This window comes from Saccharopolyspora cebuensis, from assembly GCF_039542665.1.
Lineage (GTDB): Bacteria > Actinomycetota > Actinomycetes > Mycobacteriales > Pseudonocardiaceae > Saccharopolyspora > Saccharopolyspora cebuensis.
Genome location: NZ_BAABII010000005.1, coordinates 168,892 through 225,300, shown reverse-complemented (window position 1 = coordinate 225,300; position 56,409 = coordinate 168,892). Strand labels below are relative to the sequence as shown.

Genomic DNA, 56,409 nt, shown 5'->3' with positions numbered 1-56,409 from the left:
GGCGCCCTGCTCGGCGGGACGCGTCTCGCCCGGCGCGTAGTCCGGGTTGTCGATCGTCACCCAGGCGGTCCGGTACTCGGTGCCGGTGCCGTCGGTGTAGGTGTTGTACGAGGAGCCGTCCGGGGTCCGCACGACCAGCATCTGCAGCTCGCCGCCGGCGCGGAGATCGCCGGGCGTTGCGGGCAGGTACCGGTAGAACCCGGCCGGGGTGTCGTCCTCGGTCAGGTAGACGATGCCGGAGCGGGGGTCGATGCACAGCGCCTCGTGGGAGAACCGGCCCATCGCCTTCAGCGGACGCGGATCGCCCTTCCGGTCGTGCGGCACCTCGAACACGTAGCCGTGCCGGGTCCCGTCGGCGCCGACGTCGGTGGTCTCCTCGCAGGTGAGCCAGCTCCCCCACGGGGTCGGCCCGCCGGCGCAGTTGCGGATCGTGCCGCTCAGGCTCGCCCAGGACTCCAGGAACTCGCCCTTGTCCGGGTCGAACACCAGGTTCGTGGTGCCGCCGATGGCGTTCGCGTCGTAGGAGGGGTCGGTGAACGCCCCGGAGTAGCCGTCCTGCTCGTGGTTGCGGACCAAGGCGATCGTGCCGTCGGGGCGGTGGAAGGCCGCCATCCCGTCGTGCATCCCCGGTGTGTCGACGCCGTCGGACATCCGGTCGCCGGTCCAGCCGTAGCTGGTGTACTCGAAGCCGCGCGGCAGCGCCAGCAGCGGCAATCCGGTGGCCCGGTCCTTGACCGGGCGCAGCGGCCCGTAGTCCGGGCTCTCGTCGGCCTTGACCAGCGGCGCGGCCCCCGCGGTCCGGGCGCCCAGCGCGTTGAGCGGGCCCAGCGCCGTCAACGCGGCGATACCGGCTCCGCCGCCGGTGAGGAAACCTCGCCGACCCAGCCCTGCGGAACGTTCCTCGGACATGGCGTCCTCCTCCTCGTGGTGGGACAAGCGAGGGAACGCTAGCCGCGGGAGCTGTCCGGCGATCCGGACGATCACGACACCGGGATGAACGCCGGATGTCCGGACGGCGAGCATGCCGCGTTCGCAGCAGCGGACTCCGGACCGCGGATCACGCGCCCCAGGCTCGGTACGACACGCGCGAGCGACCCGTCCCGGGACACCTCACCGGGAGGTGCTCACCCGGGTGGGCGGCACTCGCGGCGCGGCAGCGGGGGTCAGCGCCGGAGGGCGTCCTCGACCGCGGCGACGAGGTCGCCGTAGGACTCCGGCCGCAGCTGTTCGCCGTTGAGGAAGAACGTCGGCGTGCCCGTCACGCCTGCGGCGAGCCCGTCGTCGCGGTCCCGCTGCACCCGTTCCGCGGTGGCGGGGCTGTGCAGGTCGGTGCGGAACCGCGCCGTGTCCAGGCCGATCCGCTCCGCGTACCCGACGAACGTGGCCTCCTGGGACTCCTGCGCGCCCGCCCACGCGTCCTGGTTCTCGAACAGCATCCGGTACATCGCCTCGAACTCGCCTTGGGCCGCGGCGGCTTCGGCGGCTTGGGCGGCGAGGTCGGCGTTGCGGTGGCTGGGAATCGGGAAGTACCGCACGACGTAGTCGAGGCGCCCGGCGTAGTCGCGGCGGAGCTGCTCGACGGCCGGGTAGGCGGCGCCGCAGGAACCGCACTCGAAGTCGAGGAACTCGACCAGGGTGACCTCGCTCCGCGGTGCGGTGGACAACCGGTGGCTGTCCGGGCGGACCAGCAGCTCTTCGGGAACCGCGCCCGAGCGCGCCGACCGGCTCGTCGGTGCGCCCGGCGGTCCGCTGACCACGAGCACGGTGAAGATCACGACCGCCGCCGTCCCGATCACGACGAGGGTCCACAGGAGGTTCTTGCTCATCACGGCCTTCCCGGGGGCGCGCAAGCGGCTCCCGCATCGCCGCCTGTCTACTAGCGAGGCTAGTAGATGGCGCGGCGGCTACCGCGAGCGCCCCGAGCGCAGCGCGAAGACGGCGGCGACCCCGAGGGCCGAGGTCGCCAGCGCGCCGGCGGTGACGATCTGCTCGAACAGGCCCGCTCCCGCCTCGTTGCGGTGCCGCTCGGACTCCGGCGGTGCGGTGTCGGCCGGCGGTGCGCCGGGACGGCTTCCGGCCGGATTCCGCTCGGCGACCGCGACGATCCGGGACTCGGCCGTGGGGTCGGCGGGCAGGGCGGCGACCTCCGGTGCGAGGACGCCGATCAGGACGGCCGAGCACGCGCAGCCCAGGGCGGCCGCGCGCCGGCTCCGGGTGCGGTGGTGAGCGGACACCGGAAACCTCCTGCGGGCGGTGCGGCCGGGGCCGCGGACGCCCCGTTCTACTAGAAAGCTTAGTAGACCGGCGAGGCGTTCGGTGCGGTGCTCCCGTTCCGCTTCAGCCGACCAGCGCGGGGCAGACCGCCAGCAGGAAACCCGCGAGCGCTCCGGTGCCCGCGACGGCGGGCAGGGCGGTGGTGACCAGGCCCGCCGCGCTCGCGGTGAGGCCGCGGCGCACCCGGCCGGCGGGGAACCGGGCGGTGTCGAGGTGGTGCAGCCGGGTGTCCACCGCGTCCTCGGCCATGGCCAGCGCGTGCCGCGGCGCTCGCCGGTCGGCGTGCCCGGACAGCGCCAGCAGCGCATCGCGCACGGCGGCGGTGCCGTGCGCCCGGGCGGCGACCCGGTCGGCGGCGAGTTCGACCAGGGTGCGCACCAGTTCCGGCGAGCGGCGCAGCAGCGGGATCCAGGGCGCGGCCCGCGCCACCGCGTCGGCGAGCCCGATCAGCGCGTGGTGCGCACCGCGCAGGTGCGCGCGCTCGTGTTCGAGGACGGCCGCGACCTCGTTCCGCCGCAAGGTGCGCTCCAGTCCGTCGGTGACCACGACGAAGCCGGGGGAGCCCGCGACGCTGTAGGCCATCGGCGCGGCGTGGGGGAGCCGGAGGGTGGCCACTCCGGCGTCGTCGGGCGCAGCGGTGATCCGCAGCAGGGCGAGGTGCCTGCGGTGGGTCCGCGCCCGCCGCCGCGAGAACCGCAGCAGTTCCGACCCCACCCGGGTCAGCGGCACCGCGAGCCCGGCGAGCAGCACCAGCGTGGTCACCACGTGCAGCTTCGGCGTGGCGCCGTGGCGGACCACGGCCCAGCAGTGGTGCAGCGCCTCGACGAGCAGGGGGGTCGGTCCGTGCCCGGGCAGCACGATCACCACGAGCGCCGCCGCCGCGGTGAGCGCGGTCGTGGACACCGCGGCCAGCCAGCAGGCCAGCGCGGTCTGCGGCTCGACGCGATGGCGGATCATGCCGGCCAGCACCGCGGGGGCGCCGCAGGCGACGAGCGCCACGCCCAGCAGCAGCGCCCCGGCGAGCATCACGGCCTGCTCCGGCGCCGCCGCAGACCGCGACGCAGCGCCGCGGTCTCGTCGTCGGAGGCGGACTGGGCGAAGTGCAGCAGGACGCCTTCGGGATCCCCGCTGGAGTCGAGCAGTGCGCGCAGCGCCCGGGCGGCGGCCGCGTCGCGGGTCTCGGTCGGGACGTAGTGGTAGGCGCGCCGCTGGAGTTCGCGGTGGACCCAGCCCTTGCGGTGGAGGTTGTCGAACACCGTCTGCACCGTGGTGTAGGCCAGCGCCCGCGTCCGGTTCAGCTCGGCGAGCACCTCGCGCACGGTCCGCGGCCGATCCGAGTTCCAGAGCGCGTCCATGACCGCGCTCTCCAGCTCTCCCAAGCCCTGCATGCCCACCTCCGGCCTTCCCACCCCGAGGGTAGTGCGGGCCCGCGGTGGACCCGGTGCCACCGCCCCATCAACTAAGTTGCATAGTAGACGCGGGGTCGGTCCGCGGCGGTGGAGCGGCCCGCGCATCCGTCGAACGGGAGGCAGTCGATGACCGAATTCGTCATGTCCGGTCCGCTGGTGCTGGCCGCGCTCCTGTCGCTGGCCGCCGGAGTGGTCTCGTTCGCCTCGCCGTGCTCGCTGCCCCTGGTGCCCGGATACCTGGCCTACCTGGCGGGCCTGGCGGGTGCCGAGGCGCCCGACGGGAGCGCGCGCCGCCGCGGTCGCGGACGGCTGCTGCTGGCCACGGCGTTGTTCATCGCCGGGTTCACCGCGGTGTTCACCGCCGCCGCGGTGGTCGTGCTCGGCGCCTCCGACGCGCTGCTGCGCAACGAGCTGCTGCTCCAGCGGATCGGCGGTGTCGTCACCATCCTCATGGGACTGGCCTTCCTCGGGCTGTTCCCGGCGTTGCAGCGCCAGTACCGGATCCACACCCTGCCCCGGGCGGGCCTGCTCGGAGCCCCGGCGCTCGGCGCGGTCTTCGGCCTCGGCTGGACGCCCTGCCTCGGGCCCACGCTGACCGGGGTGATCGCCCTGGCCGCGGGCACCGAGACCACCGGACGCGGCGTGCTGCTCGTGATCGCCTACGCGGCCGGGCTGGGGCTGCCCTTCCTCGGCCTCGCCGCGGGGCTCGGTTGGGCGGTGTCGATGACCGACTGGCTGCGGCGGCACGTGCGCGCCGTGCAGGTCGGCGGCGGTGTCCTGCTGCTGGTCATCGGCGTGCTGCTGGTCACCGGCCTGTGGGGCGCGATGCTGTCGTGGCTGCGGGCCCCGATGGCCGCGGTGAACCTGCCGATCTGACCCGCACCCGCGGTGACCGCGTGGGCAGCGGGGATAGCCGGACCCTATGAACGGCATCGGCAACGCGTGTTGGACCGGCGCGATCCGCCGGGATTGACTCGGACCAGCACGGAAGTTCCGACCGCACCGAGGAGCCCAGCGATGTCCGCACCGCACGCGCCGCGCACGTTCCGGATCGCCGCCATCCCCGCCGACGGCGTGGGTCCCGAGGTGGTCGCCGCCGGGCGGACCGTGCTGGACGCGCTGGCCGCGAGGTCCGGCGGCGCCTTCGCCTTCGACTGGACCGAGTTCCCGTGGGGCTGCGGCTACTACGAGAAGACCGGTCTGATGATGCCCGAGGACGGCCTGGACGAGCTGGCCGACTACGACGCCCTGTACTTCGGCGCCGTCGGCTGGCCCTCGGTGCCGGATCACGTGAGCCTGTGGGGGTTGCGGCTGCGGATCTGCCAGAACTTCGACCAGTGGGCCAACGTCCGACCGGTCCGCTTCCACCCGGGGGTCGTCTCGCCGCTGCGCGCCGCCGACAGCACCGAGCTGGACTGGGTCGTGGTGCGGGAGAACAGCGAAGGGGAGTACGCCGGGCTCGGCGGGCGCAACCTCGCCGGGCGCGGACCCGGCAACGAGGTGGCGTTGCAGACGGCGTTGTTCACCGAGCGGGGCTGCGAACGGATCCTGCGCTTCGCCTTCGACCTGGCCCGGACCCGGTCGGAGCAGAAGGTCTCCTCGGTGACCAAGAGCAACGCCCAGCAGTACGGCATGGTGCTGTGGGACGAGCTCTTCGCCCGGGTCGCGCCGGACTACCCGGACGTGGCGACCGAGAGCGTGCTGGTCGACGCGATGTCGGCGAAGTTCGTGCTGCACCCCGAGGACCTGTCGGTGGTGGTGGCCTCGAACCTCAACGCCGACATCCTGTCCGACCTCGGCTCGGCGCTGGCGGGCAGCCTCGGGCTCGCGGCCAGCGCGAACCTCAACCCGGAACGGCGCTTCCCCTCGATGTTCGAGCCGGTGCACGGTTCGGCGCCCGACATCGCGGGACGGGGCGTGGCCAACCCGATCGGTGCGCTGGGCAGCGCCGCCCTGATGCTCGACCACTTCGACCTGCCCGCCGAGGCGGCGCGGCTGCGCGCCGCCCTCGACGCCACCACCGCGGCGGGCGTGCTCACCCCCGACGTCGGCGGCAGCGCGGGCACCGACGACGTCGTCGGTGCCGTCCTGGACCACCTCGCCGGCTGACCGCCGGCGCCGGGATCACCCCGCCGCCGCGGCGATCTCCTCCGCGCCGCGGCGGACCAGCGCGCCCAGTTCCGGGAACCGGGACTCCGCCACCCGCTCGCGCGGGCCCCAGATGCTGACGATGGCGAACGGGCGTCGCCTGGGGTCCAGCACCGGGGCCGCGATGCCGTAGACCTCGTCCTCCAGCTCCCCGATGCTGACGCTGTAGCCCCGCTGCCGGATGTCGGCCAGCTCCGCCAGCAGGGTGGCGCGGTCGGTGCGGGTCGTCTCGGTGAACTCCGCCAGCGGGGAGGCGAGCATCGACTCGACCTCGTCGTCGGGCAGCCAGGCGAGGAACGCCTTGCCCGCCGAGGTGGCGTGGATGGGGATCTGCCGCCCGAGCCACCGCGCGCTGAGCACCACCGGCGGCACCACTTCGTCCACGTAGGTCAGACCGAGCCGCTGCACCACCGCGAGGTTCGCGGTCTCACCGGACTCCCGGCTCATCCGCTCCAGGACGTCGTGCGCGCGGCGGACCAGGCCGTCCACCCCGGCGGTGGCGGCCATCCGGCTGACCGCGAAGCCGATGGAGTAGCGGTTGGTGACCGGGTCGCGCTCGACCAGCGCGTGATGTTCGAGGGTGGCCAGCAACCGCCAGGCGGTCGCGCGGTTGATCCCGCACTCGACGGCCAGCTCGGCGGCGGAGCGGCCCTCCGGGGCGCTGCCGGACACCGCGTTGAGCAGGGCGACGGCGCGATCCACGGACTGCACGCGTCCGCCGCGCGCCTGCTCCTCGGCCGCGTGCGCTGCTGCTCCGGCGCTCATGGCCCCACCCTAGTCCAGCCCTCCCGCCGCGGTGCGGCGCGGCCGGGTGGCCTTGACGGTGCGCACCGCACTCCTCTAGCGTCGCACATTACGAACAGCCAACGCGTAATGTGAGATGCCATGGAACGAGTCGTCACGCCCTACGAAGGCAGCGGGCACCGCCCGTGGGATGACGCGGCGGAGATCCCGGCGCCGCTGCGGCTGCACCGCACGACGGTCAGCCCGCGGTGGGTCGACTACAACGGGCACATGAGCGAGTCCTGCTACTTGCTCGTGTTCGGCGACAACTCCGACGCCTTCTTCCGCTACCTCGGGATCGACGAGCAGTACCGGGAGGGCGGGCGCTCCCTGTACACGGTGGAAACCCGCCTCCACCACCGGCGGGAGGCCGCCGAGGGCGAACCGCTCGCGCTGAGCCTGCGGGTGCTCGACCGCGATGCCAAGCGGGTGCACGTCTTCCACGAGATGCGCCACGGCGACACCGACGTGCTGCTGGCCGCCGCCGAGCAGCTGCTGGTGCACGTCGACACCTCGGCGGGGCGGTCCTGCGAGCTGCCCGCCCACCTCCAGCACCGGCTGGACGCCCTGCACCGCGCCCACGCGGTCCTGCCGGTCCCGGACCTGGTCGGCCGCCCGCTGGGCATCCGGCGCTGATCCGCGAGCGGCCGCGCCGCCGCGCGCAAGACGACCCCCGAGCGACCTCCAGGAGCAGCAGTGGACTTCGAGCTCACCGACGAACAGCGGATGATCGTCGACACGGTGCGCCGGTTCGTCACCACCGAACTGGCGCCGCACGAGGACGAGGTGGAACGCCTCGACGAGGTGCCGCCCGAACTCGCCGAGGAGATCCGCCGCAAGGCGATCGCCGCCGGTCTCTACGCGGCCAACATGCCCGAGGAGCTCGGTGGTGGCGGCCTGGACGCGACCAGCATGACCCTCGTCGAACGCGAACTGGGGCGGGCGGGCTACGCGCTGCAGATGCTGGTCGCCCGGCCCAGCAACATCCTGCAGGCCTGCGAAGGACAGCAGCGCGAACGCTACCTGCTGCCCGCCGTCCGCGGCGAACGGCACGACTGCCTGGCCATGACCGAACCGGGCGCGGGTTCCGACGTGCGCTCCATGACCACCCGCGCGGTCCGCGACGGCGACGACTACGTCATCAGCGGGACCAAGCACTTCATCAGCCACGCCGACGTCGCCGACTTCGTGATCCTGTTCGCCGCCACCGGCACCGAGCGGACCCCGCGCGGTCCGCGCAACCTCATCTCGGCGTTCCTGGTGGACCTGGACACCCCGGGCCTGGAGGTCCGCCGCGGTTCGCCCTGCGTGTCGCACCGCGGCTACCACCAGTGCGAACTGGTCTTCACCGACTGCCGGATCCCGGTCGGGCAGCGGCTCGGCGCGGAAGGCGCGGGGTTCGAGCTGATGGGCGAATGGCTCGGCGCGAGCCGGCTCAGCGTCGCCGCCACCAGCGTCGGCCGCGCGCGGCGGGTGCTGGAGATGACCGCGGAGTGGGCCGCCGAGCGCGAGCAGTTCGGCCGGACCATCGGCCGGTTCCAGGGCGTGAGCTTCCCGCTGGCGGACATGGCCACCGAGCTGGAGGCCGCGGAGCTGCTGACGTTGCGCGCCGCGGCCAAGCTCGACCGCGGGCTCATGACCGACCGGGACGCGGCGATGGCGAAGCTCTACGCCTCCGAGGCGCTGGGCCGGATCACCGACCAGGCGGTGCAGGTCTTCGGCGGGATGGGCCTGATGGCCGAGCTGCCCGTCGAGCGGTTCTGGCGCGATGCGCGGGTCGAGCGGATCTGGGACGGCACCAGCGAGATCCAGCGCCACATCATCTCCCGGTCCCTGCTGCGCCCGCTGGGTTCGTGACCGCCGTGGACACCCCCGGAGGAGGTGCGATGGGCCTCGACGGCGCTCCCGATCCCCCGCCGCGCGCGCGGAACCTGCGCCGGTTGCTGTCCCCGCGGCACCTCGCGGTGATCGGCGGCGACGCCGCGGCCGAGGTCGTCCGGCAGTGCCGCCGGCTCGGCTTCACCGGAGCGATCCGGCCGGTGCACCCGAGCCGGTCCGAGATCGAGGGCCTGCCGTGCCACCGCAGCGTCGCCGAGCTGCCCGAGGTCCCGGACGCGGCCTTCGTCGCGGTGCCCCGCGAGGCCACCGTCGAGGTCGTGCGGCAGTTGGCGGAGCTCGGCGCCGGGGGAGCGGTGTGCCACGCCTCCGGTTTCGCCGAGCACGGCCCGGGCGGCGCCGAGCTGCAGCGGTGCCTGGTGGCCGCCGCCGGGGACATGGCGCTGATCGGCCCCAACTGCATCGGCAGCCTGGACTACCTCGACGGCGCGGCGCTGTGGCCCGACCAGCACGGCGGCACCCGCGTCGACCGGGGCGTCGGGGTGATCACGCAGAGCGGCAACATCGGCCAGAACATCACCATGCAGCGCCGTTCGCTGCCGGTGGCCCGGCTGATCACGCTCGGCAACGCGGCCCTGACCGGTGTCGCCGAGCTGGTGGAGGCCATGCTCGCCGATCCGCGGATCACCGCGATCGGCCTGCACCTGGAGGGCATCGACGACGTCGCGGCGCTGTCGAGGGCGGCGCTGCGGGCGCTGCGCCGGGGAGTGCCCGTCGTGGTGCTCAAGTCCGGCACCTCGGAGCTCGGCGCGCAGGCCAACCTCAGCCACACCAGCTCGCTGGCCGGGTCGGACGTGCTGTGCGACGCCCTGTTCCGGCGGACGGGCATGGCCCGGGTGCACCGCGTCGAGACGTTCGTCGAGGCGCTGAAGTTCCTGCACGTGCACGGCGCCCTGGACGGCGGCGCGATCACCTCGGCGAGCTGCTCGGGCGGGGAGGCGGCGCTGGTCGCCGACCTGGCCGAGCGCAGCGGTCTGGAGCTCCCGGAGTTCCCGGCCGGGACCGCGGCGGAGCTGCGGGACCTGCTCGGGGAGCGGGTCGCGGTGGCGAACCCGCTCGACTACCACACCTACATCTGGGGCGACCTCCCGGCGCAGACGGCGTGCTTCACCGCCCTGTTCGGCGCGGGTTTCGACTGCCACCTGCTGCTCGTCGACTTCCCCCGCGACGACCGCTGCGCCGCCGGGCCGTGGTCCACGGCGGTGGACGCCTTCGTCGCGGCGCAGCGCTCGGCGGGCGGCGCCGGTTGCGCGGTGAGCGCGCTGCCGGAAGGGCTCCCGGAACCGGTCCGCCTGCGGTTGCTGGCCGAGGGGATCGCACCCATGCAGGGCTTGTCCGACTGCCTCGCGGCGATCCGCGCCGCGGTCCGGATCGGGGCCGCGCAGCGCGAGGTCGGCTCGGTGCGCCCGCTGGAGGTCCCGGCGATGCCGACCGGCGCGGCCCGGCAGCTCGACGAAGCGGCGGGCAAGCGCGCCCTCGCCGGGTTCGGGCTCGCGGTTCCCGACGGGCGCGTGGTCGACGCCGGCGGCGCCGCGGCGGCGGCCGCCGCCCTGGGCCCTCCCGTCGTGGTCAAAGCGGTGTCGGCCGAACTGGCGCACAAGAGCGACGCGGGCGGGGTGCGGCTCGGCCTCACCGGGGCGCAGCAGGTGACCGACGCGGTGGCGGGCATGGCCGCCCTCGGCGATCGGTTCCTCGTCGAGCGGATGGTCGACGACGCCGTCGCCGAGCTCATCGTGGGCGTGCGGCGGGATCCGCGGTTCGGCTTGGCGCTCACCGTGGGGGCGGGCGGGGTGCTCGTCGAGCTCGTGCGGGACTCGGCCACGCTGCTGCTGCCCGCGACCCGCGCGGAGGTCCTCGACGCGCTGCGCGGGCTGCGGATCTGGCCGCTGCTGGCGGGGTTCCGCGGCCCGGCGGCGGACGTGGACGCCGTGGTCGAGGCGATCGCGGCGATCGGCCGGTACGCCGCGGCCCACGCGGGACTGCTGGAACTGGACGTGAACCCGCTGCTGGCGCGGACGCACGGCGCGGTGGCCGTGGACGTGCTGGTGCGGGAAGTGGAGGAGGACCGATGACCGACCAGGTGCGGCTCGACGTCGACGGCGGGGTGCTCACGATCACCCTGGACCGGCCGAAGGCCAACGCCATCGACGTGGCGACCAGCCACGCCCTGCACGCGGCGTTCGACCGGTTGCGCACCGACGATTCGCTGCGCGTCGCGGTGCTGACCGGTGCGGGCGACCGGTTCTTCTCCGCGGGCTGGGACCTCAAGGCGGCGGCGGAGGGCGAAGCGATCGACGCCGATCACGGCCCGGGCGGCTTCGCCGGGCTCACCGAGTTCTTCGACCTGGACAAACCGGTGATCGCCGCCGTCAACGGCCTGGCGCTGGGCGGCGGTTTCGAACTGGCGCTGGCCGCGGACCTGGTCGTCGCCGCCGAGCACGCCGAGTTCGCGCTCACCGAGGTCACCCTCGGCATGGTCCCCGACTCGGGCGGCGTGCTGCGGCTGCCGCGACGCCTCCCGCAAGCGGTGGCGACCGAGCTGCTCCTGACCGGTCGGCGGATGGACGCCGCCGAGGCGCACCGCTGGGGCCTGGTGAACCGCGTCGTCCCGGCGGCCGGGCTCGGCGACGTCGCGGCGGAGCTGGCGCACCGGATCGTGGCGGCGGCGCCGCTGGCCGTCGCCGCGGTCAAGGAGATCACCCGGGATACCGCGGCCCTCGACGTCGAGGACGGCTACCGCCTGCTGCGCAGCGGGCGGCTCCCGCGCTACCAGGAGATGCTGGCCTCCGCCGACGCCGAGGAAGGCCCGCGCGCCTTCGCCGAGAAGCGCACCCCCCACTGGTCCGGCCGCTAGCCGGGACCCGTCCGGCGGGCGCCGACTCGGCGTGCGGCGGGCGTGGAGATCGCGGCGATGCGTTCGGGCTCCCGCGTCACCGTTGCTCCGTGGCCCCGCGCAGCAGCAGGTGGCCCCGGCGGTGGCGCTCGCCCTCGCGGGGCTCGCGCAGCATCCGGCCCACTTCGGCGAATCCCGCCGCGCGCGCGAGGTCCGCGAGGTCGTCGATCGGCCACCGGTAGGCCGTCGTCACCTGGTGGTCGAACGCCGTCACCGGTTCGCCCTCGGACTCGAAGAAGGCGAGCAGGAGGTGGCCGCCCGGGGCGAGCACCCGGCGGAACTCGGCGAAGTACGCGGGCACGTCCTGCGGTGCGGCGTGGATGACCGAGTACCAGGACACGACGCCGTGCAGCGCGTCGTCGGCCAGCTCCAGGGCCTCCATGGAACCGACCTCGAACCGCAGGTCCCGGTACGCCTCGCGGGCGAGGTCGATCATCACCGGCGACACGTCGACGCCGAAGACGTCCAGGCCCAGGTCGCGCAGGTGCGCGGTCACCCGCCCGGGGCCGCAGCCCAGCTCGGCGACCGGACCGGCGCCGTCGGTCCGCACGAGCTCGGCGAACGCGGCGAGCAGCGCGCGATCCAGCACCAGCGCGTCGAGCTCGTTCCGGGCGAATTCGGCGTAGCGGACGGCCACGGCGTCGTAGGCCGCCGCGGTCGGGAGTTGTTCGGTCACGGGGGAGGACCCTAGTGCGCCGCGCTGACGGCCGTCCCGTCAGCCGTGGTCGGCGGCGTAGTTGCGGGCCGGGCGGTGGTCGGACACCTCCCGGAAGTTGGTGGCCGCGTTCGGAACCGGGCAATCGTGTTGACACCATCGGGTAAGGGCCCTCGCCACGCTCCGGACGGAGCCGCGGCCCGGTCGACTAGGCTCGGTCCGACCGTGTGAGGAGGGGCCGTGTCCGCCGCCGAAGAACTCCGCAGGCAGCCGAACGCCTCCTTGGGCGAGCAGGTCCGCCGAGCGCTGCGGGCGCGGATCGCGGAGGGGCGGCTGCACCCCGGTGACCGGCTCTTCGAGCAGGACCTCGCCGCGGAGTTCGGGATCTCCCGGGTGCCGGTGCGCGAGGCCATCCGGCGGTTGCAGGGCGACGGGCTCGTGGAGGTGCGCGACCGGCGGCGCGGGGTCTTCGTGCGCGGCCTCGACCGACGCCAGGCGGAGGAGCTGTTCGACGTCCGCGAGGCCCTGGAGGTGCTGGCCGCCCGGCTGGCCGCCGAGCGCGGCAGCGAGGCGGGCGTGGCGCGCACGGCGGCGTTGACCGCGTCCGCGCGGCGCTCGCTGGAAGCCGGTGACCTCGCGGCGATGGCGGAGGCGAACGCGGCGTTCCACGACGAGCTGGTGGCGCTGTCCGGCCACGAACTGCTGGCCAACGTGCTCGAACCGCTGCACGGCCGACTCGCCTACCTCTTCCGCCTGAACCTGGAACCCGAGCGCGTGTGCACCGAGCACGAGCAGCTCCACGCGGCCATCGCCGCGGGTGACGCGGAGCGCGCCGCCGCACTCGCCTGCCGCCACGTGCGCTCCAGCCGGCGGATGGTGTTCGCCCACGACCTGTGCTGACCCGGCCGGGCGCCGCACTCGCCCGGCCGGTCGATCACCCGCGCGCCCGCGGCGGGTCCCAGTTGACGATCGCCTTGGGACGCGGCGGGGCGTAGGTGCGGACCTTCGACGTGCGCAGCCCCAGGTGCACCAGCGACTCGGCGATCGTGACGGCCGCGGTCACCCCGTCGACCACGGGAGCACCGGTGCGCTCGCGCACCCGCTCGCCGAGTCCCGACATGCCGCCGCAGCCCAGGCAGATGACCTCCGCCCGGTCGTCGTCCACCGCGCGGACCGCCTGCTCGGCGATGGCGTCGACGGCGGCGCGGAGGTCCCGCTCGATGTCGAGCACGGCGAGGCCGCTGGCGCGCACGGAGGCGCACCGGGCCGCGAGGCCGGCGGCGGTCAGCCGGTCCTCGATCAGCGGGACCGTGCGGTCCAGGCTGGTCACGACCGAGTAGGTGCGGCCGAGGAACTGGGCGGTGCTCGCGGCGGCTTCGGTGATGTCGACGACCGGGACGTCGAACAGCTCCTGGAGCCCTTCGCGGCCGTGTTCGCCGTACCCGGCCTGGATGATGGCGTCGAACGGTTCCCGGTAGGCCCGGACGGCCTCCATCACGGCGATCGCGGCGAGGTGGCTCTCGTAGTTGCCCTCCACGGACTCCGCGCCGAAAGCGGGTGTGAGCGCGACGATTTCGGTGCCCGGCCGGGCCGCGGTCGCCGCCTGCGCGGCGATGGACTCGGTGATGGACGCCGAGGTGTTGACGTTGACGACGAGGATGCGCACTCCTGGACCTCCCTGGGTGTTCGACGGCGGGGTGGTGCGGGAACTCGGGCGCCGCCGCCGTTCCCGCGGGACACCTCACTCCGACGGAACCGCGATGGACTCGCCGTCCACGTCCCGCGCGTCGGGCTTGCGGTCGCCGATGACGGCGTAGATGCCGGCGCCGAGGATCGCCCCGATGAACCAGGAGAACCCGGCCACCGCGCTGAAGGCGGGCACCAGCGCCAGCACGACCGCGATCGCGGCGGCGGGGGCGAACGCCCACACGGCCTTGGGGTTGTACCCGCCCCGGTAGTGGTACTCGCCGCGCTCGTCCTCGGTGTAGAGGTCGGGGATGTTCACCCGGGTCCGGCGCAGCAGCCAGTAGTCGGCCATGATGACGCCGAACAGCGGACCGAGCAGCGCCCCGAGACCACCGAGGAAGTAGTTCACCACCACCGGGTTGTCGTAGAGGTTCCAGGGCAGGATGGCCAGACCGATGAGGGCGCTCACCAGACCGGCCCGGCGGAAGTCGAGGTGCCGCGGGAACAGGTCCACGAGCACGTAGATCGGCGCCACGAAGTTGGCGAGCAGGTTCACCGCGATCGTGAGGACCACCAGGGCGATCGAGGCCGCCGCCAGCAGGAACATGTTCGGGATCGTCTGGACGATGTCGGTGGGGCTGGTGATCACCCTGCCGTCCAGCTCGAACTGCGCTCCGCTGAGGACCACGACGATCACGGCGAAGAACAGCATGTTCACCGGGATTCCGACGAGGTTGCCGCGCAGGATCGCCCCGCGGCTGGTGGCCGAGCGGGTGAAGTCGCAGAAGTTCAGCACGAACGTCCCGTAGATGACCACCCAGAGCGCGGCGCCCTCCAGGATCTGCGACCACATCGCCGCCCCGGTGAGCGGATCGTCCGTGGACAGCGCGATGGACCCGTCCGCGCGGACGAACAGCCAGATCGCCAGCGCGCACATCGTGATGAGGGTGACCGGGGCGGCCACCGCCATGTACTTGCGGATCACGTGCATGCCGTAGCTGACGATGAGGACCTGGACCGCCCAGAGCGCGAGGAAGGTGATCCAGCCGAGCGCCGACAGTCCCAGCACCGATCGCTCCTGCAACGGCTGCAGCGCCGGGAACATGGCCAGCAGCAAGGTGTTGAGCACCGAGGACGCCAGGTAGGTCTGGATGCCGAACCAGGCGATCGCGACCACGCCGCGCACCGCCGCCGGGATCTGCCCGCCTCGGGTGCCGAACGCGATGCGGCTCATCACCGGGAACGGCACCCCCGCCTTGTGCCCCATGTAGCCGGACAGCGTCAGCAGCAGGAACAGCAGCAGCGAGGCGAGCGCGAAGGCGACCAGGATGCCCCAGACGTTCAGCCCGAGGGCGAACAGGCCGATCGCGAAGGTGTAGTTGCCGAGGCTGTGCGCGTCGTTGGCCCAGAGCGTGAAGACGTTGTAGGCGCCCCAGCGGCGCCCCTCCTTCCGGGTGGGCGCGAGGTCGTAGCTATACAGCCGGGAGCTGGCGGTCGCCGCGCCCGCCGCCGGTGGGGGGTGTCCGGCGGTGGGCGGGCTGCCCGGGTTCTCGCTGTGCATCGCGCGGTCTCCAGTCCTCGGGAGGAAGTGTCGGCGGTCGTCAGGGGACCGGGTCCCCGATGTGGTGTCCGGTTCGGACGGCGGCTCAGCGGCGGCCGTCGTGGGGGAGCCGGCCGCGGGCTCGATTGCCGCGACGGCCGCGGCTTCGCCGCTCGCGCCGGAGGTGCGTCGTCTCGCGCGGGTGCCGCCGGGCAGCGGTCGTTCGCAGCATCGGTTCTGCGCGGGGAGGAGGGGCGTGCGGCGCTCCGGACGACGCGGAGCGAGCTGCGAGGCCGCCCGGAGGGCGCGGCGACGGGTCATTCACACGGCATCATTCCGTTATGTGAAAGTATACTTTTGCGATGCGAGCACGCTAGCGACAGCTCTCCTACCCGTCAAGAGAACGTCACCGGGTGGCCACCGGAGGCCGGTCAGCGGGAGCCCCGGAACGGGGCCGCTGGGAGCTGCGTCGACGCGGTGCGGTGCGGTCGTCCGGTGCGCGAGGTAGCCACGTGAGCACTCGTCGCGGACCGTGGGCGGCGACGGGACGGTGCGCGGCCTGACGCCGCGATGCCACCGCGGCTCGGCGTCCGGGGTGCCGCCGCACCGCCGGGTATCGGTGTCGTCGCGGACCGTGCGCCAACGAGGTCGTGAATCCCGGCGCCACGCGCTTCGAGGCGGCGTGGGCAGGCCCGGCCGCTCCCGGGTCGGTGACCACGGCGATGTCCGCCAGCCGCTCCGGAACCCGCGGTCAGCGGGCGGCGTCGCACCGCTCGGGTCCGCCGCCGGGTGGTGCGGCCCGGCGCGGCGGGAGGTGCGGGATCAGCCGGTCGTCATCCGGCGGCGGTGAACGGGACCTCGGCGGGCTTGGCCGCGGCGAGGTTGTCCTCGAACGCGCCGTCGGAGATCGCCAGGCTCGCCGCGCCGAAGTCGGCGCCGGTGAGCGCGTCCCGGATGCCCGCCGGGAAGCGGTTCCAGCTCACCAGGTCCGGGTACTGCCAGGTCTCGTAGTGGTTCTCCGGCGGCTCGTCCCCGCCGGTGGCGATGCGGAAGGCGTGCGTGCCCGCGCCGTCCTTGTGGTACACGACCTTCGGGTGGGTGCCTGCCCACCGCACCTCGGAGCTCGGGTAGGTGGTGTAGTCGCCGTGCGCGGAGACCGAGACGTACCGGGCCTCGTCGTGGTGCACCCACATTACGACGTGCTCGATGTCGTGCCGGTGCCCGAAGGCGTCGACCCCCGGGACGGCTTGGTCCTTCTCGAAGTACAGGTCGTACAGGTAGGCGCACCAGCCGCTGTCGTCGCAGCGCGAGCGCGAGTAGGAGTTCGTGTTGTCCAGATCGGACTGATCGCGGCAATTGCCGTTCAGCGCACCGGAGTTCTTCAGCCCCTCGGCGATCGTGCCGTCGCGGCCGATCGCGGGCGTCGGGTAGCAGCCGTCGGTGTCGTAGTCGAACGCCGGTTGCCACTTGGCGTCCGCCGCGGCGGCGTCGCCCGGCAGCGCGCTCGGCGGTTCGGCCAGCGCCTGCCCGGGCGTCGCCACCAGCAGGAGCGCGGCAGCGGCCAGTCCCCGCCCGAACCGGCGACGCGCGCGGACGGCGGGCGATCCTCGATGACGTGCGTTGCGCTTGACGGCCATCCCCGAAACCTCCCGAGCCGCACCGGTTCGATCGGAGCGGAACACTAGCGGCACGGGAGGTGAACGGACAATCGCGCTCCGGTTGAACGGCGGGTGCCCTCGGCGGGCCCGGACGGTGACCAGGCCTCCCGGGCCGCTCCCGGGCGCGGTGCGGCTCGCCGATGCCCGGGTCGGCACGCTGGCGCGCGCGCCCGGGGTCGGGCACCATGACGAGGCCGGAGATCGGCCGGGAGGGCGTGATCGCCGCAACGGCAGGAGGGGCAGGCCGATGGCCACCGAAGACGACGTGCGCGGGATCGCGCTGAGCTTGCCCGGCGCCTACGAGCGCGAGTCGTACGGTGGCCGCCCTTCCTGGCGGACGAAACCCCGGATGTTCAGCGGGATTCGGGACGATCCCGAGGCGCTCGTGGTCTGGGTCGCCTCGGTGGAGGAGAAGGAGGAGCTCATCGCCTCCGACCCCGGCACCTTCTTCACCACCTCCCACTACGACGGCCACCCCGTCGTCCTGGTCCGCCTGGACGACGTCGATGCCGACGAACTCCGGGAACTGGTCGAGGAGTCCTGGCGGCTCCGCGCGCCTCGAACGCTGAGCGCGAACCGGGACCGAGCACCCGGCCGCTAGTCCGACGCCGAGCAGCGGCGCGGGCCTCGCGGCATCGCCGGACGGGCCGCCGGTGGCGACCCGGTTGCCGTGGCACCCTTCGGGATCCGGGCGCCGTGACCTGCACGGCCGACCTGCTCGGCGGTGCTCACCGGCGGTCGTTCTCCGCTGTCAGGCCAGGCGGCGGGTGATGGCGTAGGCGGCGCGCCGGACCTCGACGCCGAGGCCCTCGACCCGGTCCGGCGGGATGTCGTCGATGAGCCCGGCGACCTGGACGGCGACGTGCGGGCCGTCGCCCGGCGCGGGCAGCGCGGCGGCGATGGAGGCCATGCCGGGTTCGCGTTCGTTGCGGGCCTCGGAGAACCCGCGCTCGCGGATGCGCCCCAGTTCGTCGCGGAGCTGGTCCGGGCTGACGCCGGCCCCGCTGGCGAGCACGTGGTCGCCGATCTCGTCGAGCAGCGCGTCGACCTCCGGCGCCTCCATGTGGGCGAGGAGGACCTTCCCCGCGCCGAGGTGCAGCGGGAGCCGTTCGCCGACGGGCAGTTCGTAGCGCAGCGGCCGCTTGCCGGGGGAGCGGGCCAGCACGATGCGCGACCGGTCGTGGCGGCGGAACAGCGAGGCGGTGAGCCCGGTTTCGGCCGCGAGGTCGGCCAGCACCGGGTGGGCCGCCACCAGCAGCGGGCTCGTGGTGAGGTAGGCGTGGGCGCCGAAGATCATCCCGATCCCGGGGCGGTAGCCGGTGGCGTCGCGCTCAACCCGCCCGCGGGCTTCGAGGACGTTGAGGATGCGCTGGGTGGTCGCGACCGGCAGTCCCGCTTGTCGCGCGATGTCGCTGAGGCGCACGGCCTGGTGCGTGCGGTCGAGGACCTCCAGGACGTCGATGGCCCGTTCGAGCGAGCGCATCGTCGACGTCGGTTTCTCCGCTGGCATCGTGTCGTGCCCCTCGCCTTCTGCTCCTCGGTTGCCCACCGATCTTCTCACGCAGTGGTAACCCTTGGCGCTTCCTGGGGGGCGCCTTCCGGTGTCCGGGTGTTGACGGGCGGTCCAGCCCTCGCGTAGAAAGCTCACACAATGATGAGAGTTACCGCTGTATGGAACCTCTTGTCGCTCTGTGTCGATGGCGATGCCGGGGATTGATGACTATGCCTCTTGCTCTGTACGCGCTCGGCGCGTTCATCACCGTGATCATCGTGTGGAACGTGCTGCTCCGGCGGAACATGGGCGAGGCCATGCTGCTGGGCCTGCTCGCCACGGCGGCGTTCGCCGGCCCGCGGGCCCCGGCCGCGCTGCTCGACGGCGTGACCGGCGCGCTCGACGAGGAGGTGCTGTACGCGGCGCTGGCGTTCGTGTTCATGGCCTACGTCGTCGACCGCACCGGCCTGATCCAGAAGCTGCTGGCGATCCTCAACTCGCTGTTCGGCCGCCTGCGCGGCGGCCCGGCGCTGGTGGACACCGCCGGGTCGGCGGTGATGGGCGCGCTGTCCGGGTCGAACTCGGGCAACACCGCGGCCACCGGTTCGTTCACCGGGCCGTGGATGGTGCGCAACGGGTGGAAGCCCGAGCGCAGCGCCACCGTCCTGGCGGGCAACGGCGGCCTCGGCGCGGCGCTCCCGCCGAGCGCCTCGATGGTGATCATGATCGGGTTCGCCGGGTCGATGGTGACGACCGGGCAGATCTACCTCGCACTCCTCGCGGCGGGCGCGTACCAGCTGCTGTGGCGGTTCCTCGTGATCGGCTGGTTCGTCCGGCGGGACCGGATCGCCCCGATCCCCGCCGATTCCGTCGTGCCGTTGCGCAGCAGCGTGCGCGCCGGTGGCTGGGCCCCGGCGATCGCGCTCGGCGCCCTGCTGCCCATCCTCGTGACGGTCGGGCCGGTGGCGTCCTTCCTCGGTTCGGCGGAGCGCCTCGGCGGGTCCGTGGACGACATCTCCATCCTGACCTGGATCCCGATCATGATCACCGCGCTGGCGCTGCTGGTCGGCCGCGACCGGCTGCCCAGGACCGCGCGGGGCTGGTTCGGGTTCCTCGCCGACTCGATGCCGCGCTTCGCCACCGTCGGGGCGCTGCTGTTCTTCGCGGTCGCGGCGAGCGAGGTCCTCGACGGGCTCGGGCTCGCCGGTGACATCGACGCGATCCTCAACGGACTAGCGGTCAACAAGTACGTCGTGGTGGTGCTGGTCGGGATCCTGATCGCCGTGATCGCGGGCCCGCTGTCGTCCACGGCGACGTTGACCGCGGTCGGCCAGGTCTCCTTGTTCTCGCTGGTGGGCGTCGGCGTCGACCCGGTGCTGGCGGTCACCGCGATCCTCGTGTTCGCCTCGACCGAGGGCGCCTCCCCGCCCGCGTCCGGGTCGATCTTCGTGGCGTCCGGGCTGACCGGGGCCCAGCCGGAGCGGACGTTCGCGCCGCTGATCGGCTACTACATGCTGCCGATCACCCTCATCGGCTGCCTGATCGCCTGGGGTGTCCTGCCGGTCTTCGCCCCCTGAACCGGCTCGCCCGAGAACCGCCGTCCGACACCACCTCGCAGGAGCGACCCATGACCACCACCGCGCGCCACCGCCTCCGGAAACCGATCCGCATCCTGTTCGTCACCACCTTGCTGGTCTTCCTGGCCCTGGCGGTGCTCCTCGTCGCCACCCAGGTCATCGGCGTGCTGCTGCTGCGGCCCGGGGTGGTCACCGGTGCTTCGGACGTGCTGCTGCTGCCCAGCATCACCGCCGCCGTCGTCTTCGGTCTCGTCGCCTTCGCCGGGAGCTACCTGCCGGACTCCGGCCCCGGCGACGCCCAGGACTGAATCCGCGCCCGGGCGCGTCCCCGACCGGGAGCGCCCGCCACCCACGAAGGAGCCCCTCATGCACGTTTGCGTCCTCGGCCTCGGCGAAGCCGGTGCCCGCTACGGCGCGGGCCTGGCCGAACGCGGCTGGACGGTCACCGGCTACGACCCGGGACCGGCGGCGACCCCCGCCGGTGTCGCGAGGGCCGGGACCGCCGCCGAGGCCGCCGCCGGAGCGGATCTGGTGCTGAGCCTGGTCGGTGGCGCGCACGCCGCTGCCGCCGCCGAAGCGGTGGCCGGGCACCTCGCGGACGCGGCGGTCTACGCCGACATGAACGCCGGCTCGCCCGAGCTCAAGGAATCCCTCGCCGCGATCGTCGGTGCGGAGCGCTTCGCCGACGTCTCGGTGATCGGCTCCGTCCCGCGCTTCGGCGTCGCCACCCACGTGCTCGTCAGCGGGCAGGCGGCCGCGGCGGTGACCGACCACTTCACCGCGTTCGGGGCCCGCGCCGAGACCATCGCCGGGACGGCCGGCGCGGCTTCCGCGCGCAAGCTGCTGCGCAGCACCTTCATGAAGGGGCTCGGCGCGCTGATCACCGAGTCGTTGCAGGCCGCCCGGGCGGCGGGCGCGGAGGACTGGGTCGCCGAGCAGATCGACGGCGAGCTGAGCAGCGGGGCCGCCACCCGCGAACGGCTGCGCACCGGCACCGCCAGGCACGCCGCGCGCCGCGCGGGGGAGGCCGACGCCGCCGTCGCGCTGCTCGACGCCCTCGGCCAGCGCGGACCCATGACCCGGGCGACCGCCGAGGTGCACCACGCCCTCGCCGACGAGCAGCAGGGCGCCACCGACGACCTGCGCACCGCCTGCGCGTCCTTGGCGGTGGCCGCCATCGGCGACGCCCGCGACCGGATGGGCCTGCTCGACGGCGGTATCCGCCCGCTGTGGAAGGGCGCACGAGCGGTCGGCCGCGCCCGCACCGTCTGGGTTCCCCGCGGCGACAACCAGGCCGTGCATCGCGCGCTGGCCACCGCCCGGCCGGGCGATCTCCTGGTCGTCAACGGCCACGGCGACACCAGCCGGGCGCTCATCGGTGAGCTCATCGCCGAACGGGCCCGCGCGCGGGGGATCACCGGCATGGTCATCGATGGTGCCGCCCGCGACATCGCCGAGCTGGAGCGGCTCGGGTTCCCGGTCTGGGCCCGCGCGGCGAACCCGGCAGGCCCGTACAAGAACGGTCCCGGGCAGGTCGACGTCCCGGTGGCCGTCGGCGGCGTCGTCGCCCGCCCCGGCGATCTCATCGCGGCCGACGAGGACGGGGTCGTCGTGGTCCCGGCGCACGAGGCCTGGGCGACCCTGCACCGCGCCCGCGCCATCGAGCACGACGAACGGCGGCGCCGCGACGCCATCCTCGCCGCCACCGGGCCCGAGTAGCCGGTCGCGGATCCGGCCGCCGCCCCGCTCGGCGAGCGGCGGCCGGATCAGTGGTAAGCGGCGACGGGATCGCCCAGCACGTCCTGCCGCGGCGCCACGCCCAGCCCCGGCGCGTCGGGGGCGACGACGCGTCCGCCGACCACGTCGAAGGAACCGTCCGCGGTCGTGAGCGAGACCATGTCCCGGCATTCCAGCACGCACCGGAGGTACCGCTCGGGGACGGTCTGGGCGAGGTGCACGATCGCGGCGAAGGCGATGTCGGATCCTGTCGTCTCCTGGACGCTGACCGCGTACCCCGCCGCGGCGCAGAGGTCCCGCAGCCGCCGTCCCCGGGTGAGCCCGCCGTTCTTGGAGATCTTGATCCCGATGCCTTCCACCGCGTCGTCGGCGATCGCCTGGACGACCGAGGCGGTGTCGATCGCCAGCTCGTCGAACACGATGGGGACGTCGGTGCGCCGCCGCAGCGCCAGGGATTCGCGCCACGTGGCGCACGGCGACTCCAGCACGACATCGAGCCCCGGCGGCAGCAGCCGGACCATGCGCAGGGCGCTCTCGACGGTCATGCCGCCGTTGGCGTCGACCAGGAAGAACTCGCCCCGTTCCCGGTCCGCCAACGACGCCGCGATCCGTTCGGCGTCCTCGGCGGGCTCGCCGCCGATCTTGATCGAGTGGCCGAGGTAGCCCAGCGCGCGGTGCCGGGCGACCAGCTCGCGCATCTCGTCCGGACCGCCCATCGGGATCGAGGAGATCACCGGCATCGCGACCCCGGTCCGGCCGCCCAGCAGTTCGCAGACGGGGAGCCCGACCGACTTGCCGAACACGTCCCAGCACGCGACGTCGAGCGCGCTCTTGGCGTGCTCGTGACCGACCAGCGCCGCGTCCATCGCGTCGTTGATCCGGTCGACGCGCCTCGGGTCGAGACCGAGGAGCTTCGGGGCGATCTCGGCGATCCCGGAGCGCACGCCGAGGGCGTGGGCGGCGACGAAGGTCGAGCCGAACGGCGTGCTCTCGCCCCACCCCTCGATCCCGTCCTCGGTGCGGACGCGCACGACGGTCGCGTCGAAGCCGCGGTACTCCCGGCCGCCGGAGAGCCGGTACACCCCGCCGGAGTAGGGGAGATCCACCTGGAACACGTCGATCCGTTCGATGCGCATCAGACCTCCGTCGCCGTGCTCGCGGGAACCTCGAACTCGACCGAGCCCCAGCCGTCGAACGTCCCCGACCAGTGCATGGCCCGAGAGCGGTCGGTCCGGGAGCGGTCGGTCGAGTCCATCGGCACCGCTTCCAGGCAGCTGCCGGGGAGGATGACCTGCCCGGGCTCGAACTCCACACCGTGCGGCGCCAGCCGGTTGCACAGCCACGCGGTGGCGGCCAGCGGGTTGCCCAGGACGTTGCGGGTGTTGCCCGTCATCACGCGCCTGCCGTTGCACCGCAGGGACCCCGGGGTATCGCTCAAGGTGAGGTCGGTGATGCGCCGCGGCGTCCCGCCGAGGATCACCGCGCCGGTCGATCCGTTGTCCGCGAGGGTGTCGGGCAGCTCGATCGCCCAGTCCTGGATGCGGGAGTCGATGATCTCGATGGCGGGGACCGCGTACTCGATCGCGTCGATGACGTCGGCCACGGTGAGGTGGGGGCCGCGGAGGTGGCGCTTCAGGACGAAGCCCGGTTCGAGTTCGACGAACGGTGCGATGAACCGCGTCCGGTCCACCTCGGTGCCCTCGTAGGCGAACGTCGTGGCCAGCAGGTGCCCGTAGTCGGGCTGGTCGAGGCCGAAGGCGTCCTGCATGGCCTTGGCGATGTTGCCCAGCTTGTACCCGACGACGCGGTCCCCGTCGGCCACGGCGGCCTCGGCGTTGATCCGCTGGACCTCGAACGCCTCGTCCGCGTCGAGGTGCGGTCCGGTCTTCGAGGGTGCGGTGATCGGCACCCCGGTCCGGCGCGCGTCCCGCAGCGCCGTCGCGACTCCCCGGAGTTCGCTGGTCCGCATGGTGTCGTCCCCTTCCGGCAGGCGGGTCAGCGCGCGGCGCCGACGGCGGCGTGGTGGCGGAACCGGGTTCCGGGGTGGTCGTCGAGCAGCCGCACGGTTCCCGGGCCGTAGAGCTTCTCCCGCAGGGTCGACCCGGCGTACTCGGTCCACATCGCTCCGCGGCGTTGCAGCTCCGGCACGACGAGCTCGACGAAGTCGGCGATGTCCCGGTACTTCACGGCATGCGCGAGGTTGAAGCCGGCGATGCCGGTCTCCTCGACCCAGCGGATCAGCTCGTCGGCGACGGTCGCCGGGGAACCCACGATGGTGGGGCCGGTGCCGCCGATGCCCATGAATTCGGCGATGTCCCGGGGGGTCCACTCCTTGTCGGGGTCCATCTTCGAGAACAGGTCCACCATGGTCTGCCCGGCCTCGGTCTTGACGTGCCTGAGCGGCACGTCCGGGTCGAACCGGGACATGTCGAGCGCGGTCCACCCGCTGTAGCGGGCCATCGCGCCGGAGTAGCTCACCATCCGGCGGTACTCCTCGTACTTGGCGTGCGCCAGCTCGTCGGTCGGGGCGCAGACCACGTTGAGCATCTGCAGCACCTTCAGGCCGTCCGGGTCGCGACCGTGCTCGACGGCCAGCGCGCGCAGCGCGTCGACCTGCCGCTTGAGCGCGGGCTTGGAGACGGCGTTGACGAAGACCCCTTCCGCGCCGGCCGCGGCCAGCGCCCGCCCCCTCGACGACCCGCCCGCCTGGAACAGGACGGGGGTGCGCTGCGGGGAGGGCTCGCACAGCGCGAACCCGGGCACGGTGAAGTACGTCCCGCGGTGGTCGATGTCGTGCACGCGCTCCGGATCGACGTAGACGCCGCGGGCGGCGTCGCGGACGACGGCGTCGTCCTCCCAGGAGCCTTCCCACAGCTTGTAGCAGACCTCGAGGTGCTCGGCGGCCACGGCGTAGCGCTCGTCGTGCGGGGTCAGCCTGCCGTTGCCGAGGTTGCGCGCGGCGCTGTCGGCGTAGGAGGTCACCAGGTTCCAGCCGATCCGCCCCTCGGTGAGGTGGTCGAGGGTGCTGAACCGGCGGGCCAGCGCGTAGGGGTGCTCGTACGAGGTGGACCCGGTCAGGCCGAAGCCGAGGTGCTCGGTGGCGGCGGCCATCGCCGAGACGACGAGGAAGGGATCGTTGGCCGGGATCTGGGCCGCGTCGGCGAGCGCGCAGGCGGCGCTGCCCTGGTAGACGTCGTGGTAGCCGACGTTGTCGGCGAAGAACACGCCGTCGAACCGGGCCTGTTCGAGGAGCTTGGCGTAGTCGGTCCAGTAGCGCAGGTCCTTGTAGCGCGAGCCCTGGTCCAGCTCGTGCCGCCACAGCCCGGCCGAGAGGTGCGCGGGGCCCTGGAAGTCGAAGGCGAACAGCCGCATGCGGTGAGACGTCATCGTCCACTCCTGTCCATGAGGTCGGTGGAGGTCCCGTCGTGGGTGGTGCGCTCGTGTCGTGCTCAGGCGGGAATCGCGCGGTACCCGCCGAACCGGCCGCGGTGGAAGACCAGCGGTGCACCGGTGCCCGCTCGCAGGGCGCGCACCTCGGCGATCACGATGCGGTGGTCCCCGCCCGCCAGCTCGTGCACCGCCCGGCAGTCGATCCAGGCGTGCGCGCCGGAGATCTGCGGGCTGCCGTCGCCGGATTCGTGCCACCCCACCGCGGCGAACTTGTCCGGACCCCTGCTCGACAGCGCGCGGCAGACGTCGTCCTGCCCGTCGGCGAGGACGCTGGCGCTGAAGTACCCGGCCGGGCGGATCTTCGGCCAGCTGGTCGAGGTCGTCGCGACGCTGAAGCTGACCAGCGGTGGGTCCAGCGACAGCGACTGGAAGGTCCCGACGACGAGTCCCGCCGGGGTCCCGGTGCGCGGTTCGCGGCCCGCCACGACGACGACACCGGTGGGCAGGTGCCCCATCACGTCGCGGAAGTGGCGTGCCTCGATCGTTGGAGACGACGTGGTCATGATCGCGTTCCCTCCCATTCGGGTGCCGGGGTCAGCGCGCGGCGCCGAGGTCCGCGCCGATCTCGCGGGCGACGCGCAGCCCGCTCTCGATGGCGCCGTCGATGAAGCCCGCCCACACGGTGGCGTTGTCGCTGCTGGCGAAGTGCAGGACGCCTTCGGGGCGCCGCTGCTCCTCGGAGTAGCGGGTGAGCTGGTGCGGGCGCTGCATCAGCCAGGTCTCCCGCGAGCGCGGGTCGGCCATCCAGTCGTGCCCGGTGACCTCGAGGACCTCGAGGTCGTCCCGCCACACCCGCAGCGCCTCCCGGACGGCGTCGATGTCGTGCGGTGAGATCCGCCGCGAGTCGGCGCCGAAGGACACCAGCACGGCGTCGTCGTCGCCGACGTACTCGGTGCGCGCGACCGACAGCGGGTGCGCGGCGGAGGAGTAGGCGAAGAACGGGGCGATCGGCCCGCGCACGCGGATCCAGATCTTCACGCCCCGCGACGCGGTCCCCTCCTCGCTCGCGGCCCGCTTCCCGGCGCTGAGCTCCGGCTCGACGGCCAGTCCACCGAGGAGGTTCTGGGGCAGGGTCAGGACGACCCGGCCCGCCTCGATGCGCTCTCCCGCGGCGGTGGTCACCACGGCGCCGTCCGGGTGGTGCTCGACGTGGCGCACCTCGGTGGAGGTGCGGAAGTCGGCGCGGGTGTCCGCGACGATGGCCTCGACCAGCGACCGGGTCCCCGCGGCGAGGCGGAACACCGCGGAAGCCTCGTGCATGAGGTGCCACGAGCCCCCGGTGGCGGCGGTCCAGCGCAGCGCGCTGGTGAACGCGCCGTCCTGGAGGGGGGCGTTGAAGTGCCCGACCCAGGCGGCCTCGTTCGCGCGGTACTCCTCGACCGGCAGGTCCAGCTCGTCGAGCTTGTCCTGGACGCTGAAGCCGTCCACCGACGCGAGCCCGGGTGCGGCGGCGGGCGCGTCCGGGCGCGGGATCCACCGCATCGTCCCGTCCAGGAGCCGGCGCATGCCCGGGTCGATCAGCTCCATGAAGGCGTCGAGGGTTCCCGACCGGACCTCGTCACCGGCCAGCCAGTACGCCTCTTCGGGGCGCGGTCCGCGGGTCACCTCGAGGCCGTACCGGGTGACTTCGGCCCACGCGTGCGGCTGCACCCAGTGCAACCAGGTCCCGCCGAGCTCCAGGTCGCGGCCGAGGCGGTGGTCGGTCCACACCCGGCCGCCCAGCCGGTCCCTGGCTTCCAGCACGACGACGCGAACGCCCTGCCGGCCGAGCTCGCGGGCCGTGATCAGCCCGGCGATCCCGCCGCCGACCACGACGACGTCAGCTTTCTCGGTCACGGTGACAGCACTCCCTCGCGATTCGACTCCCGAACGGGCCGGACACCTCGCGGCGGAACCCGACGCGGAGCGGCGGCGCCCTTCCGGCAGCGGCGGACTCGGTGATGACTCACGAAAAGACGAACAGTTCGTTCAATATACGAACGCTTAGCCGGTATTGTGACCTCGGCCGCTTTCGGCGTCAACCCCGAGTTCTGCGGTTCTGGTGCAGACTTTCGCGCTTGACCCGGCTGCCGCGCGGTGGCATCGTCATCAACGTTCGGATAGTGAACGAATAGATCGGTTTGCTGCGCTGATCACGACGGCGCCACGCCGGACCGCGCTCGTCCGGTCCGCGCGCCGCGGGGAGCGTCCAACCCGAGCGATACCCGTGCGCAGGAGAAGATCGATGCCCTCGTCGAGCATTCCCGAAGCCATCGCCGCACTCGCCGCCGGCGGGATGGTCCTCGTCGTCGATGACGCGGACCGCGAGGACGAAGGCGACCTCATCATGGCCGCCGAGCACGCGACCACCGACGACGTCGCGTTCTTCCTCCGGCACACCTCCGGTTTCCTGTGCGTGGCCATCGACGAGCACCGGGCGGACGCCCTCCAGCTCGACCTGATGGTCGCGACCAACACCGAGAGCCACGGCACCGCGTTCCTGGTCAGCGTCGACCACAAGCACGGGACGACCACCGGGATCAGCGCGGCGGACCGCGCCAGCACGATCCGCGCGCTCGCGGACCCCCTGCTCGCGCCCTCGGACCTGGCCCGTCCCGGCCACGTCCTGCCCTTGCGGGCGAAGTCCGGAGGCGTGCTGCACCGCACCGGGCACACCGAGGCCGGTGTCGACCTGTGCCGCCTGGCCGGGTTGAGCGGTGCGGCGCTGCTCTGCGAGGTCGTGAGCCCCGATCGCCGGGACATGATGCGCCGCCCGGAGCTGGACCGCTTCGCCGTCCGGCACGGCATCCCGATGATCTCCATCGCCGAGCTCGTCGAGTGGATGCCGCAGCACGGCAGCGCGGTCCGGCGCACCGGGCAGGCCGAGCTCCCGACCGATCTCGGCCTCTTCCGCGCGATCAGCTACCGGTCCGAGGCCGGCGGTGCCGAACACCTCGCGCTGGTGATGGGGGACGTCGAGGGCGCCGAGGACGTGCTCGTCCGGTTGCACAGCGAGTGCCTCACCGGTGATCTCCTCGGGTCGCTGCGCTGCGATTGCGGCGCCCAGCTGCGGATGGCCGTGGAAGCGGTCGCCGCCGCGGGGCGGGGCGTCATCGTCTACCTGCGGGGCCACGAAGGGCGGGGGATCGGGCTCGGGCACAAGCTCCGCGCCTACGAGCTCCAGCAGCGGCACGGCATGGACACCCTCGAAGCCAACCAGGCGCTGGGGTTGCCGGTCGACAGCCGGGACTACCTGCCGGCGGCCCGCATCCTCGCCGGGCTCGGCGTCGGATCCGCGCGGCTCATGACCAACAACCCGGACAAGTGCCGCGCCCTCGCCGAGTGCGGGATCACCATCAGCGAGCGGCTCCCGCTCGAAGCCGAGCCGAACGAGCACAACGCGCACTACCTGGCGGCCAAGCGCGATCGCATGGGCCACCTGCTCGGGCAGCTCGCGTGAACCGCCGAGCCGCTCGCCGGGGCCGGTAGCACGACGGGGGCGCCAGCACCGCGCGTGCTGACGCCCCCGTTCCTCGGCGACCGGCTCCGGCTCAGCGGCCGTTGCCGGGCGCGTACTTCCGGAGCAGCTCCTCGGTCTCGTGCTCGGCCCCGACGGCGGAGGCGGTGAACTCCGGCGTGTCGAAGACCTCGCCCGCGATGGGGTCGCGGAAGGTGGAGTCGCCGTCCAGCCCGATGGCGCCGGTCTCGAAGTCCACCGTGGTGGCGTGCGCCGGGACGTCGTGGACGGCCAGCACCGTGGTGTCCGCACCGCGGGCGGCCGGTGCGGTCGGGTTCCCGGCCGCGGCCGTTTCGAGTCCGCCGAGCGCCGCGGAGGCGCCCTTGAAGCGACCGCGCGGCTGCGCCGCCTGCCCGCCGTGCTCCTTGAGCAGTTCGCGGAGGCTGCGGTGGAGCTCCTCCTCGTCGTCGGCCTCCTTGCGGGCGGTCGCCACCAGCGCCGACGGGGTGGCCTGGGGCCGGATGCGCACGTAGCGCGGCATGGTGGCCATCTCGAAGCGCAACATCCGCACCAGCGCGATCACGGCCAGCGCGTAGATGATCGACAGCGGCGCAGCACCGGCGATCGAGCTGACCTGGAGCACGGTGAGCGCGGCTTCCCCGCCGGCGAGCAGCAGCAAGGCGCCGACCACGCCGATGATCACCGCCCAGAACACGCGCGTCGCGCGCGGCGTCTCGGTGCGCCCGCCGTGCGAGAGGACGTCCACCACCAGCGAGCAGGAGTCCGAGGAGGTGATGAAGAACAACGTGATCACCAGGAGGGCGATCACCGACAGCGCGACCACGATCCCCCCGCCCACGGGGAGGTTCTCGAACAGCAGGAACAACGACGTGTTGGTGTCGATGGTGCCGTCCGCGCCGACCATCGAACCGTTCCGCAACTGGTGGAGGATCCCGGTGCTGCCGAAGATCGTGAACCAGAGGATCGCGATGACCGTGGGTGCCAGCATGACGCCGAGGATGAACTCCCGGATGGTGCGGCCGCGGGAGATGCGGGCGATGAACATGCCCACGAACGGTGCCCAGCTCAGGAACCACCCCTGGTTGAACAAGGTCCAGCTCAGCGTCCAGCCGTCGGTGGCGCCGGCGCCGGTGACGAACATCAGCTCCGGGATCGTCTGGAGGTACTCACCGGTGTTCTGGACCATCGACTGGAACAGGAAGACCGTCGGCCCGACCAGCAGCACGCAGAGGGCCAGCACGGCCGCCAGCGTCATGTTGGCGTTGGAGAGCCAGCGCACGCCCTTGTTCAGGCCGCTGACCACGGACAGGGTGCCCACCGCGGTGACCACCACCACCAGTCCCAGGAGCAGGGTGTTGGACGGGCTGAACCACCCGAGGTGGACCAGGCCGGCCTGCAGCTGCAGCGCCCCCTGCCCGAGCGAGGTGGCGACGCCGAAGATGGTGCCGACGATGGCGAACACGTCGATGGCGTGGCCGACCCAGGACTCGATCAGCTTGCGGCCGAAGACCGGTTCGAGCAGCCACCGGATCGACAGCGGGCGACCGCGGCGGAAGGACATGTAGGCCAGCCCGAGCCCCACGACGACGTAGATGCCCCACGCGTGCAGCCCCCAGTGGAACAGCGCCTGGCCGATGGCGGCGCGGCCGGCCTCCGCCGTGCCCGCTGCGTTGCCCGCGATCTCCGGCGGGGACATCAGGTGGTTCAGCGGTTCGGCCACGCCCCAGAAGACGAGGCCGATGCCCATGCCGGCGGAGAACAGCATGGCGAACCAGGAGAACCGCGAGAACTCCGGCCGCTCGTCGTCCCGTCCGAGCCGGATGTTGCCCACTTTGGACAGCGCCGCCCAGAACGCGAAGACCAGGAAGGTCGTGACGACGAGGACGTACCACCAGCCGACCGTGCTGCCGATGCCGTCCCGCAGTTTCGTGAACGCCGTCTCGGCGTCGTCGCCGTAGGCGGCCCCGTACCACGTGGCGAAGGCCAGGGCGACGAGGATGATCAGCAGCGCCGGTACGAACACCGGCTTGGACAGGCCGCGCCAGACCTCGGCCAGGCGGTTCGGTCTCCGGTCCGCTTCTGCTGGGGAAGCCACACGTGCTCCTTACTCTGCGTGCGATGTGGTGTCGTGCGGTGCCGTCGGCGCGGCGGGGCCGGTGCGCGGCGAGATGCCGGGGACGCCGTGCGCGAGTGGTGCGCTCGAAGCGGCGTGGGCGGTCGCACCTCCGGCGAAGCACCGCCGGAGGGTCCGCGCGGGCGCGCCGTTCGCGGGACACGGCTTCGCCCGGCCGGGACCGGCCGGGCGTTCGCGGTGTGCGCAGCGGCGAAGGGCGCGTTCGCCGAACCGGCAGCTTGGATGGATCGCGGGTCGGCGTGGACCGCGGGTCCGAGCCGCCGCAGCACGACACCTCCTATACTGGTCTGTATAACGCTGGACAAGGTATTTTTACAGCCCTGTGAAAGTCAAGGTGGTGTGGCGTGGAGCATGAGGTGGCCGACGCGGGGGACCTGACCCCGCGGGCGCGGCGCATCCTGGAAGTCGCCTCCGAGCTGTTCTACGACCGCGGCATCCACGCCGTCGGGGTGGACACGATCGCCGCGGAATCCGGCGTGACCAAGCGCACGCTCTACAACAACTTCGGCGCCAAGGACGTCCTCGTGGCGACCTACCTGAAGAACCGCCACTCGGGGTGGTGGCGGGGCCTGGAAGAGCGCCTCGCCGCCGCCGAGCCTCCCCGCGCGCTGACTCTCTTCGACGTCTACGCCGAGGACGCCCGCACCAGCAAGCGCGGGTGCGCCTTCCTCAACGCCGCCGCCGAGCTGCCCGCGGACCACCCCGCGTACGCCATCATCCGGTACCACAAGCGGTCCGTCGAGGACCGCCTCGGCGAGCTCATCGCCGAGCACGAACCCGGCGCCGCGGAGCCGGAGCGCCTGGCGCGCCACCTCTTCCTGCTGCTGGAAGGGGCGTTCGCCCACCACGGCATCCACGGCGAGGGCCTGCTGGCCGAAGCGCGCGAGATCGCCCGGGGCCTGCTCACCTAGGGCGCGCGGGGCGGTGCCCGCGCGCCACCGGGTGATGCCGGGAGCGGGACGTCACCGCCCACCCGGGGCGGAGATCTCGTGCAGGGCGCGTCCCACCGTCTCCGGAGCCATCACCTGGGACACCGCTGCCCCGACGACGCAGACGGCGGCCGCGACGAGCATCGTCGGTCCGGCACCGAGGTCGGTCATGGACCAGGGGAACAGGAACGTCCCGAGGGCCGCGCCGACCCGGCTGACCGCGGTGGCGAAACCCGTTCCCAGGCCGCGGATCTCGGTGGGGAGCACTTCGCCCGGGTAGACACCGGTCAGCGCGGTGCACATGGCGTTGGCGAAGGCGAAGACCAGGAAGCAGCTCAGGACGACCAGCGGCGGCGCGGACGTCCACAGGCCGATGATCACCAGGACGACGGCGCACACCCACTGCTGGGGGATGATGAGCTTGCGCCGGCCGAGCCGGTCGATGAGCAGGCACGAGACGACGACACCCGCGAGGGCCACCCCGTTGACCCCGATGGCCCCCGCCAAGCCGTCTTCGCCGAGCCCGTACTGCGCGAGCACGCTGGCCGAGAACGTCGCGATGGCGAAGTAGGGCGTGACGGTGCAGAACCAGAAGAGCGAGATGAAAGCGGTGGCACGCCAGTGCCGCGCGGAGAAGAGCATGCCGAACGTCCCCCGCCGCTGCTGTTCGCCGGTGATGTCGGCGCGGTCCGCGCCGTCCTCGATCCACGCGTCGGCGATCCGCTCCGCCTCCTCGGTCCGGCCCTTGCTCATCAGCCAGCGAGGCGACTCCGGCATGCCCAGCCGGCCGACGAACAGGACCACGGCGGGCAGCGTGCTGGTCCCGAGCACGACGCGCCAATCGGCGGAGTGGGCGGTCGTCAGCACGTAGCCGACGACGAAGGCCATCACGAAGCCGATGTACCAGGCCACCTCGGCGAAGGACATGCACCTGCCGCGAAGGCGGGCGGGGGCGAATTCCGCCATGAGGGGCCAGCCGATCGAGTACTCGGCGCCGATCGCGACGCCCATCAGCAGCCGCACGGCGAACAGCTGCCAGCTCGAATCGACGACGAACTGCAGCACCGAGCCGACCACGAAGATGCCCAGGTCGATCGTGAACATCGGTTTGCGGCCGAACTTGTCCGCCAGCCACCCGCCGAGCGGCCCGCCGGCGAAGATGCCGATCAGCGCGGAGGCGCCGACCAGTCCCTCCCCGTACACCGACATGTCCAGTTCGGTGCTGATCGCGCCGATCACGGTGCCGACGATGCCGAGGACGTACCCGTCGATGAACATGCCACCGGAGACGACGACGGTGAGCCTGATCAGGAAACGTCTCCGGGCGGCCGATCCGCGCGCGGTGCTCTCAACTGCGTTGTTGACCACCAGCTTGGTCCCTTCGTGCCTGCGGTAGGGGTGCACGCCGGCGGCCTGCCCGGCCGGACCGCAGCGGGCAGGCATCCGGGACGTGCTGCACGAGCCGAACGAGCCCGCGTCGGGCCTTTCGCCCTCTTTGGGTCGTTCATAATGTGAACGATGTGACCGAGAACTCTGGCAGAGCGGCTCCCGTCGGGTCAAGAACGTTCGCCCGGCGCAGGAGGATTGACAACGCGTCCCGCGCTGCTTCACACTGCGTGTTGTCGAACACTACGTTCACTTTTCAAACGTCTAGCCGCAGTGAGGTGGTCGAAAGCCGGTGCACCCGCGGTGCCGGAAAGGGGTCTCGCGCGATGCTCCGGTCGCGTCGGGCTCCCGGTGCGGCACGTCCCGCGGAGGCGACGCCCGGCACCGTCGCGTCCAGTAAGTGAACGCCCTCCTGGTAAACTGGTCCCTCGGCATTGGTCCAGCGGAGTTCGACGCTGCGGCGTCGCAGGAGGCGGAACGGCGATGGGCGACGGGCCCGAGCATGCGGACATGGTCAACAAGTCGGTGACCAAAGCCGTCCGCCTGCTCCGCGAACTGGCCGCTCAACCGCGCACCGGGGCCACGGTCACCACGCTGGCCAAGTCGACGGGGCTGAGCCGGCCGACCGCGTTCCGCCTGCTCTACAGCCTCGAACAGGGCGGCCTGGTCGACCGCGTCGACACCAACTACGTCCTCGGCTGGGAACTCGCCCGGCTCGGCCGCCACGCCGACCCGTACGCGGGTCTGGTGGCCCACGCCCAGCCGCTGCTGCAGGAGCTGGCGGACCAGTTCAACGAGTCGGTGACCCTGTCCATCCCGAACGCGCAGGACGGCCTCGACCTGGTCGCGGAGGCGGCGGGTTCGCACGTGGTCGGCGTCCTGTCCCGCAACATGGTCGGCCAGCGCTACCCCATGCACGCCAGCTCCACCGGCAAGGTGCTGCTCGCCGAGCAGCCGCTCGACAAGCTGCGCGCGGTGCTGCCCGAGAAGCTCGACGCCTTCACCCCGCACACCATCACCGACCGGGCGATGCTGCTCAAGGAACTCGACCAGGTGCGGGAGCAGGGCTTCGCCATCATCGACAACGAGCTGGAGCACGAAGTCCTCTCGCTGTCCCGCCCGATCCGGGACACCGCGGGAACCCTCGTCGCGGTCCTGACCCTCAACGGCCCGCGGAGCCGGTTCGGCCGCGACCGGATTCCCGAGGCCCTGCAACAGATGCAGCGCACCATCGACCGCCTGGCGGAACTGTTCTGGCGCGATTCCCTCGGCGCCTGAGGCGCCCCGCACACCGCGTCCCGGGCGCCCGAACGGCGGCGGGGCGACGCGAACCTCAGCGAGCGGGGAGCCGGGGCGTGGTGGGCAGCGCCGGGCGCCGGTGCTGTTCGTACCGGGCGATGGCGTCGGTGTGCTGGAGGGTGAGGGCGATGTCGTCGAGCCCGCGCAGGAGGCGGTGGCGTTCCTCGCCGGGGACCTCGAAGGGCTCGTCGATCCCGGCCGCTCGCACCCGGCAGCGTTCGAGGTCGACGGTGACCGGGCTGGTGGGATCGTCCGCGAGCAGTTCCCAGAGCCGTTCCACGACCGCGACCGGCACCGCGACCGGCAGGAGCCCGTTCTGGTAGGCGTTGCCGGTGAAGATGTCCCCGAAGCGGGGGGCGATCACGGTGCGGATGCCGTGGTCGAGCAGCGCGTAGACGGCCGCCTCCCGGGAGGACCCGGTGCCGAAGTCGCTGCCGGCGACCAGGATGCTCGCCTGGTCGTAGGGGGCGCGGTTGAGGACGAAATCGGGGTCGTCGCGCCAGTCGGCGAACAGGTCCCGGCCGTACCCGGATTTGGTCAGGCGGGTGAGGAAGCGCACCGGGATGATCTGGTCGGTGTCGACGTCGCTGATGCGCAGCGGCGCCGCTTGTCCGATGTGGACGGTGAACTCCTGCATCTACAGGTCCTCCGGTGTCGCGAGGTGCCCGGCGACCGCGCTGGCGGCGGCGACGGCGGGGGAGACGACGTGCGTGCGGGCGCCCTTGCCTTGGCGGCCTTCGAAGTTGCGGTTGTTGGTCGAGGCCGCGCGCTGCCCGGGTCGCAGCCGGTCCTCGTTGACCGCCGCGCACAGCGAACACCCGGACGTGCGCAGCGCGGCGCCCGCGGCCGCGAAGACCGCGTCCAGGCCTTCGGCGACGGCCTGGGCGCGGACGGTGTCGGAGCCCGGGACCACGTAGGTCTCCACGTGCGGGGCGACCTGCCGACCGCGCAGCACCGCCGCCGCCGCGCGCAGGTCCTCGATGCGGCCGTTGGTGCAGGAGCCGATGAAGATCGCGTCGATGGCGATGTCGCGCATCGGGGTTCCGGGCCGGAGGTCCATGTAGGTCAGCGCTCGCCGCGCCGCGGCCCGCTGGTGCGCGTCGGCGAAGGAAGCCGGGTCCGGCACCGCACCGTCGATCGGCACGCCCTGCGCCGGGTTGGTGCCCCAGGTGACGAACGGCCTGATCGACGCGCCGTCGAGCACGACCTCCTTGTCGAACACCGCGTCCGGGTCCGAGCGCGCGGTGCGCCAGTGGGCGAGTTCGGCGTCCCAGCCGGGCCCGTCCGGGGCGTGCGGACGGCCGCGCAGGTAGGCGAAGGTGGTCTCGTCGGGGGCGATCATCCCGGCCCGCGAGCCGGCTTCGACGGTCATGTTGCACACCGTCATGCGCGCTTCCATCGACAGCGCCTCGATGGCGCTGCCCTGGTACTCGATGATGTGGCCTTGGGCGCCCGCGGTGCCGATCCGCGCGATGAGCGCGAGGACGAGGTCCTTGCCGGTGACGCCGGCGCCGAGTTCTCCGGTGACGGTGACCCGCATCGTCCTCGGGCGGGTCAGCGGCAGCGTCTGGGTGGCCAGCACGTGCTCGACCTGCGAGGTGCCGATGCCGATCGCCAGGGCGCCGAAGGCTCCCATCGTGGTGGTGTGGGAGTCGCAGCACACCACGGTCATGCCGGGGTGCACCAGGCCGAGCTCCGGGGCGATGACGTGCGCGATGCCGCGTTGGCGGTCGCCGCGGTGGTAGACCTCGATGCCGAACTCGGCGCAGTTGCGCGCGAGCAGCGCCGCCTGGCGGCGCATCGCGGGTTCCTCGATGGTCTTGAACAGGTCCGCGGTGGGCACGAGGTGGTCCTCGGTGCCGAGGGTGAGGTCCGGACGTCGCACGGTGCGTCCGGCGGTGCGCAGCCCGTCGAAGGCGATCGGGGTATTGACCTCGTGCAGCAGGTGCAGGTCGATGTAGAGCAGGTCGTGGCGTCCGGGTTCGGCGTGGACGACGTGGGACTTCCAGACCTTCTCGGCGAGCGTTTCTCCCATGGGCCCCTCCGTCGGAACGTCCGCCCGCACCTGCCGCCGCGGCCTGCCCCGTTCGGGGCGGCGGGCGCGAACACCGCGGTGCAGCAGAGGATGGACCGAGGTGGTCCGGTGTTTCAATCGTGGACCCGGAACTCGTACCACTGGTCCACCCGGGTGCGGCGCGGCGCGTCCACCGGTGCGCAGGTGGCCACGGCCGCCGGCGGTGCGGCGCCGGGTGCTTGCCAAGGCGGGTCCGGCTGTGGGCAACTGGCTCCCACAGCCGAGGACCAGGAGGGCCACGTGCCATCGAAGTTCGAACCGCTCGACACGGCGGTGCTGCGACTGATCGCCGACGAGCCGAGGGCCGGGGTGCGGGAGTACGCCCGCCGGCTCGGCGTCGCCCGCGCCACCGTCCAATCCCGCGTGGACAAGCTGCGCCGGCTCGGCGTGCTGATCAGCTGGCGGCCGCAGTTCGACCCGGCCGGGATGGGCTACGCCGGGCTGGCCTACGTCCGGCTCAACCTGGCGCAGGGCAAGCTGGAGCGCACGCTCGCCGGCCTGGCCGGGATCCCGGAGGTCATCGAGGCCAACGCCGTCGCGGGTGACTTCGACCTGCTGTGCCGGGTGGTGGCCAAGGACAACGCCGGGCTGGAGGAGGTCCTGCAGCGCATCATCGCCGTGGACGGCGTGGAGCGGACCTCGACCGAGGTGGTGCTCAGCCGCCGGCTGATGCCGCGGATCTCCCCGCTGATCCGCAAGATGCACGAGGAGTTGCGGCGCTGATCCTCAGGGCAGCACGGCCGAGAGGGGCACGATCACGCCGATGCCGATGACCGAGGCGACCGAGACCCCGACCGTGAACGTCTTGAGCGTGCCGCGGGTGCTCAGCCCGGCCAACGACTGCATCAGCCAGAACGTGTTGCTGGTGACGTGGATGGCGAACAGCGACCCCGCGCCCGCGGCCAGCGCGATCCACACCGGGTCGAGTCCGATCGCCGGGGCGACCGGGGCGAGGATGCTCGCGGCGGTGATGGCCGAGATGGTCACCGAACCGACCGCGATGTGCAGCACCGCGGCGATCACCCACACCACCAGCAGCGGTGCGGCGGTGTGGGCGGTGAAGTGCCGACCGAGGATGTCGCCGAGCCCGATGTTGTCGATGGTCAGCGCGAGCGAGCCGCCCACGCCGTTGAGGATGAGGATCTGGCCGCTGTCGCGGAACCCGTTGCCCAGCGCTTCCTGCACCGCCTCCGGACCGGCCGCGCGGCGGGTGACGGCGATGGTGCCGATCAACCCGAGCAGCAGCGCGATCACCGGGTGGCACGCGAACGCCAGCGGCGCGATCCGGATGCCGGCGATGTCGAGGACCGCACCGGTGGCGATGAGCAACAACGCGACCAGGAGCGGGGTGAACAGCACCAGCGTGCGGCCCTGCCGCTGGCGTGGGGCCGCGGTCGCCACGCCCGACGCCGCGGTCCGGTCCGGCGCTCCACCCGCTCCCGGGCTCGGGGCGTCGTCGGGTGCCGGATCGTCGGGTGCCGGGGGCTCGTCGAGGTCGTTCCACCAGCCGCGGCGGAAGACCAGCTGCATCACCCCGACCGCGAGCGCGGTGGTGGGCACCGCGACCAGCAGTCCGTAGAGCAGCATCGTGCCGAGCGGGACCTCCAGCAGCCCGGCCAGCGCCAGGCACCCGATGCCCGGCACGACCATGACCACGCCGACCTCCAGGCCGATGGCGAGCGCGGTGATCATGCGCGCCACACCGGCCCCGCCCATGCGCAGTCCGAGCCGCCGGGCCAGCGGTGCGGTGATCACCACCAGCACGTCGAGGAAGATCGACTGCAGCGCGGTGGCCGCGGTGATCGACAGCGCGTACGGCATGCGCCGGGGGCCGACGAACCGCAGCAGGGCTTCGACCAGCCGCTCGATGGCTCCGGACCGCTGCAGCAGCGCGCCGCTGAGGACGCCGAAGGCCACGAGCAGGCCGATCTCGGCCATCAGGTCCCCGAATCCGCGGGTGATGGCCTCGATGGTGCCGTCCGCCCCGAGGCCGCAGGCCAGACCGAGGTAGGAGGCCCCGGCCAGCAGGGCGATCACGGGGTTCACGCGGAAGCGGATGATCAGCAGGACGGTGGCGAGCACCGCCGCGGCGGTGTTGACGATGACGAAGGTGTCGGACATGACGCATCCCCGGTGTTCGCGCTCGGCGTTGAGCGGAGCGACTGGATGTCGTTGTCGGCGAAATGGGGGGCAACTGGAGCGGCGAAGGTAACCGGGCGGTGCTCGGGGGTGGAACCGTCGGGTGGACATCCGCGCCAGTGGACCAGTCGGCGCGAGTCCCGGGCCGGGTGCCTCCGGCCAGTGGTCCAGCACCGGGGCCGTCGTCCCCGCGGGTCGGCCGATCGATCGCGGAAGGCGGCCAGCGGATCACCACCGGCAGCTCCTGGGCGTCGAATCGCGGCCGGTGGCCCATGATCCGAGCAGCCGCTTGACCGCTCGGTCCTGCGGTCCTTAGCGTTCGCGCTCTCCTCGTCCCGCTCCCAGTCGTCAGCACGACAGGAAAGGGGAAACCCGATGGACGCCACCACGGGCACCGGCCGCGCAGGGCCGCCCGGATCGACGCCTCCTTCCTTGGCGGACCGCTACCTCGCCGCGGACGGGACGGTGTACCTGACCGGCGTGCAGGCGCTGGTGCGGATGCTGCTGGACCGGCAGCGCCACGACGCCGCGCGCGGCCACCGCGGCTCGGTCTACGTCAGCGGCTACGAGGGCTCGCCGCTGGCGGGCTACGACCTGGAGCTGCAACGCCGCCGGGATCTGCTCGACGAGCACCGGATCGTGCAAGCCCCGGCGCTCAACGAGGAACTGGCCGCGACCGCGGTGGCGGGCACCCAGTTGGCCGGGCAGGTCGCGAACCTGACGACCGGCGGCGTCACCGGCATCTGGTACGGCAAGGCCCCCGGTCTCGACCGGGCCACCGACGCGCTGCGGCACGCGGCGTTGATCGGCACCGCACCGACGGGAGGAGCGGTGGCGCTGGTCGGCGACGACCCCGGCGCGAAGTCCTCCAGCGTGCCCTGCTCGTCCGAGCCCGCGCTGGCCGACCTCCAGATGCCCACGCTGTTCCCGGCCGACTCGCAGGAGGTCCTCGAATTCGGGCGGCACGCCGTCGAGCTCTCCCGCGCCAGCGGGGTGTGGGCGGCGATGAAGGTGGTCACCAACGTCGCCGACGGCGCTTCGACCGCCTCGCTCAGCCCCGCCTGGTCACCGCCGGACCTGACGGACACCGCCGCCTACCGGCACGTCCCGCACGCCCGGCTGCTCGGCGCCGAGCTGGCCGGCCTCGAGCGCAGCCTCCAGCAGGTCCGGCTGCCGATCGCGCTGGAGTACCTGCGCCGCAGCGGGGTCAACCGCATCCTCGGCGCCCGCGACCGGGCGAGGATCGGCATCGTCGCGGCGGGCAAGACCTACCTGGACGTGCGCCAGGCGCTGGACGCCCTCGGGTTGGACGAGGCGGCCTGCGAACGCGCCGGGGTGCGCCTGCTCAAGCTCGGCGCCGTCGTCCCCGTCGAACCGGGCATCGTGCGGGAGTTCGCGCGCGGTCTCGACGAGATCGTCGTGGTCGAGGACAAGCGGGCCTTCCTGGAGACCGCCGTGCGCGACGTCCTCTACGGCACGCCCGAGGCCGCGCCGGTCGTCGGCAAGCACGACCCCACCGGTGCGCGGTTGTTCAGCGACGTCGGGGAGCTCGACCCGGATGCGGTGGCCGCCGGGCTGGGGAAGCGGTTGCGCGCCCGCGGTGTCGCCGTGGCCACCCCGGCGGAGCCACGTCCGCGGAGCCGGCTTTCGCTGCCGCTGGCGACCCGCACCCCGTACTTCTGCTCGGGCTGCCCGCACAACTCGTCGACCGCACCACCGGACGGTGCTCTGGTGGGCGCGGGAATCGGCTGTCACGCCATGGTCCTGACCATGCCGGAAGAACAGGTCGGCACCGTCACCGGGCTCACCCAGATGGGCGGGGAAGGCGCCCAGTGGATCGGCATGTCGCCGTTCGTCGACGCCGCCCACTTCGTCCAGAACCTCGGCGACGGCACCTTCGCGCACTCCGGCAGCCTGGCGGTCCGGGCCGCCGTGGCCGCCGGAACGCCGATCACCTTCAAGGTCCTGTTCAACTCCGCGGTCGCGATGACCGGGGGCCAGGACGCCGTCGGCGGCGAAGGCGGGCTCGGCCGGCTGGTGGCCACCGTGCTCGCCGAAGGCGTGACGAAGGTCGTGGTCACTTCCGACGAACCCCGCATGACCCGCGAGGCGCTGCGTCGCGGCGGGATCGCGCTGCGCGGGCGGGTCGCGGTCCGGGATCGCGGCGACCTGCTCGACGTGCAGACCGAACTCGCCGCCGAGCCCGGCGTGACCGTGCTGGTCCACGACCAGGAATGCGCCGCGGAGAAGCGCCGTGCGCGCAAGCGCGGGAAGCGGCCGATCCCGACGGCGAAGGTGATGATCAACGAGCGGGTCTGCGAGGGCTGCGGCGACTGCGGCCGGAAGTCCAACTGCCTGTCGGTGCACCCCGTCGAGACCGAGTTCGGGCGCAAGACCCGCATCCACCAGTCCTCCTGCAACCTCGACTACTCCTGCCTCGACGGCGACTGCCCCTCCTTCGCGACCGTGACTCCCGCCCGGCGGCGCACCCCCGCCCGCCCGCGGGAACCCGGGCCGCTGCCCGAGCCGGTCCGCCGCGTGCCCGCCGACGACTTCGCCATGCGGATCACCGGGGTCGGCGGCACCGGCGTGGTCACCGTCGCGCAGGTGCTGGCCACCGCGGCCGCCCTCGACGGCAGGCACGTCCGGGCCCTGGACCGGACCGGGCTGGCGCAGAAGGGCGGCGCCGTCGTCTCCGACGTCAAGATCAGCACGGCGCCGCGGACCCGCGCCGCCGCGCTCGCCGCGGGTGAATGCGACCTCTACCTGGGCTGCGACTCCCTGGTGGCCACCGACCCCGCCCACCTGCGCACGACCGCCCCGGACCGGACCATCGCCGTGCTGTCCACCGCGGAGGTCCCCACCGGCCACATGGTCGTCGACCCCGAGCAGCGCTTCCCCGAGGCCGACGGCGTGCGGGCCGCCCTCGACGGCCGCGTCGCCACCGCGCACCACCTCCCCGCCGACGAGCGCTCGGCGGCGCTGTTCGGCGATGGCCAGTTCGCCAACATGCTCCTGGTCGGCGCGGCGTACCAAGCCGGGGCCCTGCCGCTACCGGCCGAGGCGATCGAGACCGCGATCCGGCTCAACGGGGCGCAGGTGGACACCAACCTCCTCGCGTTCGGCCACGGCAGGTGCCTGGTCGCGCGCCCGGAGGACGAGCCGGCACCGGTGCGGCTCGGCATCGACGAGCTGATCGCCCAGCGGACGGCGGACCTGACCGAGTACCAGGACGCCCGCTACGCGGCGGCCTACGCGCGCTTCGTCACCGACGTCCGCGCGCGGGAGCACGCGGTGCGGCCGGGCAGCACCGAACTGACCGCGTCCGTGGCCCGCAACCTGCACAAGCTCATGGCCTACAAGGACGAGTACGAGGTCGCACGCCTGTGCCTCGATCCCGCTTTCGACCAGAGCGTGCGCGACCAGTGGGGCGCGGGCGCGAAGGTCCACCACCGGCTGCACCCGCCGGTGCTGCGCGCGCTCGGGATGGACCGCAAGATCGCCCTCGGCCCCTGGTTCCGCCCGGCCTTCCGCGTCCTGCGCGCCCTGCGGCGGCTCCGCGGCACCGCGTGGGACCCGTTCGGCCGCGCCCACGTCCGCACGGTCGAACGCGAGCTCATCACCGAGTACCGCGGCGCCGTCGAGGTGGCGTTGCACGCGCTCACCGAGCGGTCCCTGCCCACCGCGGTGGAGCTCGCCGAACTGCCCGACCTGGTCCGCGGCTACGAGCGGATCAAGCTCGACAACGTCGAGCGGTACCGCGTCCGGCTCCGCGCGCTGCTCGACCAGCTCGAACCGCCGCGGTGACCCGTCGCCGGCCCGGCTCCGGACCACGGCCGGTCGGTTCCGCCCGTCATCCGCGGTCGTCGTCGGCGGTGGCCTTTTCAGCGCTGACGGTGGTGAGGTGGCGGTGCATGGCGGCGGATGCTTCCCGGCGGCGGTCGGCGAGCAGGAGGTCGGCGATCTCGACGTGCTCGCGGCACCGGACGATCGCGCGGTCGCGGGCCAGCGAGCGGCGGTATTCGATGAGCCGTCGCAGGCGGTCGATGCGCTGGAGGGTGTCGATGAAGAACGTGTTGCGGCTGCACCGCATGACGGCTTCGTGGAAGCCGCTGTTGAGGTCGAACAGCTCCGCGTTGCCGATGTTCCAGATGCCGCCGTCGACGAGGCGCCGCTGCTGGGCGCGCACCTCCTCGATGGCGGTGCGGTCGAGGGCGAAGGTCGGTTCGAGGATGGCGGCGGGTTCGATGGCCAGGCGGAGCCGGTAGCTGTCCTGGTAGGAGCGCAGTTCGGTGAGCATCGGCTGGAATTCCCAGCCGTAGCCGGGGAGCCGTTCGATCCAGCCTTCGCCGCTGATGCGGCGCAGGATGCGGATGAGCTGGGCGGGGGTGAGGCCGTAGTCGCGGGCCAGCCCGTTCTCGGTGACCCGATCGGGGAGGTTGCCGTCGAGGCGGTCGGCGGCGATGCGCAGGTACAGCTGCTCGGTGTCGTCGGCCTCGGTCCGCGCCGCGGGGAGCTCCTCGGGTGGTCGCAGGACGGTGTAACCGCCGCGTTCGGCGAGGCCGACGACACCGTCGTCGGCCAGCAGCCGCAGCGCGCTGCGGATCGGTGACCGGGACACGCGCAGGTGCTCGGCGAGCTTGCGTTCGACCAGCTTGGCGCCCTGGGGCACCTGCCGCTCGCGGAGGTGGTTCACGATGCGTTCGGCGGTCTGGCGCGCCAGCGGGGTCGGTGCCACGGTGCGCGTCCCCTCCTTCCCGGTCGCCGCGAGCTGCGGTCGCGGTCCTGGACCAGGTTAGGACGCGCCCGTCGTCACAGCGGCAGGACGTCGATGACGTGCTCGACGGCCGGTGGTTCGGCGAAGTGCGGCCCGACCAGCTCCCGCCAGCGGGCGTACCCTTCCGAGGAGCGGAAGATCGCGGTGTGGTGCTCGACGGTCTCCCACTCGACCAGGAGCCGGTACAGCAGGGGGTCTTCCACGCTTCGGACGAGCCGGACGCTCCGGCATCCCGCCGCGGCGCGGAACACGGGGACGGCTTCGGCGACCGCCGCCTCGAACGCCTCCTCGTCGCCGCTGTTGATCCGGATGTGCGCGATCTCGGTGATCATGGAGTTCTCCTCTCAGGTCAAGGTGATGGCGCCGGTGAGCACGGTGCAGCCCACCATGCCGAGCGAGACGACCGCGACCCGCAGCAGCGCGAAGCGCTGGAGCTCGCCGATGTCCTTGCCGATCAAACCGAGCAGGACCCACAGGGGCGCCGATGCCGGGCCGATGGAGTGCAGCATCTGCCCGACCACGCCGGCCCGGGCGATCTCGTAGGCGGGGATGCCGTGGTGGCTCGCCGACTCGGCGAGCACCGGCAGGATGCCGAAGAAGTAGGCGTCGTTGGACATGAAGAAGCTCAGCGGCAGCCCGATCAGCGCGGTGAACAGCGGGATCAGGTTCCCGAGCGAGTCGGGCACCGCGGCGAGCAGGGTGCGGGCCATCGCGTCGACCATGCCGGTCTCGGACAGGATCCCGGTGAAGATGCCGGCCCCGAGCACCAGGATGACCACGGGCACGGCGTTGGCGGCGTGCTTGCGGATGACCTCGCCCTGCTCGGCGAGCTTCGGGTGGTTGGCCAGCAGCGCGATCACGAACCCGGCCATGAACAGGGTGACCAGCTCGGCCACGCCCAGGACCAGCAGGACCAGCAGCAGGACGGTCAGGGCGGCGTTGAACCACAGGCGCCAGCCGCGCGCTTCGACGTCGGTGCGCTGCTCGCGCAGTTCGCGGGAGACCTCGGCCAGGACCGCGTCGTCGATGCGCTTGCGCTGTCCCCGCCCGAGGAGGTAGGCGACCACGATGATCAGCGCCGAGGTCAGCAGCAGGCTCGGGATCAGGGGGGTGAAGTAGGTCGTGGCGTCGAGGTGGAGCACGGAGATGGCCCGGGTGGCCGCGCCGCCCCACGGTGTCGAGCCGGAGATCGCACCGAGCGCCATGGTCGCGATGGTGGCGATGACCAGCGGGTTCATCCCGATCCGGCGGTAGATCGGCAGGAAGGCCGAGCAGATGATCATGTAGCTGGTGGTGCCGTCGCCGTCGAGCGCGACCAGCAGTGCGAGCACCGCGGTGCCCACGCAGATCCGCACCGGGTCGCCCTGGGACAGCCGGATGATCCCGTTGCTGATCGGGTCGAACAGCTTGGCGTCCATCATGACGCCGAAGTAGAGGACCGCGAACAGCAGGAGCACGGCTGTCGGCGCGACGGTTTCGATCCCCGCCATGGCCATGTCGCCGAGGTCGGCGCCGCGGCCCGCGATGACCGCGAAGAGCACGGGCGCGGTGATGATGGCGACGAACGCGGTGGCGTACCTGCGCATGACCAGCACCATGAACGTGCCGAGTGTCAAGAAGCCTAAGGTGGCGAGCATCGTTGCTGCTCCTAGCGGGCTCGGGTTTCCGGGCAGGAGGTGTCGCCCGGGGCGGCCGTGGTGGCCGCCCCGGTGAGGTGGCGGTGGGTCAGCCGGCGGTGGTGCCGTGCTCGGCGTCGACGCGCGTGGTCACGCCGGTGCCGACCAGGGTGCGGGTGGCGTCGACGGAGGCGTAGGTCCAGAGGATGCGCATCGGCGCGGTGTCGGAGGCGTTGCGGAAGCGGTGGGGGACCCCGGCCGCGACGTAGGTGGTGTCGAAGCGGGTGAGCCGGTGTTCGGTGCCGTCGATCTCGACGATCGCGTCACCATCGAGGATGACGACGCTCTCCGGGCAGTTGTGGGTGTGCAGCGGGATTCCCGCGCCACCGTCGAAGAGGGTCTGGCCGTTGAGGAACACCTGCGCACCGCGCGCCCGGGTGACCAGCGGGATGGTGCTCGCGCCGCCGCCTCGGGAGAAGGCGTCGAGTTCGGCCGGGCGCAGCACCGCGGGCGGGAAGTCCGCGCAGCAGGGGTCGTCGGGCTGTGCGTTCATCAGGCACCGATCCAGAGCGTTTTGACGTTGACGAATTCGCGGATGCCCTCCGCGCCGAGCTCGCGGCCGTAGCCGGACTTCTTGATGCCCCCGAAGGGGAGTCGCGGATCGGAGGCGACCAGGCCGTTGATGAACACCGCGCCGGCGTCGATCCGGCGCGCGAAGACCCGGGCCCGCTCCAGGTCGCGGGTCCACAGCGCCGCGCCGAGGCCGAATTCGGTCCGGTTGGCCAGGGTCAGCGCCTCTTCGGCGTCGGCGACGCGGGTGATCGCGGCGACCGGGCCGAAGGTCTCCTCGGTGAAGGCGGCCATGCCGGGGGTGACGTGGTCGAGCACGGTGGGCGAGTAGAAGAACCCGGGGCCGTCCAGCGGCTGTCCGCCGGTGCGGACGTGCGCGCCCGCGTCGACCGTGCGCCGGACCTGGTCGTGCAGCGCGTCGCGCAGGTCGGCCCGGGCCATCGGGCCGATCCTGGTGGCGGGATCGGTGGGATCGCCGACCCGCAGCGCCTCCGCGGCTCCGGTGAAGGCGGCGACGAACTCATCGGCCACGGCGTGTTCGACGAGGAACCGCTTGGCGTTGACGCAGCTCTGCCCGACGTTGGTGAACCGCGCTGCCACCGCGGTGTCGGCAGCGGCGGTGATGTCGGCGTCGGCCAGCACGATGAACGGGTCGGACCCGCCGAGTTCGAGCACCTGCTTCTTGAGCTGCGCGGCGGCCTGGGCCGCCACGATCGAGCCGACCTCGGTGGAACCGGTGACCGTGACCGCAGCGATGCGGTCGTCGGCGATGAGGTCGGCGACCGCGGGGACCGGCAGCAGCAGGCTGCGGCACAGGCCCTCCGGCGCACCGGCCTCGCGGACCACGTCCTCCACGGCCAGCGCGCATCGCGGCACGTTGTTGGCGTGCTTGAGGATCGCGCCATTGCCCGCCGCCAGCGCCGGCGCGGCGAAGCGGAAGAACTGCCAGAACGGGTAGTTCCACGGCATGATCGCCAGCACCACGCCGAGCGGATCGTGGACGACCGCCGATTCGGCGGCGCCGGACTCGATCGGCCGGTCGGCGAGGTGGTCGGCGGCGTGCTCGGCGTAGTGCTCGCAGGTCAGCGCGCACTTGTCGATCTCGGCCCGGGATTCGGCGATGGGCTTGCCCATCTCCGCGGTGATCAACCGGGCGTACTCGTCGCGGCCCGCGCGCAGGACGGCGGCGATCGAGCGCAGCAGTCCGACCCGTTCGGCGATCGGGAGCCCCCGCCACCGCCGCTGCGCGGACGCGGCGGCGTCGAGCGCGGCGTCGACGTCGGTGCTGGTGTGCGGCTCGAACCGGGCGAGTTCGGTCCCGATGGCGGGGTTGGTGGACCGGATCATCACGCGCCGCCCTCCTCGTCCAGTGCTGCCACGACGGCGTCGGTGAACGCGGCGGTGCCCAGGGAGCCGCCGATGTCGCGGGTGCGGGTGGCGGGGTCGGACAGGGCCGCCCCGACGGCGGACTCGATCCGGGCAGCGGCTTCGGTCAGCGCCGGGGCGGTGTGCCGGGTGCCGAGCCAGTCGAGCAGCATCGCCGCCGAGAGGATGAGCGAAGTGGGGTTGGCGATCCCCTGACCGGCGATGTCCGGGGCGGATCCGTGCTGGGCCTGGCCGACGCAGATGTCGTGGCCGGCGTTGATGGAGCCGCCGAGGCCCAGGCTGCCGGACAGTTCGGAGGCCTCGTCGGAGAGGATGTCGCCGAACATGTTCGTGGTCACCAGGACGTCGAAGGTGTGCGGTCGGCGCACCAGCAAGGCGGCCGCGGCGTCGACGATCAGTTCTTCCAGCTCGACGTCGGGGAAGTCGGCGGCGACCTCGCGGACCTCGCGCAGGAACAGGCCGTCGGAGAGCTTGACCACGTTGGCCTTGTGCACGGCGGTGACCTTCTTGCGCCGGGTGCGGGCGAGTTCGAACGCCGCGCGTGCGATGCGCTCGCAGGCCTTCGCCGAGATCTTGCGCACCGACAGCGCCAGGTCCTCGTCGGGCATGAACTCGCCGGTTCCGGCGACCATGTTGCGGTCGGAGTAGAAGCCCTCGGTGTTCTCGCGAACGATCACCAGGTCCATCGGGTGCCGCAGGATCGACAGGTCGGGGTGCGAGCGGCACGGCCGCACGTTGGCGAACAGCTCGAAGGCGGTGCGCAGCTCGGCCGAAGGGTTGATCCCGCCGTCAGCTCGTGGCGGGTAGTCGTAGTGCTGCACCGGACCGAGCACGACGCCGTCGACCTGCGGGATCCGCTCCATCACCCGCCGCGGCAGCGTGGTGCCTTCTTCGGCGAGCGCTTTCAGGCCGATGTCGTGGGTTTCGAGTTCCAGTCCGAGGCCGAGCAGGCGGTCGGTGGCGGTGAGGACCCGGAGGGTGGCGTCGGTGATCTCGGGACCGATGCCGTCCCCGGGCAGGACGAGCAGTTGCACGGTGACAGGTTCCTCTCGTGGTCGGCCGAGTTGGCCGTGACAGGACCCTAGAACCAGTACTGGTTTTTTTCAATGGTGAAGTACCAAAACCGTGCTCCCCGGCGAAGCGGGGCCGCTCGCGCCCGGCCAGGACGGGGTCAGTCGCCGGGACGCCGGTCGACGGGGAGGTTGCGGGTCAGGGCGCCGGTGAGGGCGAGTCCCGCGGCCGTCACCCAGAGCACTCCCGCGGCACCCACCCCTGCCGCGACCAGTCCGACCGCCCCCGGGATGACGACCTGGCCGGCCCGGTTCCCGGTGAGCCGCAAGGACATCGCGCGACCGCGTGCGCCTGGCGGGGCGGACTCGGCGAGCCAGGACATCGTCAGCGGTTGGCCCACGCCCAGTCCGAACCCGGCGACCGCGACCGCGATGAGGAGCAGCCAGACCGGGACCGGGGCGGCGGCCGCGGCGAGCCCGGCGGCGGCGGCCACGATGCTCAGGCCCAGCAGGCGGCGGCGCCCGAGCAGGTCCGAGAGCCGCCCGAGGAAGAACCTCGACACCATCGACGACGCGGCGCGCAGCACCAGCAGCGCGCCGATCAACGACGCGGCGATGCCGCGTTCGGCCCCGAGCGCGGGCAGGTAGACCAGGGAGATGTCGACCGCGGCGAGCACGGTGCACGCGGTCAGCAGCGCGCCGGGCAGTCCGGGGAGCCGCAGCAGCGAGCGCACGCCGACGTTCTCCGCCGGGGCCGGGCCGGCTGCGGCCTCGGTGCCTTCGATCGCGAAGGTCAGGGCGAAGAGCACGACGGCGATCGCGATGCCGCCCTGGAAGATCGGGGCGGTGTCCGGGATCGCCCGGGTACCGCCGAAGGCCACGATCAGGAGAGGTCCGGCGGCTTGGCCGAGCGAGGCCGCGAAGGTGTAGTAGCCGAACGCGGAATCCATCCGGCCCGCCGACGTGCTGTTGGCCACCAGCGCCTGTTGCCCGACGATCGCCCCGAGGTGCGCGGTACCGAGCACCACGCTGCCGGCCACCAGGCCGGGCACGGTGTGGCCGAGCACGAGCAGCAGCGTGCCCGCCGCGCACATCAGCAGGCTGCCCGCCAGCATGATGCGTCGCTCGCCGAGCCGGTCGACGATGTGCCCGGCGGGTAGCGCGAGCACCAGCGGGACCACGGCGAAACTGCCGGCGAGCACGCCGAGCCAGGACGCCGGAACGCCCAGTTCCAGTGCTCGGTAGGTGGTGGCGGGGCGCAGGACGAACGTGATGAGCTGGGTCAGGGTCGCGTGCCCGAGCAGCGCCCAGACCCGCCAGTTCGCGGTGGTCACCGCGGCAGGCGCCGGGTCGCCTGGGCGGCGAGGCTGGTGTCGATGTGCTCGGTCATCACCGCGGCGGCCCCGTCGGAGTCGCCCGCGATGATCGCGTCGGCCAGCATCTGGTGCTCCTGGTCCTTCTTGGCCCTGGCGTCCGGCCCCCGGTCGACCTCCAAGGCGAACCTGCGGTAGCGGTCGGCCTTGTCCCACAGCCCTTCCAGCGCCTCGACGAGCAGTTCGTTGTGCGCGGCCCGGTAGATCGCCCGGTGGTAGCGCCGGTGGTGCAGCAGATGTTCGTAGTCGGGGTTCCCGGGCATCGCGCGCAGACCCGCCAGGGACGCGCGGATCTCGGCGATGTCGTCCTTGGTGCGCCGTTGCGCGGCCAGCGACGCGGCCATCGGGTCCAGGGACCGCCGCATCTCCAGCAGGTCGCGGTTCTCCTCGGCCTTGAGCTCGGTGACCTTGGCGTCGCGGTGCGCGCCGAGCTCGACCAGCCCTTCGGACTTCAGCCGCCGCAGGGCCTCCCGGAGCGGGGTGGTGCTGATGCCGATGGTGCGCGCGAGCGTGGCCTGGTTGATCACCGACCCCGGCGGGAGCTCGCCGGAGAGGATCTTCTTCCGCACCTCGTCGTAGGCCACGTCGCCCTTGGTCGCCAGCGGCGCCGCCGGTTCTGCCATCGTCCCGCGACCTCCTCGCTCGCTTATAGCCTACAACAGGGCTGGTGGCGCCTCGCGGGCAACGTTATCAGTCTGCTCACAAGCACAGTGGTGAGCGTCCGGTGGGTTCGAGCGGTGCTCCGGTGTCGGTGTTGACCAGTGAGGTTATAACATCCACGATGGCCGGACGGCAGCGCGTCCGTGCCGCGCGGGACGAGGCGCTGCGCCGCGCCGGCCGCCTGGTCGAGGAGGGCGTGGACGAGACCGTGCGCACCGGCACCGCCACCACCGACCGCGGTGGCTCGGCCGGGACCACCGCCTTCGCCGCAGTGGTCGCCGAGACCATCCGGGCTTCGGCATGCTCGTTCCGAGCGCGGTCGGTGCCGCTGACGGGGCAGGCGTCGCGGCGACCTTCGCGCGGTGGTCCACTTCGGACTTCCCGAGGCCGGATGGGTGCGCTGCGGTGGTGCTCGCGCCGACACCGCAGCTCCCGGGCGGCCCGTCGGCTGCGGTGCCTGCTGCCACCGGACGAGCGCAGGACCTACAGTCGGTGGTGGGCGTCGGCCGTCGCGGGCGGAGCTTCGCCGGCGGGACACTGGAGCCAGCGCGTGAGTACCAATGTGTGAGTAGGAGTGCGGCGGTGCGCAAGGTGAAGGACCTGACCGGTCCTGGGCACACGGACCAGTTCGGGATCGGTGGCACGGACCTCGGGGTCATGGCGACGGCTCCGGACGGGCGGCTGGTCGCGGTGTTCGGCGACACCTTCGAGCGGGCGGGCGTCGGGGGTCCCGGGTGGCGGTCCCCGGTGGTGCTGTTCGCGGACCCCGCGACCCGCCAGGCGGGCATCGAGTGGACCGGCTCGATCGGGCCCCGCCGCCGGTACGCGGATCAGGCGTTGCCGTACCACCACGACTCGATGATCAACGGGTTGCGGGTCAGCACCGTGCTCCCGACCGATCTCATCACCATCGGTGACGAGATGTACCTGCACGTGATGGTGTGCGCGGGGATCGGTCACGTGCACTGGTCCGAGATCCACCGCTCCACCGACAACGGCGAGACCTGGCACCACACCGGCGCCACCTGGCCCGGTGACCACCTCGGCGGCCTGTTCCAGATGCTGACCTGGGAACTCGGCGAGGACGGCTTCGTGTACGCCTTCTCCACCGGGTTCCAGCGGGACCGGGGTCTGCTGCTCCAGCGGGTGCCCGCCGACCGGATCGCGGACCCGCGCGCGTGGGAGGGCTGGGGCTTCCGGGAGGGCGTCTGGGCCTGGGGCAACCCGCCGACGCTCGTCCTCACCGGAGCCTACGGCGAGCTGTGCCTGCGCCGGGTGGACGGGCGGTGGCTGCTGGCGCTGTTCGACGCGGGCAACTACCGGATCGACGTGCTGAACCTGGACGGGCCCACGTCGAACCTCTACGAGGCGGGGCGCGGCACCGTCCTGCACGGCGCCTCCTGGCACCGCGAGGACCACGCGGGCGGGCACGTCGCCCAGCTCTACGGTCCCTACATCGTGCCCGGTTCGACGCTGGACGACCTGCACCTGGTCGTCAGCCAGTGGAACACCGAGAAGGACTGGCCCTACCGCTCCATGCAGTTCGCGGGCTCCGCCCCAGGACCCGGCGACCGCCCCGCGCCGCCCGCCGAACCACCCGGCCTGAACCTCCGGACGGCCGCCGGGGACCTCGCCAAACGAGGCATCGGGTGGGGCCTCAAACGGCTGCTGAAATGAGGGAGCGGTCGCGCGGGCCCGCGGGCTGGCGCGCACCGTTGCATCTAGCATGCCGGTGTCCACGAGGTACGACAACTGCTGTGCTGATGCCGTTCGGTGCGCGGGCTTCCGGGCGGGTCGGCGATTCACGGAGGTCGCGATGTTCGCCGAGCACGGGTCCGCCGCCCGGGAGTCCACGCGCGGAGCGACGTCGTGAGCAGGCAGCCGGACGTGACGCTCGCGCAGCTGAGGTACTTCGTCGAGGCGGCGTCGGTGCTGAGCATGACCAAGGCGGCCGAGGAGCTGCGGGTGGCCCAGTCGGCGGTGTCGGCGGCGGTCGCCCAGCTCGAACGGCAGGTGGGCACGCCGCTGTTCATCCGCCAGCACGCCCGCGGGCTCGTGCTGACGGCGGCGGGCGAGGAGATGCTGCGCGACGTGCGCGGACTGCTCGCGCACGTCGGTGAGGTCCTGGACGCGGCGCGCGGCCGCGGCGACGACGTCCGCGGCCGGATCAAGCTGGCGTGCATGGTCACCCTCGTCCCGTTCGTGCTGCCCGACCTCCTCGCGGAGTTGAGCGGGAGCTGCCCCGGGCTCGAAGTCGAGGTCCTGGAGCTCGAGGCGGCCGCGGTCAGCACCGCGCTGCGCAGCGGCACGGTCGAGGTCGCCGTGACCTACGACCTCGGCCTCGGGCAGGGGGTGGCGCGGGAGGTCATCGCCGAGGTCCCGCCGTACGTGGTCTTGCCCCCGGGGCACCCCCTCGCGGACCGCTCGGCGGTGCGGCTGAGCGACTTGGCGGACGAGCCGATGGTGCTGCTGGACCTCCCGCACAGCCGCGAGTACTTCCGCGAGCTGCTGGCGGCGGCCGGCGCGCCGCCGCGGATCGCCTACCGGTCGAGCAGCGTCGAGGCGGTGCGCGGGATGGTCGCCCGGGGGCTCGGCTTCTCCCTGCTGAACCAGCGGCCGGTGCTGGACGGGACCTACGGTGGGGGATTCGTCGAGGCTCGCCCGATCGCCGACGACGTCCCGTCGCTGTCGGTCGTGGTGGCGTGGATGGAGTCGGTGCGGCGCACCGCGCGGGCGCGCGCCGTCACCGACAGCGCCCGGGAGGTCGTCCAACGGCTCCGCTCGGCGACCGGGGAGCCGGCGCCGGGAGGTCGCGCCCGGTCGTGACGCTCCGGGGTCGCACCCGGGCATCCGGCGAGCCGACCGGAGGGGCACCGCCGCCGAGCGCGCCCGGCAACGCGCTCACGTGGGCCTTCTCGCGGTAGTGCATCGGCGAATCCGATGCAACGGACAAGTTATCTCTGTTTGCCCGATGTGAGCTGGGCCGCTTAGCGTCGCCCCACGAACGGCCGCCGACGTCCGGAAGCGCCGTTCTCGGCAGGGCGCCGGAGCGCGGGCCTGTCGTCTTCTCGCGATGCCCGCTGGAGGTCCCCGTGTCCGATCCCACCGCACGTTCCGCCGCGGACACCGCGCGCGACGCGGCCGTCCACGCCGATCCCGCCTCGCTGCGCCGGAGCGTGGCCGCCGGCGCGATCGGCGTCTTCGTCCACTGGTTCGACTGGGCCGTCTACGCCTACCTCGCCACGACGATCGCGACGGTGTTCTTCCCGGCCGAGGACGAGGTCGCCGGCGTGCTGTCGGTGTTCGCCGTGTTCGCGGTCTCGTTCGGCATCCGCCCGCTCGGCGCGCTGGTGTTCGGGCCGCTCGGCGACCGCATCGGTCGGCGGCGCACGCTGTCGATCGTCATCATCGTGATGTCGATCGCGACGCTGGTGATCGGGTTGCTTCCCGGGTACGGGACGATCGGGATCGCCGCGCCGATCCTGCTGGTCGCGGTCCGGTTGGTGCAGGGCTTCGCCGCCGGCGGCGAGTTCGGCAGCGCCGCCAGCTTCCTGGCCGAGCACTCGCCCCGGTCCCGGCGCGGCTTCGGCGTGAGCTGGCTCGAGGTCGGGTCGCTGCTCGGCTTCCTCGCGGGCTCGCTCGCCTTCTACCTGCTCTCGGTCTCGCTGACGCCCGAGCAGATCACCGCCTGGGGGTGGCGGATCCCGTTCCTGATCGCGGCACCGATGGGCGTCATCGGCTACGTCATCCGGACCAAGATCGAGGACACGCCGGAGTACCGGGCGCTGGAGGCGACCGGTTCGGTGTCGCGCAGCCCGGTCGCGGAGCTCTTCCGCGTCAACCTGCGGCAGCTGCTGCAGGCCGCCGGGCTCATGACGATGATGCACGTGCTGTTCTACGCGGTGCTCACGTACCTGGTGAACTACCAGACCGAGCACCTGGGGCACTCCGCCGAGAGCGCCGCGCTGCTGTCGACGTTCGCCTCGCTGCTCGGGCTGGTGCTGGTGCCCGCGTTCGGCCGGCTGTCCGACCGGGTCGGCCGCAAGCCCGTCATGGTCGGTGCCGCCGTCGTCCTGCTGGTCGCGGCCACACCCGCCTACCTGCTGATGCAGACGGGGATGGTCGGCACCGTCGTCGCGGCGCTCGGGTTGGCCGCGATCCTCTCGGCGATCCTCGGAACCCACGCCGTGTGGGCCGCCGAGACCTTCCCGACGCGGACCCGCCAGGGCGGGCTGTCGATCGCCTACAACATCACCGCAGCGCTCTTCGCGGGCACGGTGCCGTTCTTCATGACGGTCCTCATCTCGGCCACCGGCAGCCTCCTGGTCCCCGGCCCGTACCTGATGGTCGCCGCCGTGATCGGGCTGGTCGCCGCCCTGAGCATGCGCGAGACGGCCGGGCGCGGCCTGCTCCAGGACCAGGACCTGCCCGCCCGCTCCGGGGAGGACGCGTCCGCGCGCCCGGCTTCCGCCGGCGGCGCCCGCTCCTGAACGTCAGCACGGACGTGCGGCACGGTTGCATCGGTTCGTCTGATGCAGGTATTCGGAAACATGTCTTGGACTGTTGCAGTGGAATCGCCGAAACTCGGCTCATCGGGAGAACGTCGTGACTCCTGGAACGGAGGTTGAGATGTCGCACCACGAGACCGAGGTTCTCGTCGTCGGCGCGGGGCAGGCCGGGGTGGCCATGAGCGAACACCTCGGCGCGCGCGGGATCGGGCATCTGGTGCTGGAGCGCGATCGCATCGCCGAACGCTGGCGCACCGGGCGCTGGGACTCCCTCGTCGCGAACGGCCCGGCGTGGCACGATCGCTTCCCGGGACTGCTGTTCGCCGATGTCGATCCTGATGGTTTCGCGTCGAAGGACCAGGTGGCGGACTACTTCGTCGAGTACGCCGACAAGATCGGCGCACCGATCCGCTGCGGCGTGGACGTCCAGCGCGTGCGGAAGAACGTCGGGCGCCCCGGCTTCCACGTGCGGACCTCGGAGGGGACGATCGAGGCGCGCCACGTCGTGGCGGCGACCGGACCGTTCCAGAAGCCGGTCATCCCCCCGGTGGTCCCCGAGGACGCGGACGTGGTCCAGCTCCACTCCAGCTCCTACCGCAACCCGGAGCAGCTCCCCGACGGCGCCGTGCTCGTCGTCGGGGCGGGCTCGTCGGGCGTCCAGATCGCGGACGAGCTGCGGCGGTCCGGCCGGAAGGTCCACCTGTCGGTCGGTCCGCACGACCGGCCCCCGCGGCGGTACCGCGGGCGCGACTTCTGCTGGTGGCTCGGCGTGCTCAACAAGTGGGAAGCGGCGGCGCCGCCGCGGGGCGCCGAGCACGTCACGATCGCGGTCAGCGGCGCGCACGGTGGCCGGACCGTCGACTTCCGGGCGCTGGCGGCGGAGGGCATCACCCTCGTCGGGATGACCCGCGCGTACGAGGACGGCCGGTTGCGCTTCGCGCCGGACCTGCGCGAGAACATCGCGGGCGGCGACGCCAACTACCTGGCGATGCTCGACGAGGCCGACGACTACGTCGCGCGCAACGGGCTCGACCTGCCCGAGGAGCCGGAGGCCCGCACCTTCGGGCCGGACCCGGACTGCGTGGTCGACCCGCTCGTCGAACTGGACCTCGCCGGCGCCGGGATCACCTCGATCGTCTGGGCGACCGGCTTCGCCTCCGACTACAGCTGGTTGCAGGTCGACGCCTTCGACGACCACGGGAAACCCCGGCACGCCCGGGGTGTGTCCGCCGAGCCCGGGATCTACTTCCTCGGCCTGCCCTGGCAGTCGCGACGCGGATCGAGCTTCATCTGGGGGGTGTGGCACGACGCCGCGTACGTCGCCGAGCACATCGCGATCCAGCGCGGCTACCTCGCCTACCACGACGGCGGTGGAGCGCACGACCCGCGCCGGTCCGCCGCCGACCAGCACGCCGAATCCATCACCACCACCGGAGCAGCCTGATGCCGACCCACACCCGCATCCGCCCGTTCAACACCCGCGATACCTATCCCGAGCAGAACCTCGACAACGACCTGTGCCAAGCCGTGGTCGCGGGCAACACCGTCTACGTCCGGGGCCAGATCGGTCAGGACCTCGACACCAGCGAGTCGGTCGGGATCGGTGACGTCGGGGCCCAGGCCGAGCAGGCGATGGCGAACATCGACCTGCTGCTGCGCGAGGCGGGCAGCCGGATGGAGCACTTGGTCAAGCTGACCATCTACCTGGTCGACCCGCGCTACCGCGAGGCGGTCTACCGCACCGTCGGGCGCTGGACCCGGGGTGTGCACCCGATCTCCACTGGGGTCGTGGTGTCCGCGCTGGCGCGCCCGGAGTGGTTGTGCGAGATCGACGCCATCGCCGTGATCCCGGAGGGCGACCAGTGACCTTCTCCATCGCAGCCCGCCAGGACG

Annotated in this window: 51 protein-coding genes (2 of these 51 cut by a window edge); 22 read left to right on the top strand and 29 right to left on the bottom strand. The window is 72.7% G+C overall.

From position 1 onward, the window contains the following. The 5 genes from ABD976_RS10790 to ABD976_RS10770 all read right to left on the bottom strand — a co-directional run. A protein-coding gene (locus tag ABD976_RS10790) for an alkaline phosphatase PhoX (RefSeq protein WP_345361218.1) crosses the window boundary here: on the bottom strand, positions 1-909 show its 5' portion. It extends 474 nt beyond the left edge of the window; only the first 909 of its 1,383 coding nucleotides appear in the window; its start codon is at positions 907-909; the stop codon falls past the left edge of the window. 254 nt (positions 910-1,163) lie between these two features. Further along, a complete protein-coding gene (locus ABD976_RS10785) occupies positions 1,164-1,826 on the bottom strand; it encodes a DsbA family protein (protein WP_345361215.1) in 663 nt (220 codons plus the stop codon). 78 nt (positions 1,827-1,904) lie between these two features. Then, positions 1,905-2,234, bottom strand: coding sequence for a hypothetical protein (locus ABD976_RS10780; RefSeq protein WP_345361212.1), 330 nt, complete (start codon positions 2,232-2,234; stop codon positions 1,905-1,907). 103 nt (positions 2,235-2,337) lie between these two features. After that, the gene (locus ABD976_RS10775) at positions 2,338-3,300 is read right to left on the bottom strand and encodes a M56 family metallopeptidase (protein WP_345361718.1); all 963 of its coding nucleotides are present in this window, start codon (positions 3,298-3,300) and stop codon (positions 2,338-2,340) included. Next, on the bottom strand, positions 3,300-3,662 hold the full coding sequence (locus ABD976_RS10770) for a BlaI/MecI/CopY family transcriptional regulator (RefSeq protein ID WP_345361209.1): 363 nt from the start codon (positions 3,660-3,662) through the stop codon (positions 3,300-3,302). Before ABD976_RS10770 ends, ABD976_RS10775 begins: the two co-directional genes overlap by 1 nt. 147 nt (positions 3,663-3,809) lie before the next feature. On the opposite strand from ABD976_RS10770, the gene ABD976_RS10765 reads away from it, so the two are divergent. After that, positions 3,810-4,559: a cytochrome c biogenesis CcdA family protein gene (locus ABD976_RS10765; protein WP_345361207.1), complete on the top strand. Its 750-nt coding sequence runs from the start codon at positions 3,810-3,812 to the stop codon at positions 4,557-4,559. Between the two features lie 141 nt (positions 4,560-4,700). Beyond that, positions 4,701-5,792, top strand: a complete 1,092-nt coding sequence (locus ABD976_RS10760; protein WP_345361204.1) for a tartrate dehydrogenase — start codon at positions 4,701-4,703, stop codon at positions 5,790-5,792. Between the two features lie 15 nt (positions 5,793-5,807). Here ABD976_RS10760 and ABD976_RS10755 read toward each other — a convergent pair whose 3' ends face one another. Further along, complete coding sequence (locus ABD976_RS10755; protein ID WP_345361198.1) at positions 5,808-6,596, bottom strand: IclR family transcriptional regulator; 789 nt, start codon at positions 6,594-6,596, stop codon at positions 5,808-5,810. A gap of 120 nt (positions 6,597-6,716) precedes the next feature. On the opposite strand from ABD976_RS10755, the gene ABD976_RS10750 reads away from it, so the two are divergent. Genes ABD976_RS10750 through ABD976_RS10735 form a run of 4 tightly spaced genes read left to right on the top strand, consistent with a single transcriptional unit; the run spans position 6,717 to position 11,364 of the window. After that, the gene (locus tag ABD976_RS10750; protein WP_345361195.1) at positions 6,717-7,250 is read left to right on the top strand and encodes a thioesterase family protein; all 534 of its coding nucleotides are present in this window, start codon (positions 6,717-6,719) and stop codon (positions 7,248-7,250) included. A gap of 60 nt (positions 7,251-7,310) precedes the next feature. Then, positions 7,311-8,471: an acyl-CoA dehydrogenase family protein gene (locus ABD976_RS10745; RefSeq protein WP_345361193.1), complete on the top strand. Its 1,161-nt coding sequence runs from the start codon at positions 7,311-7,313 to the stop codon at positions 8,469-8,471. Then, entirely contained in the window at positions 8,468-10,582 is a 2,115-nt protein-coding gene (locus ABD976_RS10740; protein WP_345361191.1) for an acetate--CoA ligase family protein, read from the top strand. Before ABD976_RS10745 ends, ABD976_RS10740 begins: the two co-directional genes overlap by 4 nt. After that, on the top strand, positions 10,579-11,364 hold the full coding sequence (locus ABD976_RS10735) for an enoyl-CoA hydratase-related protein (RefSeq protein ID WP_345361188.1): 786 nt from the start codon (positions 10,579-10,581) through the stop codon (positions 11,362-11,364). The genes ABD976_RS10740 and ABD976_RS10735 overlap by 4 nt, the downstream gene beginning before the upstream one ends. Positions 11,365-11,440: 76 nt before the next feature. On the opposite strand, the gene ABD976_RS10730 is transcribed toward ABD976_RS10735, so the two are convergent. Then, positions 11,441-12,079 carry a class I SAM-dependent DNA methyltransferase gene (locus tag ABD976_RS10730; protein WP_345361185.1) on the bottom strand — a complete coding sequence of 213 codons (639 nt, stop codon included), beginning with the start codon at positions 12,077-12,079 and terminating at the stop codon, positions 11,441-11,443. 219 nt (positions 12,080-12,298) lie between these two features. On the opposite strand from ABD976_RS10730, the gene ABD976_RS10725 reads away from it, so the two are divergent. Further along, positions 12,299-12,958, top strand: coding sequence for a GntR family transcriptional regulator (locus ABD976_RS10725; RefSeq protein WP_345361182.1), 660 nt, complete (start codon positions 12,299-12,301; stop codon positions 12,956-12,958). Positions 12,959-12,992: 34 nt separating this feature from the next. On the opposite strand, the gene ABD976_RS10720 is transcribed toward ABD976_RS10725, so the two are convergent. The 3 genes from ABD976_RS10720 to ABD976_RS10710 form a co-directional block, all read right to left on the bottom strand. Then, positions 12,993-13,724: an aspartate/glutamate racemase family protein gene (locus ABD976_RS10720; protein WP_345361179.1), complete on the bottom strand. Its 732-nt coding sequence runs from the start codon at positions 13,722-13,724 to the stop codon at positions 12,993-12,995. Between the two features lie 75 nt (positions 13,725-13,799). Continuing rightward, a complete protein-coding gene (locus ABD976_RS10715; RefSeq protein ID WP_345361177.1) occupies positions 13,800-15,305 on the bottom strand; it encodes an NCS1 family nucleobase:cation symporter-1 in 1,506 nt (501 codons plus the stop codon). 812 nt (positions 15,306-16,117) lie between these two features. Continuing rightward, positions 16,118-16,921 (bottom strand): NPP1 family protein, encoded by an 804-nt coding sequence (locus ABD976_RS10710; RefSeq protein ID WP_345361175.1) that lies wholly within the window; start codon positions 16,919-16,921, stop codon positions 16,118-16,120. A gap of 268 nt (positions 16,922-17,189) precedes the next feature. Between ABD976_RS10710 and ABD976_RS10705 the strand changes: the two genes are divergently transcribed. Next, positions 17,190-17,543: an MmcQ/YjbR family DNA-binding protein gene (locus tag ABD976_RS10705; protein ID WP_345361173.1), complete on the top strand. Its 354-nt coding sequence runs from the start codon at positions 17,190-17,192 to the stop codon at positions 17,541-17,543. Positions 17,544-17,693: 150 nt separating this feature from the next. Here the strand turns inward: ABD976_RS10705 and ABD976_RS10700 are convergent, their stop codons facing one another. Next, positions 17,694-18,452, bottom strand: coding sequence for an IclR family transcriptional regulator (locus ABD976_RS10700; RefSeq protein WP_345361172.1), 759 nt, complete (start codon positions 18,450-18,452; stop codon positions 17,694-17,696). Positions 18,453-18,664: 212 nt separating this feature from the next. Here ABD976_RS10700 and ABD976_RS10695 point away from each other — a divergent pair, with 212 nt between their 5' ends. The 3 genes from ABD976_RS10695 to ABD976_RS10685 are packed head-to-tail and all read left to right on the top strand — an operon-like array spanning position 18,665 to position 21,730. Then, positions 18,665-20,011 carry a TRAP transporter large permease subunit gene (locus tag ABD976_RS10695; protein ID WP_345361171.1) on the top strand — a complete coding sequence of 449 codons (1,347 nt, stop codon included), beginning with the start codon at positions 18,665-18,667 and terminating at the stop codon, positions 20,009-20,011. A gap of 50 nt (positions 20,012-20,061) precedes the next feature. After that, positions 20,062-20,319, top strand: a complete 258-nt coding sequence (locus tag ABD976_RS10690; protein ID WP_345361169.1) for a hypothetical protein — start codon at positions 20,062-20,064, stop codon at positions 20,317-20,319. Positions 20,320-20,377: 58 nt separating this feature from the next. After that, a complete protein-coding gene (locus ABD976_RS10685; protein ID WP_345361166.1) occupies positions 20,378-21,730 on the top strand; it encodes an RraA family protein in 1,353 nt (450 codons plus the stop codon). A 47-nt stretch (positions 21,731-21,777) separates the two neighbouring features. Here the strand turns inward: ABD976_RS10685 and ABD976_RS10680 are convergent, their stop codons facing one another. The 5 genes from ABD976_RS10680 to ABD976_RS10660 form a co-directional block, all read right to left on the bottom strand. After that, positions 21,778-22,884 carry a mandelate racemase/muconate lactonizing enzyme family protein gene (locus tag ABD976_RS10680; protein ID WP_345361163.1) on the bottom strand — a complete coding sequence of 369 codons (1,107 nt, stop codon included), beginning with the start codon at positions 22,882-22,884 and terminating at the stop codon, positions 21,778-21,780. Next, complete coding sequence (locus ABD976_RS10675) at positions 22,884-23,717, bottom strand: 2-keto-4-pentenoate hydratase (protein WP_345361160.1); 834 nt, start codon at positions 23,715-23,717, stop codon at positions 22,884-22,886. The genes ABD976_RS10680 and ABD976_RS10675 overlap by 1 nt, the downstream gene beginning before the upstream one ends. 26 nt (positions 23,718-23,743) lie before the next feature. Further along, a complete protein-coding gene (locus tag ABD976_RS10670; protein ID WP_345361157.1) occupies positions 23,744-25,135 on the bottom strand; it encodes an LLM class flavin-dependent oxidoreductase in 1,392 nt (463 codons plus the stop codon). Between the two features lie 62 nt (positions 25,136-25,197). After that, on the bottom strand, positions 25,198-25,701 hold the full coding sequence (locus ABD976_RS10665) for a flavin reductase family protein (protein WP_345361154.1): 504 nt from the start codon (positions 25,699-25,701) through the stop codon (positions 25,198-25,200). Between the two features lie 31 nt (positions 25,702-25,732). After that, positions 25,733-27,034, bottom strand: coding sequence for a flavin monoamine oxidase family protein (locus ABD976_RS10660; protein ID WP_345361151.1), 1,302 nt, complete (start codon positions 27,032-27,034; stop codon positions 25,733-25,735). A 388-nt stretch (positions 27,035-27,422) separates the two neighbouring features. Between ABD976_RS10660 and ABD976_RS10655 the strand changes: the two genes are divergently transcribed. Beyond that, complete coding sequence (locus ABD976_RS10655) at positions 27,423-28,637, top strand: bifunctional 3,4-dihydroxy-2-butanone-4-phosphate synthase/GTP cyclohydrolase II (protein WP_345361148.1); 1,215 nt, start codon at positions 27,423-27,425, stop codon at positions 28,635-28,637. A 91-nt stretch (positions 28,638-28,728) separates the two neighbouring features. On the opposite strand, the gene ABD976_RS10650 is transcribed toward ABD976_RS10655, so the two are convergent. After that, positions 28,729-30,750 (bottom strand): BCCT family transporter, encoded by a 2,022-nt coding sequence (locus ABD976_RS10650; RefSeq protein ID WP_345361145.1) that lies wholly within the window; start codon positions 30,748-30,750, stop codon positions 28,729-28,731. A 383-nt stretch (positions 30,751-31,133) separates the two neighbouring features. Between ABD976_RS10650 and ABD976_RS10645 the strand changes: the two genes are divergently transcribed. Further along, on the top strand, positions 31,134-31,700 hold the full coding sequence (locus ABD976_RS10645) for a TetR/AcrR family transcriptional regulator (RefSeq protein WP_345361142.1): 567 nt from the start codon (positions 31,134-31,136) through the stop codon (positions 31,698-31,700). A gap of 51 nt (positions 31,701-31,751) precedes the next feature. Here the strand turns inward: ABD976_RS10645 and ABD976_RS10640 are convergent, their stop codons facing one another. Continuing rightward, the gene (locus ABD976_RS10640; RefSeq protein ID WP_345361139.1) at positions 31,752-33,161 is read right to left on the bottom strand and encodes an MFS transporter; all 1,410 of its coding nucleotides are present in this window, start codon (positions 33,159-33,161) and stop codon (positions 31,752-31,754) included. A 426-nt stretch (positions 33,162-33,587) separates the two neighbouring features. On the opposite strand from ABD976_RS10640, the gene ABD976_RS10635 reads away from it, so the two are divergent. Continuing rightward, a complete protein-coding gene (locus tag ABD976_RS10635) occupies positions 33,588-34,382 on the top strand; it encodes an IclR family transcriptional regulator (RefSeq protein WP_345361136.1) in 795 nt (264 codons plus the stop codon). A gap of 55 nt (positions 34,383-34,437) precedes the next feature. Here ABD976_RS10635 and leuD read toward each other — a convergent pair whose 3' ends face one another. Both leuD and leuC read right to left on the bottom strand, forming a co-directional pair. Further along, complete coding sequence (gene leuD / locus ABD976_RS10630; protein ID WP_345361133.1) at positions 34,438-35,040, bottom strand: 3-isopropylmalate dehydratase small subunit; 603 nt, start codon at positions 35,038-35,040, stop codon at positions 34,438-34,440. Beyond that, positions 35,041-36,438 (bottom strand): 3-isopropylmalate dehydratase large subunit, encoded by a 1,398-nt coding sequence (gene leuC, locus ABD976_RS10625; RefSeq protein ID WP_345361130.1) that lies wholly within the window; start codon positions 36,436-36,438, stop codon positions 35,041-35,043. 279 nt (positions 36,439-36,717) lie between these two features. On the opposite strand from leuC, the gene ABD976_RS10620 reads away from it, so the two are divergent. Next, a complete protein-coding gene (locus ABD976_RS10620; protein WP_345361127.1) occupies positions 36,718-37,200 on the top strand; it encodes an Lrp/AsnC family transcriptional regulator in 483 nt (160 codons plus the stop codon). A gap of 3 nt (positions 37,201-37,203) precedes the next feature. On the opposite strand, the gene ABD976_RS10615 is transcribed toward ABD976_RS10620, so the two are convergent. Beyond that, positions 37,204-38,598: a GntP family permease gene (locus tag ABD976_RS10615; RefSeq protein ID WP_345361124.1), complete on the bottom strand. Its 1,395-nt coding sequence runs from the start codon at positions 38,596-38,598 to the stop codon at positions 37,204-37,206. A 393-nt stretch (positions 38,599-38,991) separates the two neighbouring features. Here ABD976_RS10615 and ABD976_RS10610 point away from each other — a divergent pair, with 393 nt between their 5' ends. Next, positions 38,992-42,423, top strand: coding sequence for an indolepyruvate ferredoxin oxidoreductase family protein (locus ABD976_RS10610; RefSeq protein ID WP_345361121.1), 3,432 nt, complete (start codon positions 38,992-38,994; stop codon positions 42,421-42,423). A gap of 46 nt (positions 42,424-42,469) precedes the next feature. Here ABD976_RS10610 and ABD976_RS10605 read toward each other — a convergent pair whose 3' ends face one another. From ABD976_RS10605 to ABD976_RS10570, 8 genes are all read right to left on the bottom strand, one after another. Continuing rightward, positions 42,470-43,354, bottom strand: a complete 885-nt coding sequence (locus tag ABD976_RS10605; protein WP_345361118.1) for a GntR family transcriptional regulator — start codon at positions 43,352-43,354, stop codon at positions 42,470-42,472. 74 nt (positions 43,355-43,428) lie between these two features. Beyond that, positions 43,429-43,725 (bottom strand): antibiotic biosynthesis monooxygenase family protein, encoded by a 297-nt coding sequence (locus ABD976_RS10600; protein ID WP_345361115.1) that lies wholly within the window; start codon positions 43,723-43,725, stop codon positions 43,429-43,431. A gap of 12 nt (positions 43,726-43,737) precedes the next feature. Beyond that, positions 43,738-45,030 (bottom strand): CitMHS family transporter, encoded by a 1,293-nt coding sequence (locus ABD976_RS10595; protein WP_345361112.1) that lies wholly within the window; start codon positions 45,028-45,030, stop codon positions 43,738-43,740. A gap of 88 nt (positions 45,031-45,118) precedes the next feature. Beyond that, on the bottom strand, positions 45,119-45,562 hold the full coding sequence (locus ABD976_RS10590; RefSeq protein ID WP_345361109.1) for a cupin domain-containing protein: 444 nt from the start codon (positions 45,560-45,562) through the stop codon (positions 45,119-45,121). Beyond that, complete coding sequence (locus ABD976_RS10585) at positions 45,562-46,926, bottom strand: NAD-dependent succinate-semialdehyde dehydrogenase (RefSeq protein ID WP_345361715.1); 1,365 nt, start codon at positions 46,924-46,926, stop codon at positions 45,562-45,564. The genes ABD976_RS10590 and ABD976_RS10585 overlap by 1 nt, the downstream gene beginning before the upstream one ends. Then, positions 46,926-47,999 (bottom strand): isocitrate/isopropylmalate dehydrogenase family protein, encoded by a 1,074-nt coding sequence (locus ABD976_RS10580; protein WP_345361106.1) that lies wholly within the window; start codon positions 47,997-47,999, stop codon positions 46,926-46,928. Before ABD976_RS10580 ends, ABD976_RS10585 begins: the two co-directional genes overlap by 1 nt. A gap of 137 nt (positions 48,000-48,136) precedes the next feature. After that, a complete protein-coding gene (locus ABD976_RS10575) occupies positions 48,137-49,309 on the bottom strand; it encodes an MFS transporter (RefSeq protein WP_345361103.1) in 1,173 nt (390 codons plus the stop codon). After that, a complete protein-coding gene (locus tag ABD976_RS10570; protein ID WP_345361101.1) occupies positions 49,306-49,971 on the bottom strand; it encodes a GntR family transcriptional regulator in 666 nt (221 codons plus the stop codon). Before ABD976_RS10570 ends, ABD976_RS10575 begins: the two co-directional genes overlap by 4 nt. A gap of 619 nt (positions 49,972-50,590) precedes the next feature. Here ABD976_RS10570 and ABD976_RS10565 point away from each other — a divergent pair. The 6 genes from ABD976_RS10565 to ABD976_RS10540 form a co-directional block, all read left to right on the top strand. Beyond that, a complete protein-coding gene (locus tag ABD976_RS10565; RefSeq protein ID WP_345361098.1) occupies positions 50,591-51,685 on the top strand; it encodes a glycoside hydrolase family 183 protein in 1,095 nt (364 codons plus the stop codon). A gap of 192 nt (positions 51,686-51,877) precedes the next feature. Next, positions 51,878-52,834 carry a LysR family transcriptional regulator gene (locus ABD976_RS10560; protein ID WP_345361095.1) on the top strand — a complete coding sequence of 319 codons (957 nt, stop codon included), beginning with the start codon at positions 51,878-51,880 and terminating at the stop codon, positions 52,832-52,834. Between the two features lie 266 nt (positions 52,835-53,100). Then, entirely contained in the window at positions 53,101-54,498 is a 1,398-nt protein-coding gene (locus tag ABD976_RS10555; protein ID WP_345361092.1) for an MFS transporter, read from the top strand. Between the two features lie 139 nt (positions 54,499-54,637). Further along, the gene (locus ABD976_RS10550; RefSeq protein ID WP_345361090.1) at positions 54,638-55,960 is read left to right on the top strand and encodes a flavin-containing monooxygenase; all 1,323 of its coding nucleotides are present in this window, start codon (positions 54,638-54,640) and stop codon (positions 55,958-55,960) included. Then, positions 55,960-56,382 (top strand): RidA family protein, encoded by a 423-nt coding sequence (locus tag ABD976_RS10545; protein WP_345361088.1) that lies wholly within the window; start codon positions 55,960-55,962, stop codon positions 56,380-56,382. The genes ABD976_RS10550 and ABD976_RS10545 overlap by 1 nt, the downstream gene beginning before the upstream one ends. After that, positions 56,379-56,409, top strand: the 5' end (the start) of a protein-coding gene (locus tag ABD976_RS10540) for a DUF1028 domain-containing protein (protein ID WP_345361086.1). Its footprint extends 638 nt past the window's final position; the window shows 31 of its 669 coding nt (coding positions 1-31); its start codon is at positions 56,379-56,381; the stop codon falls past the right edge of the window. Before ABD976_RS10545 ends, ABD976_RS10540 begins: the two co-directional genes overlap by 4 nt.

What these genes read in the sequence shown, in the direction of transcription:
- ABD976_RS10695 (WP_345361171.1), top strand. Translation starts at nt 18,665, where the DNA reads ATGCCTCTTGCTCTGTACGCGCTCGGCGCGTTCATCACCGTGATCATC.
- ABD976_RS10655 (WP_345361148.1), top strand. Translation starts at nt 27,423, where the DNA reads ATGCCCTCGTCGAGCATTCCCGAAGCCATCGCCGCACTCGCCGCCGGC.
- ABD976_RS10705 (WP_345361173.1), top strand. Translation starts at nt 17,190, where the DNA reads ATGGCCACCGAAGACGACGTGCGCGGGATCGCGCTGAGCTTGCCCGGC.
- ABD976_RS10600 (WP_345361115.1), bottom strand. Translation starts at nt 43,725, where the DNA reads ATGATCACCGAGATCGCGCACATCCGGATCAACAGCGGCGACGAGGAG.
- ABD976_RS10585 (WP_345361715.1), bottom strand. Translation starts at nt 46,926, where the DNA reads ATGATCCGGTCCACCAACCCCGCCATCGGGACCGAACTCGCCCGGTTC.
- ABD976_RS10665 (WP_345361154.1), bottom strand. Translation starts at nt 25,701, where the DNA reads ATGACCACGTCGTCTCCAACGATCGAGGCACGCCACTTCCGCGACGTG.
- ABD976_RS10750 (WP_345361195.1), top strand. Translation starts at nt 6,717, where the DNA reads ATGGAACGAGTCGTCACGCCCTACGAAGGCAGCGGGCACCGCCCGTGG.
- ABD976_RS10690 (WP_345361169.1), top strand. Translation starts at nt 20,062, where the DNA reads ATGACCACCACCGCGCGCCACCGCCTCCGGAAACCGATCCGCATCCTG.
- ABD976_RS10680 (WP_345361163.1), bottom strand. Translation starts at nt 22,884, where the DNA reads ATGCGCATCGAACGGATCGACGTGTTCCAGGTGGATCTCCCCTACTCC.
- ABD976_RS10715 (WP_345361177.1), bottom strand. Translation starts at nt 15,305, where the DNA reads ATGCACAGCGAGAACCCGGGCAGCCCGCCCACCGCCGGACACCCCCCA.
- ABD976_RS10770 (WP_345361209.1), bottom strand. Translation starts at nt 3,662, where the DNA reads ATGCAGGGCTTGGGAGAGCTGGAGAGCGCGGTCATGGACGCGCTCTGG.
- ABD976_RS10735 (WP_345361188.1), top strand. Translation starts at nt 10,579, where the DNA reads ATGACCGACCAGGTGCGGCTCGACGTCGACGGCGGGGTGCTCACGATC.
- ABD976_RS10545 (WP_345361088.1), top strand. Translation starts at nt 55,960, where the DNA reads ATGCCGACCCACACCCGCATCCGCCCGTTCAACACCCGCGATACCTAT.
- ABD976_RS10615 (WP_345361124.1), bottom strand. Translation starts at nt 38,598, where the DNA reads ATGTCCGACACCTTCGTCATCGTCAACACCGCCGCGGCGGTGCTCGCC.
- ABD976_RS10640 (WP_345361139.1), bottom strand. Translation starts at nt 33,161, where the DNA reads ATGCCTGCCCGCTGCGGTCCGGCCGGGCAGGCCGCCGGCGTGCACCCC.
- ABD976_RS10590 (WP_345361109.1), bottom strand. Translation starts at nt 45,562, where the DNA reads ATGAACGCACAGCCCGACGACCCCTGCTGCGCGGACTTCCCGCCCGCG.
- ABD976_RS10550 (WP_345361090.1), top strand. Translation starts at nt 54,638, where the DNA reads ATGTCGCACCACGAGACCGAGGTTCTCGTCGTCGGCGCGGGGCAGGCC.
- ABD976_RS10710 (WP_345361175.1), bottom strand. Translation starts at nt 16,921, where the DNA reads ATGGCCGTCAAGCGCAACGCACGTCATCGAGGATCGCCCGCCGTCCGC.
- ABD976_RS10765 (WP_345361207.1), top strand. Translation starts at nt 3,810, where the DNA reads ATGACCGAATTCGTCATGTCCGGTCCGCTGGTGCTGGCCGCGCTCCTG.
- ABD976_RS10775 (WP_345361718.1), bottom strand. Translation starts at nt 3,300, where the DNA reads ATGCTCGCCGGGGCGCTGCTGCTGGGCGTGGCGCTCGTCGCCTGCGGC.
- ABD976_RS10670 (WP_345361157.1), bottom strand. Translation starts at nt 25,135, where the DNA reads ATGACGTCTCACCGCATGCGGCTGTTCGCCTTCGACTTCCAGGGCCCC.
- ABD976_RS10675 (WP_345361160.1), bottom strand. Translation starts at nt 23,717, where the DNA reads ATGCGGACCAGCGAACTCCGGGGAGTCGCGACGGCGCTGCGGGACGCG.
- ABD976_RS10700 (WP_345361172.1), bottom strand. Translation starts at nt 18,452, where the DNA reads ATGCCAGCGGAGAAACCGACGTCGACGATGCGCTCGCTCGAACGGGCC.
- ABD976_RS10595 (WP_345361112.1), bottom strand. Translation starts at nt 45,030, where the DNA reads ATGCTCGCCACCTTAGGCTTCTTGACACTCGGCACGTTCATGGTGCTG.
- ABD976_RS10785 (WP_345361215.1), bottom strand. Translation starts at nt 1,826, where the DNA reads ATGAGCAAGAACCTCCTGTGGACCCTCGTCGTGATCGGGACGGCGGCG.
- ABD976_RS10570 (WP_345361101.1), bottom strand. Translation starts at nt 49,971, where the DNA reads ATGGCAGAACCGGCGGCGCCGCTGGCGACCAAGGGCGACGTGGCCTAC.
- ABD976_RS10610 (WP_345361121.1), top strand. Translation starts at nt 38,992, where the DNA reads ATGGACGCCACCACGGGCACCGGCCGCGCAGGGCCGCCCGGATCGACG.
- ABD976_RS10635 (WP_345361136.1), top strand. Translation starts at nt 33,588, where the DNA reads ATGGGCGACGGGCCCGAGCATGCGGACATGGTCAACAAGTCGGTGACC.
- ABD976_RS10685 (WP_345361166.1), top strand. Translation starts at nt 20,378, where the DNA reads ATGCACGTTTGCGTCCTCGGCCTCGGCGAAGCCGGTGCCCGCTACGGC.
- leuD (WP_345361133.1), bottom strand. Translation starts at nt 35,040, where the DNA reads ATGCAGGAGTTCACCGTCCACATCGGACAAGCGGCGCCGCTGCGCATC.
- ABD976_RS10760 (WP_345361204.1), top strand. Translation starts at nt 4,701, where the DNA reads ATGTCCGCACCGCACGCGCCGCGCACGTTCCGGATCGCCGCCATCCCC.
- leuC (WP_345361130.1), bottom strand. Translation starts at nt 36,438, where the DNA reads ATGGGAGAAACGCTCGCCGAGAAGGTCTGGAAGTCCCACGTCGTCCAC.
- ABD976_RS10755 (WP_345361198.1), bottom strand. Translation starts at nt 6,596, where the DNA reads ATGAGCGCCGGAGCAGCAGCGCACGCGGCCGAGGAGCAGGCGCGCGGC.